Raw genomic sequence first — 57,671 nt, forward strand, 5'->3', positions numbered from 1 at the left:
CATCGATCGCACCGACCGGAAAAACCAACCCCGCCGCTTCCACCACCGCCGTCACGCATGTACGTCTACCGCAATCCAACCTCCGTGTCCAGAGGCCACAAGTCGGGCAGGGTCAGACCCAAGGTAGGAGGGCGGAGGTCGCTGCGCTCTGCCGCATCGGTACGCGCCGCCGCCACCGGTGTCGGCTTTGTGGTCTGCGGCACTTCTCGCGGTTGTTCTGCCGGAGGCGAGCTTGCGCGTTGCGCTGCCAGGGCCTCCAGTGCCGGCAACGGAGTGGTCTGGGCTAGGCGAGCCTCCGGCGAGTCCGGATGATCGGATCGCAGCTTTTGAACGATCAGCCGAGCGTCGATGGGGTCCCCCGACAGCTCGAAGGCGCGAGCTAGCTGATAGAGCGCCCGAGGGGCGTACTGGCTCTTGGGCGCCTTCAGCAACACATCGTTCAGCTCGATAATCGCCCTGTTGTAGTCACCCTTCGCCAACGCCTCCTCGCCCTTTTGAATATTCATCGCCGGGTCTTGTTTAGACGACGCTCCGGCCGGTTGGCCGGCCAGGCACCCGCTGATCATGAAGAACAACGCCAGCCCAACGCCGAGGCGATGGCACTTGCGGGTCAGCGCCCGCTGTTCGAAGCTAAAGACCCAACGCCCGTTCGTTCCCATTGCACTGGCTCCTCCTCAGTTGCGGAAGCGGAAACGGCCCCGCAGCTCCGAGGCATCGGGGATCAAGCTGGGCGTTTGGGTCACGTTCAGCAGCTTGGCGGCGTCCCCGACCTCGGGGGTGATCGTGCGGTAGATCTCGGCGAGATCTTTCTTGCCGTCACGGATGGCCTTCAGAAAATAGTAGGTGAGGATGCCGTGGCCGACTTCGGGTGAGGACGTGCTGATCTGCGCGCCGCGTGCAGCGGCGAGCGTCCGGGTTTCCTTGATCATGACCAAAGGCCGTGCACCTTTCGCCAATACGCTACGTCCGCCAGCGCCAGAGAAGCAGGCATCAAGCACCACGGCGACTTCTTTAGCCGGCAACGGAGTGGTCTGGGCTAGGCGAGCCTCCGGCGAGTCCGGATGATCGGATCGCAGCTTTTGAACGATCAGCCGAGCGTCGATGGGGTCCCCCGACAGCTCGAAGGCGCGAGCTACTAGCTGATAGAGCGCCCGAGGGGCAGGCTGCAAGTGCGTTGGGTGAGGCGCTGGACGAGTGGGACATGGCGCCGGTTCCGGCCGACCGATTCACGGTTCGCCGCCGAGGGTACGGAGCAAGTCTCGCGTCTGCTGCCGATCAGCTTCCGATGCTTCTACCGAAAACAGTCCGCCCTTGAAGCATGCCGGAAATTTGTCGGGGCCGTTGCAGCTTGCGGCTACAGCGGTCCCGAAGCTGCCCATGCCCAGCGGCACCGTCAGATCTCGCAGGTACAACTTAAACTGCTCAGTGGCTGGTCCAGCGTTGCCCTTGGCCATGAGCACTAGCCCGAGCTGGTAGTGCGCATTTGGAGCGGAGTACTGGCGCAACACGTCGCGCAACTCGCGCTCCGCGCCGTCGAAGTCGCCAGTGCCGGCTAGAGCGCGTCCCATGCAGAAGCGAGTCGGCCCCCACCCAGTGCTCGCCTCTGCGCTGCATTCGCGTAGCGCGCCTGCGAAGTCCTTCTTCTCGAGCAATGCCTCACCCAGGCACGTGCGCAGCGGCATTCCAGCCGGGTTGAGGCGCAACGCCTCGCGGTACTCCCGAATCGCGCCGTCTAAATCGCGCGTGTTGTAAAGGGCGTTCGCGAGCACCGCACGCGGTTGCCAATCGTCCGGCCGTAATCGCGCTGACGCAGCGAGCTCGCGCAAGGCGCCTGCGAAGTTGCCCTCGTCGTACAGCAACTGGGCCATCGCCTCGTGCCCCTCCGGCCGGTCCGGCTGGAGCATCATGGCGCGCTGGAGAAGATCGCGGGTCTCACGGATCGTCGCTTCGGGCGAACGACCCGCGTCACGCGCCTCGTCCCTTTGTACTATTTCCGCCCATGCGCGTGCGATCAGCGCGTCGGCTTCAGCCTCCTGCATCACGCGTTGGCGCTTGGTCGTCGCGCGCTCCACGTCGGTCTTCGTCTTGGCATGCGCCACCTGCCGCGATTGTTCTTGCAGTTGCGCGCGCAGCCGCTCATTCTCCTCGTGCAGACGTTGAAGGGCGTCGGCGGCCTTTTCACTCTCGCGTAAGCGGGCAATCTGACGGGCAACACCTCCCGGGTCGATCCGACAGAGGACATCGACGCGTATCACCGTCGTTTCACCGTCCATCGTGGCGTGCGTTTCCACCTCCTTGATTTCCACGACGCCCGCAGTCAGCGCACGGATCTCATCGCGCGTGACCGCCATGTCGCGCACCTCGGTGATGCTCTCGACGCACGTGCCCACCTGCTCCAAGGCCAGCCGCTTGGCATCTAGAAGTGCCAAGCGCTTGGCGTCGGCGCGCGTGTCGTTGTCGCCCATGCGGTACTCGCCGGTGGCACGAATGGTGCGCGTCTCGGTAGCAGCAATGGCTGGCTGCACACCGAGTAATAGCAGGGCGACCATGCAGCCGGTTACAAAGCCAGGCGGACAGGGGCGCTTCTCGGCGACCCTCGCGACGCCGCGAAGAGAGCGCACGCTAGCGTCGGGAGACAGCAAGGCTCCAGCGGGTGGATGGGCCTGAGACCAAGCTCGCGGCTCTCGCATCATGCATAACTCCCTGCGTCGCAGCCTTCTAGCGCGGGCGAACTCGATTGCGCAAGTGAAATCCGTTCGGCGAATCTGTTCGGGCGTGGAGCACCGCGGTGGGGCCTCATCTCATTCAGACGCCGCCCCTCTTCTGTTCGCGCTTAGGAGGCCGGGCCTCTTCATCGGTCTCGAAGCACGGCGTCCCACGTCGCAACCCGCAGGGCTGCACGATACAGGGCGCCCTTCGAGGCGCGGCCGGAAGAGATGACCGCTTATCAGAAGGGCGAACGGTTCAAGGCATGCTCATCTGGGATCAGCGAGGGATTCTTGAGCCGTTTTTCCCACAAGTCCGACGCGTACCCAAGCCGTTTCCCCAGGCGCCACTGCAATTGCCTCCACCGTCACTCGCTCGCAGCGTAAGGCCTTGCCACGAAATGGCTGATGCCCCACCTGGCAGCATTGTGGGTGTTACTGGCGCTGGCCCGGTTGGCTCGGCTGCCGTCCTGGCGCGTCACGGGCCGTTGAGAATCAGGCCGAGCGGCAGGTTGTAAATGCGTTGGGTGAGGCGCTCGACGCGCGGGTGCATCGAAATCAAGATGCCGTGGCGCGCCGTCTTCGGGTAGAGATCGAGAAACGCCTCCAGCGGGGTCAGGTCGCGGCTGGCGGGTGAGGCGGCGTGCTTGATCTCGATTGGTACCAGCCGCCCCGCCACTGGTAGCACCAGATCGCATTCCAACCCTTGCGGCGTGCGCCAGAACGACCCGTTCCACGGCATCCCCGCATGCCCGTACAGCTTGCGAATCTCCATGATCACGAACGACTCGAACAGGTGCCCGAAGTGCGGCGCGTTGAGCAGGCCGTGTGCGTCACGGATTGCTTGCACGTGCAAGCCCAGGCCGCTGTCTGCGAACACCCACTTGGGCCGCTTGACCAGCCGCTTGGTGGTGGTGGCGAAGTACGCCGGGAGCGACACGATCTGATAGCTGGTCTCCAACAGCGACAGCCAGTGATCGACGGTCTTGCTGTCGATGCCGACCACGCTGCCGACTTCGGCCTTGTTGATCACCGTACCCGAGCGGCCCGCGCACAGGACGACAAAGCGATCGAACCGCCCGAGGTCCGCCACCTGACTGAGTTCTCGAATGTCACGCTGCACGTACGTGCGGCGATAGGCCTCCAGCCAGTCGGCGCCCGCGCCCTCCAACACCACGGGCGGGTATCCGCCCGTAAGCATGGCGGGGACGACATCGTCATGGTCGGTGGCCGGATACTCGCGCCCGAGCAGATCGCCGAGCTTGGTGGGACTCTCCAGCAGTTCCGTAGTGGCCGCGATGCGCTGCCCGCGCGTCTCTTGCACGGCAAACGGCCAGAGATCCAGCACCGCGACCCGGCCGGCCAGCGACTCTGTCACTCCCTTCATCAACTCGAAGTGCTGGCTGCCGGAGAGGAAGAAGCGAAATTTTCCCCGAGCCCGGTCCAACTCACGCTTGAGATAGGGAAAGAGGTCCGGGACGTGTTGCACCTCGTCGAGAAAGAGGATGCCCGGGTGGTTGAGGAAAAAGAGGTCCGGGTCGCGGCGGAAGGCGGCCACCTCGCTCGGGGTGTCGAACGCGATCGACCGGGCCCGGTCGCCGAAGAGCTCGGCGGTCAGATGCGCGAGCAGCGAGGTCTTGCCGGCCTGGCGCGGGCCGGTGACGAGGACGGCGCGAAACTGCGCCGTCAGTTTCCGGACCTTTGCCTCGATGGCACGCGGGACGTACGCCACCAGTGCATTATTGGAGTGTCACTCCATTTTTGCAAGGCAGCGCGGTCGGCGCGGACCAGCGCGGGGCCGCCGTAGGGCAGGCTCTGCCTGCCGCCCCTCTTCAACCCTGTATCGGCAGGCACTGCCTGCCCTACGGACTCGCCGCGAATGCTCAGAGCGACCGTAAGTAGCGCTGTATGTCCTCGTGGGTGCCGACTCGAACCAATGTGCACAGATCGCGCTCAACCGTGAACACGAGACGCCGGCCAAGGCCGATACGGGCTTCCCAGACGCCCGAGCGATGGAGCTTCCTGATCCCGAGTCCCTGGTGGCGATGAACATCGCCGATTAACGCAGAAACTGGACCGCAGAACCCGCGGTGAGCAACGGGAGGGGCGGCGCGGGGTGTGGCAGCGGCGCTTCTGGGAGCACCTGATCCGAGACGAGCACGACTTCGCCCGCCACGTAGACTACATCCACTACAACCCGGTGAAACACGGGCTCGTTCGATGCCCGCACCACTGGCGATGGTCAAGTTTCCGGGCGTGGGTTGAACGCGGCGTGGTTGCGGAAGACTGGGCGTGCAGCTGCGGACACGGCACCGTAGCAGCGCTCCGCTTCGACGACATCCCAGGGGCGGGCGGCGAGTGACTCGCGGAGTTGCGGCCGCAGCCCGGCGGTGCAGCGTCGGCGCAACGGGTTCCGCGTTCAGGCCGTAGGGCAGGCTGTGCCTGCCGTCCCTTCTCGACCCGGAATTGGCAGGCACAGCCTGCCCTACGGACTACTGCCCAATTGGACTTTCCGACCACGCCGCCCCGCTCCGGCGCCGAGGGGCCGGCGCCCTCCAGGGTGGGTGATCCGTAAAATCGTCGTTTCACACGAGAGCACGCCCGGTGGTCGCGCTCCACCCTTGGTCAGCGCAGCAACAAGAGCTAGCCGTAGGGCAGGCTGTGCCTGCCGTTCCCCTTCAACCCGGAATGGCAGGCACAGCCTGCCCTAGTGCGCCTGCCCTGGACCCAGAACACAGAAGCGTAAGAGCTACCGGGCACACCGGAAGCCGTAGCTCTCGAGCCGTGAGCGCGGCCTGCTCCTGCTGCGGTACGACGCGCGCGTGTTCTGCGGGTCGTAGTCCCACGAACCGCCGCACAGGCCGCGACCGTCAGCAATCTCGTCTTCGATCCACTCCCACACATTCCCTACCATATCCAGCGCCCCGTACGGCGACGCCCCGGCCGGAAACTTCCCCACCGGCGCCGTCCCCACATATCCGTCGTCATAGCCCTGGGCAACCGTCCAGTCCGAGTACGTCCGCTTTGCGCTCTCGTCGGCAATGTTCGCCACCTTCTTCCCCACCGCTTCGTACCCGATATTGCCCCACGGATACTTCCGGCCATCGGTGCCGCGCGCCGCCTTCTCCCACTCAGCCTCGCGCGGCAATCGCTTCCCTGCCCACTTGCAGTACGCCTGCGCCTGGCTCCAGTCGACGCAGTTGATCGGATGTTGCTCTCGCCCGGCCTGGCCCCAGTTGCAGTAGTCCTTCCACTCAGGTTGCTCCTTCATCGGGCTGCCCCAGTATGGCATCCGCAACCCGTCCGCCGAGCAGTTTCCCGCCTCCACGCAGCGGCGGTACGCCGCCACCGTCACCTCCGTCTTGTCGATCCGAAACGGACCCACGTTCACCCGGCGCCCCGGCTTCTCGTCCTCGGAACATTCCTTATCGACCTTCTCGTTGCAGCCCATGAAGAACTCGCCGCCGGGCACCTCCACCATGTCCGACGGCGTCGTGCCTCCTTGCACCACCAGCGGTGTTGGCCCCAGCGCCACTTACGCCGCTGTCGGCCGCGGCGGCGCGGCCGCCGCTTTCAGCGCCTTCGCGCGCTTGCGCGCCAGCGTGGCGAATTCACCCTTCGGATACTTCTGCAGATACGCCTCGAACTCCGCCGCATCCTGGCTGTCCTTCACCGAGTTCCAGAACGTGAGCTCGACCGCCGACTCGTCAACCCGCGGCGCCGGCGCCGCGGGAACCGGCGGGGCAGCCGCCGCTGCCGCTGCCGGCCCGGGCGCCACGAAGTAGAAATCTCCCTCCAGCGACGACGACTCCCAGGGTACTTGCTTACCGCCCGTCGCCCCGCGCACGGCGCCGCGCACGCGCTTGAAGACCTCTTCCACCTTCTGGCCCGGCCGCCGCATCTCCTCCAGCAGCGCGCCGGTGTAGGTGCCGTTGCGCCCGCTCCCGTCCGCTGCCGTGCTCCCCGGCGCGGTCGCGTAGGCGATCAGCGTGCCGTGCGTCGCGTCAACCGCGGCCAGCCCCGCCGCTTGCGAACGAAAGCTGCGCGTCATCGGGTTGGTGCGGCAGGCATCGAGAATCACCAGATTGACCGGCGCCCCCGCCGTCTCCATGCGTGAGAGCACTTTCGCCAGTTCCACGCCGTCGCTTTCCACCTCGGCTTCCGAGGCGGCCTTCATGTCCACCGGGATGAGATAATTCCGCCCCTCGTACTGCATGCCGTGCCCGGAGTAGTAGAACAGCGCCACCGCCGCCCCGCGCAGGCGTTCGCCGAACTCGCGGATCGCGCGCACCATCTGCGCTTGGTCCAGGTCGCGGTGTTCCAGCACCTCGAAGCCCGTGGCTTTGAGTGCCGCCGCCATGTCCGGCGCGTCGTTGGCCGGGTTCTTCAGCCGCCCCACCGCGTACGCCGCGTTGCCGATCACCAGCGCCACACGCCGACCGCCAGCCGCCGCCGGCATCAGCACCAGCGGCCGATCCGTGGTCGCAGCCTCTTCGGCCCCGGCCCGCAACGCGCCCGCCAGCAGCGCCGCACAGGTTGCGAAGTAACAGAGAACGCGGCTGATCCCCGCCCCCATGCTCATGTGCGCATTCATCCGCCAAACCCCACTCGGATTGCAAGCGGCCGGTAAGCCTTCCACACCACCGTGGCAATCCGTAGCCGTAGGGCAGGCTGTGCCTGCCGTCCTTTCAACCTAGCGCAGGCTGACGCCCGCAACCCAACAACGGCCCGTGGATTCCCGCTTAAAGATTGCGGGAATGACGGACCCTGGCCCGGACCGTCATGCCGGCAGTCCTCTAGCCGGCATCCAGGAGGGGGGCGGGGACGTGCATCCCGAACCGCTCCTGCGGCTCCGAAATCTGTGCGCCGCGCGCAGACTTTCGGCCATAGTAGTTCAGAACGGCAGGCACAGCCTGCCCTACGGACTTCCGGGATCTCGCCGCCGGAGCCTGGACTTCTCTTACAACGATTAAACGGATGGAACGGATTTCACGGACCGGAGAAGGCGTCGAGGCGATCCGACTCTGCTCAATCCCTTGTAGCAGAGATCAGACTCGATAGGCGCAGGCTTCGATCAGCCGGGGCATCTCCCGGTCCCACTCGCCCTGCCAGCGCTCGATCACTAGATCGGCGGGCGAGAGGCCGCGCTCGATGAGTTCCTCCAGCGGCTCGAGGTGCACCGACTCGTCTTCGCCGCGGGCATCGAGCTGGCGCTGGCGCTCGCAGCCGGCGACCGCGATGGTCACTAGCTCACGGGCGAGTTCTTGAACGCGAATGCCTCGCACGCGCGCTTGTAAGCCCTGCTTAGGCGCGGCGTGCCATAACTCGAGGCGCTCCTCCCAACTCCAACGCTTGACCAGATCCCAGGCCGCCTGCAGGCAATCGGCGTCATAGAACACGCCCTTGGCCAGCGCCGGCGCCGCCAGCATGAGTCGGGGCGATTGGCTGTCGATCGAGCGCAGCTCGATGTACCCCTTCAGCCGGGTTTCCGGAAACAGCGTGGTCAGGTGCGCGTTCCAATCCGCCATGGTGGCGCGCTGGCCCTGGTAGCCTTCCCGCCAAAAGCGGCGGAAGGTGAGCTGCGTCATGTCGTGCCACACCCCGTCGCGGACGATGAAGTACATCGGCACATCGAGCGCGTACTCGACGTAGTCGGCGAAGCCCCAGCTGGGGCTAAAGACAAACGGCAGCAGCCCGCAGCGCGCCCGGTCGGTGTCGGTCCAGATGTGGCCGCGAAACGAGCGGTAGCCGTTGAGCCGGCCATCACAGATCGGCGAGTTGGCAAACATAGCGTTTAGCACCGAGCCGAGGCCCATGCCGACGCGCAGCTTCAGCACCGCGTCGGCTTCGCTGCCGTAGTCGAGATTGACCTGCACGGTGGCGGTCTGCTTCATCATGCGCAAGCCGAGCGTGCCGACCCGTTCCATGTGCGGCGCCATGATGCGGTAGCGGCGCTTGGGCACGATCTCGATCTCCTCGATCCGGCTGAGCGGCTGCATGCCGAGACCGAGAAACACGATGCCGTGCTGCTGTGCGACCGTCACAATCTGTTCGATGTGCTGCGACAGCTCGCGCTGGGCGCAGTGAATGCTCTCGCACTTCTCGCCGCTCAGCTCCAGCTGCCCCCCGGGCTCCAAGGTGATCGCCGCCTTGGCGCCGCTCAGCGCGATCACCCGGCCGTCCTCGCTCACCGGCTGCCAGCCGTAGCGCGCGGCCAGATCACGCAACACCGCCTCGATGCCGTGGGCGCCGGAGAACGGCACGGCGGCGCCGTCGCTCAGACGGACCGCGACCTTCTCGTACTCGGTGCCGACGCGCCAGTCACTGGGCGGCTTACGGGCCGACTCGAAGTACTCGATCAGCTGCTCGTAGCGTTCGAGTGCAACCGGAGCGGCCGCGTCTGGGATGTACTGAGACATCGCTCACGTCCTCACCTGCTTCGTCGTCGTCTCCCGCCGCGGTGGTAATGCCAGCATAACCCCCGCCGCGCCCGGGTCGCAAGGTTCGTGTCACGCGCGGCACGCTAGCAGAGGACAGGGGTGTGGCAAGAGGGGTGGGAAGTCGCACCCGCCCTACGGGCCTGGTGGCGATGCCAGGCAATAGACGCGAATGGTCGGGTTGTGAAAGCCGTAGCTGCGCACCGCCGGGGCGAACTCAGCCGCCGGTGTATGCGTGAAGAGCTCGCGATAGAACTGGCGCGCGGCCGGCTCGCCGGCGCCGTAACGCACGAAGCGGTCGTAGATGAAACTGCTGGCCACGACGCAATCGAATTCGCCTAGACGATCGGCCAAGCTGGCCAGCGAGAAAGTATAGGAGACCCGGGCGTTGCTGAGTCGCGGAGCATACGCGATCACCGCTTCGCCGAGATCGGTGAGCAGTTGCCCTTCGACGGCGACGCGCGCATCCGCCGGCAGTTGCTTCGCCAACCAGGCCCGCGCCCGCTCGCGCGTGTCGGGTTCGATCGCAGCCAGCAGCTGCACGCTGCGCCCCGCCGGTTCCGCCAGCGCGAGGGCGAGGGCAATGCCCGCGAGCACCGCCGAGCGCCGGCGCAATACCCGTACTCCCACGAGCGCCAGCACGGCGAGAAACGGCAGCAGCGGCAGCACGTAGCGATCGAAGTTGGGCGGCGGCTTGTACGGAGAGCTCTCGAACACCAAGTAGCCCAACCCGACAAACGCCGTCAGCAGCCGCGCCGCCGGCGAGGCCTGGCGCAGCAGGGCGACGAAGCCGAGCAGCGCCAGTGCGGTGGCCACGATGCCGAAGCCCGGCAGCAAGCTGAAGCGCAGGTGAAAGGTCCACAGCCACGGCAGCGGTAAGATCGCCGAGGTGGCCATGCCCGTGACCACGTTGCCGGCCTCGTGTGACACGCCGCGCCCGAAGTGCCAGAGGTCGGCGAGCGCAAACGGCGTGAGGGCGACAAACGCCAGCGCGGCGGCGGCCGCGAGCCGCCACCGCGCGCGCGCGGGCGGATGCGGCTGTTGGCGATGCGCGACTAAGGGTAGCACCAGCGCCAATAGGCCGGTGTATTTGCTGGCAATAGCGGCGCCGCAGAGCGCGCCGGCAATCAGATAGTCGCGGTTGCGGCCGCGCCGGGCCAGGCGCAGCGCCGCCAGCGCCGCCGCCACCACCCAGAACGTCAGCGGTGTATCCTCCTTCAGGTAGTGTGAGCAAAACACCGCCAGTGGCGCAACGGCCAGCAGGGCAGCCGCAGCGAACGCCATCGCCCAGCCGCCGGCCGCGCGTGCCAGCAAGCAGGTGAGCGGAACGGTAAGTGCTCCCAGCACCGCGTTGAGCACGCGGCCGGCGAGCACCGCCTGCGCCGGTGTCGCCGCCCAGCCGAAGCTCTGGCCGGCGCGCACGGCCGCGGCGGTGGCGTAGAGCATAAAGCTCGGGTGCCAGAAGTAGTGGGGATTGAGATCACCCGCGGCGATGGCCAACGCCTTCTGCGCTTTGATGGGCTCGTCCGGGTGATACCACTCGGGCAGGCCAAAGCCGATGTGCCACAGCCGCAGCGCCAAGGCCGCGGCGGTCAGGAAGATCAGGCCGCTGCCGATTGCGACCGGGCTCGACCCAGCTTGCCGGCCGGCACTTGTCAGAGCAGGTAACCCTTCGGCCCGCGGGCGACGAGCACGGGATCGCCGTAGCGCAGCGCCTGATCCGCGCCGATTTCGATTTGCTGGAGCGTGATTTCGCAGCGGCCGAGCGGGCATTGCAGCAGCACCGCCAGGCGCGCGCCGCTCTCGCCGCGCACCACCGCCGGTTCGTAGGCGGCGATCGGCTGGACCACGTCCCAGCCTTCACTCGCGGTGATTTGGCTGAGCTCTGCCGCCGACGCCACCAGGTGCGAGTGTGCCCAACGCGCGCTCGCCCACAGCTCCTGCATCGCCAGCCAGTACTCGAACACGCCGCTGGCGGTGGCACAGAAAGTGAAGTGACGATAGAGGAGAGCGACATCCTGTGTCGGCGCCGCCGCCGCTACCAGCGAGTCGGGCGGCGCGTGCCAATCGAGCAACTGGCGCACGCTGTCGACGTCAGTGCCGGTGCGGGCAACAAATGGGCGCACCAGTAAGTCGCGCCCGCGCTGGCCGTAGAAGCGGTAACGCACCGAGTATCCCGCAGCCAGCTGCACCTGGGGCAGGGCGCGCAAGACCTCGGCGGCATTGGCTTCGAACAGCGGCTCCCAGTAACTCGCCTGCGGCTCTGCCGCCGGCGCCCCATGGCCGTCGAGCGCGCGCTGGCGCGCTTCTTCGATCCTGCGCCTGAGCGCGTGTACATCCGCCGCCGGGATGAACTCCACCGACATGGACGCAGCATGGCTGGTGGTTGGCGCGGGCGCAAGCCGCATCACGTTGCACCGCCGCCGCCAGACATGCATAGTGGCCCGCGTGCCAGCGTCGGGGCATGGCGGGGGCCGATGGATGAAGCGCGTCGCGGTTGCGGCGGCGCTGGTGCTGGGTCTTGGCCTCGCTTACGTCGCGGCCCATTTGGCCCTGATCGAAGTCGGCCGAGAAGTCGTCGTGCTGCACAAGTGGGCTGCGGCCGGCGAGGTGCGCAGGGCGCGCCTATGGCTCGTCGACGAGGGGCGCTACTCCTGGCTTCACCACGGCGATGCAAACTCGGAATGGATCCGCCGGCTGGCGTCCGATGCCATAGTTACAGTCGAGCGCGGCGGCCGGGCGCGACCATACCGCGCCATACCCGACCCCCAGTCACACCAGCGCGTTCACCAGCTACTTCGTGAGAAGTATGGAATCGCCGACCGCTGGGTGCGGTTCCTTACGGGAGGTACGGAGCGATGCCTCGCCCTCCCGGTTCGCCTGGAACCTGTAGGAGACCGGTTCTGAGACGCGGCTGCCGCCGCATGCGCGCCGCTAGCAGATACCAGATGAACCTACTGTCATCGCAACCGTTTGGGCTGTCCAGTTCGACCTCGGTTGTGATCTCTGGGCTTTGACAAGCGCCAACGAATTGCGGAAGGTGGGGCCCGGGCGGATGGGTGCAACGATGAGAGGAAGGCGATGGGCCGCTTTGATGGCTGCGGTGCTCACCCTCGCCGCCAATGGAAGCGCGGCCGCGGCCGCGCCGCTGATCATCGACGACTTCAGCAGCGCGGTGAATACCATCCTGGTCGCCAACACCAACGTCGGGGTATTCGTCCCCGGCACCTCTGTCACCGTCACCGACAGCGGGCTTGCCGATGTTCTGGGCGGCACACGCGAGCTGACTGTGCGGGTGGAACACTCGCCGGGGTTCATCATCGGGCTCGACAATGTGGTTGTAGGCGTTGTCCCGCTCGCGAGTTTCTTGGACTACAACTCGACCGCGGGGGCCGATGGCCAGGCCGTGCTGCGCTACGATCGCGGCGGCCTGGGTTTAAACGTGGGTTTGACACCTGCCGCCGGCATTCGGCTGGTGACAATTGATGCCGACTTTGCGGCTGTACCCTGCCAAATAATCGTAACACTGGTTGATACCGCCGGCCACAGCGCCTCGCTGAGCCGGACCGTTGCCTTGGCCGGCATCACCCCGGAACTGAACTTCCCCTTTACCGGCTTTCCGGGCGTCGATGTTCGACGGATATCGAGCATCGCGGTCGAAATCGACCCCAACCGCAACGGCGCGGCAGATCTCAGGCTGGACCGCCTCGAGACTTACGGATCGAGGCCGGTTGCAGCACCGCTAGTGTCGCCGCCGATGCTGGCGGTGCTCGCGCTGGTCTTGTTGCTGTGCGGGCTGCGCCGCCTGGCTTGGGCTTGAACCGCTCAGCACTAGCCCGCCAACACCTTCAGGAACGCAATCAGACCTCTCAGCTCCTCGTCGCTGAGATCGAGTGCGCGCAACTCGCTGGTACCGATCGGGGCGGCCGGCGCGGTGCGGTAGTGGTTGAGCACGTCATCCAGCGTTGCCAGCTGCCCGGCGTGCATGAAGGGCGCGCGGCCGGCCACACCGCGCAGCGACGGCGTCTTGAACGCGCCCACGCGATCTTCGCCGCCGGCAGCCGTGGGCTCCGTGCAATCACCCGCGGCGGCATCACTCCAGCGCCCGCGGCACCCGAACTCATCGGCGAGCAGCAGCGGCCAGCCCTCTGCCCAGCCGCGATCGGGCGGCTTCCCGGCCGCGTCAGCAGGGGGCGGCACGCCGGTGTTGTGCAGCCGGTGATCGGTGAACAGCGCGCTGTTGTGGCAGCGGGCACAGCCGGCTTTGCCTATGAACAACTTCAAGCCGGCGATCTCGTCTCTAGAGAGCACTTCTGGTCCGGCGTGGGCTTCTCTGAGCATCGCCTCAACATAGGTGTCGAACCGGGTGGGCCGGGGCACTAGTGTGCGTTCATAGGCCGCAATCGCCTTGCCGATATTCACGAACACCCGCGTTACCTCATCTTGCTCGCCGGCGCTCAGCTGACCCCAGTCGGCCGTCCAGTCAACCGCCGGCAAGGACCCGAAGATCGGCTCGTAGTCCGCGGCGTAATGGTAGGCGATCGTGCGCGCATAGCCGAAGCGATGACCGCCATGTTCATTTGGGCTTTCGAGCGGTGCCAGCGCCTGCGCCCACAGGCTGTCTTTGCGGCCATCCCAGTAGAAGAGCCGGTTGTAGGCGGCGCCCACCACCGTCGGCGTCCGCCGCCGCGCCAGGCGTACGCCGCGGCCGAGTCGTAATCCGTCCTGAAATCCCAGGCTCGGCCGATGACAGGTGGCGCAAGAAACATAGCCGTTGGTGCTCAGCCGTGAATCGAAGAACAGCTCGCGGCCGAGCACGACCGCGCGCGCGTCGTCGGCCACACGGTTTGAGGGATCGGGCGGCGGCGCCGGCAGGTCGCCCAGCCACAGCGAACGCAGCTGTTCCAGCTCGGGCGCAGACCAAAGCGGTTGGCGGCAGGATGCCAGCACAATCGCCGCCAGCCCCAACCACAACCTCACGCTGCCGACAGCAAGCCCCTTCATGACCCAACTATTTCCCGTAAGCTGCCAGCGGCTTCCAGCCGTCAGTGCCGGGGTCGTAGCTGAGCCGATAGTCCGTCTGTTTGCGTTCGCTGGTCGCAATCAAGTTGAACTCGAACTCCATGCCGCGCACCACCATGACGTTGTTGCGGTCGAAGATGATGCGCCGGGCTTTGTCGTCTCCCGACGCTCCCCAGCCGACCAGCGACACCGCCAGGCGGGCCTTGCCGGTGAAGCGGCCATCGCTTGCCAGGGCGACCGAGCGGACCTCCGATGACCGAGCCGAGCCGAAATACAAGCGCTTGCCCGAAGCCCCGTTGAACACGGCGAGTCCAAAGGCGTCAGTGCGGTCGAATCGCGCTCCGACGGTGCCGGTGCGTAGACCAACTTGATAGATGCGCCCCAGCACTTGCGCTCGCGTCGAACCCGCCACCGACGCTGCGTACAGGCTATGCGTGTCACAATCGTAGGTCAGCCCGAGCACACCATAGGGATTTTCGGGCGACGGCGGAGCGGCCGCAGGCAGCGTGATGAACTCGGCCATGGCCCCGGTGTCGGCATCTACTTTGTAAAGGGTATTCTGCTTAGCGGGCGAGTTGTCGTAGAGGCTCACTCGCGGGGCGGGCGCGACGTAGACGTTGCCGGATCTGTCGGAGGTCAACGGGCCGAGATAGCCGGCCATATCCCAGGTAGGATGCCGGTACACGCGAGCCGGCTGGGCCCCGGCACTGGCCGGCGGGTCGTAAAGGACCAAGCCCTTGGTGTTGCCCAGGGTGTCGAGCACGCTCGATTCAGTGTAACCGAGCGCCTTGGCGAAGGCCGGCACCGTGCGACAATGCATCACTGCACCGAAGGCAAACTCGCCGGGGGCTGAAGGCTGGGGCGAGCGCGCAAAGTACACCGCCACGGCTATCGCGGCCGCCGCCAGCGACAACCCCACAATCCATCGGCGGTGCGCCGCTGCTGGTCTGGCGGCCGCTTCGGCGGTCACTTTGCGCTTTCTTGGCACGGCAATCGTGCTGCGCCCGGAGTCCTCACCAGCTGATCGAGACCGGGAGGCGCCGGGCGGCGGCCCCTTTCTTCTCTAGTGCTCCGCAATCGGCACAAACATCGGCCCGGTGTAACAAGGGTACTCATTGGCAACGTACACGCCGTCGACCAGTGTCGAGTCGGCCCAGCAGTATTCGCGGCCCGGAGTGCTGTCGATCTTTATCTGGGGCACGTACCACAGCACCATCTCGCTTGCGGCGATATCTTCGGGGGGCGTATCGATGAACTTCTCCGGTCCTTGCTGGTAGTCCTCGTTACAGCACGGGCCGATCGTAACCATATCCGAATCGCCTTCATCCTTGTCGCGGTGGTAGCGCGTAACGTAGAGGTAGGCGTTGTCCCCGCGCCCGCCGTCGCCGAACTGCCCCTGCCCCGGCTCGAGGTAGAACCCGCCCCCGTTCTCTGCCCGCAGGCGATACTGGTAGCCGGCGGCGGTGTAGGCACCGTCAGCCTGCAACTGCCACTGTTCGGTGGACCAGTCCTGCCACGCCGCACCATTCCACGCCGCGGCGGTGTACTTACCGGCGAGGGCGATGCGCGTGACCGGCCGATACGTGCCTTGGTCGCCGCAGCCGCGCCCGATGTTGCCGCCCACGATCCGAAAGCGACCGTCATCGTAGAACTCGAAGCGCTGGACGTAGTAGTAGTTGCACGGCGTCGGCCACAGGTGGCTCCAGAACTTCTGCACCAGGGCGAAACCGACGACGGTGCCGTTGCTGCGGAGGTCGGCGACGGTCGGCCCCTGGAACGCCACCACCGCCGCTTGGCTGAACATGGGGCAGCCGATGGCATCGCTGTAGCCGAAGCCGAGGGTGCTCGAATAGCTCACGTGCCAGTCCACCAACTTGGCGCTCTCCAGCACCTTCTTACCGTTATGGCGCACGTTGGAGATGCGCATGCCGTCCGAGCTGGTCAGGATGTAATCGAGAGCCCAGCCGCCATGCGCAAACGGCGTCGCTTTCTCGCAGTACTTGGCCGTTACCACGTCGTTCTGCAAGCTGCGTTCGGTCACGGCATGGCCGCTGGTTTCCCCCAGGTTCGTCCATTGCGTCCCCACCAGCACGCCATCGGTCAGGTCAACGATGGTCCACAGTGCACGGGTTCCGGCTATGAACGTGGGCGCTACGCACAAGTGGCGCGAGCGCTGGCAGCGCGTACCGTTGAGGGCGGTCTTGGTGTTGCCCATCATCGCCATGCTCGCCTCGGGCTTGGCGCCGAGCGCGGCCTCCAGCGCTTCCATCACGTCCGGTGCCTTGGTCGCGATCTCGATGGCCAAGCGTTCGAGGTGGGGCGGGACATCGGGCTGGGTCTCCGGCAAAGTGTGCACCGCCAGCACCAGCCGGCTACCGACGTCGACCATGGCGACGGTGGTGAGGTTGCGGGCGTAGTTGTACAGCTCGACGCGGAAACACGGCGAGGTGGCGCACGGCATCGTTGCCTCGGTCAGATCGCTCTTGCGCACCGGATAGACGCCGAAGATTTCGTTGCGCAGCGGTTGGCCTTGCTCGGACACGTTGGCCAAGAAGCGCGGATCACCGATCGCGAGTCGCTGCGCCAGCGCCGGCGCAGCCGCGAGATCGGCCAGCAGCAGAATCGGCGGGTTTTGCGACAAGGCGGCCTTAAATCGTGCGGCCCGCTCTGCCAGGCCCGGCAGATCAGGTTTGCTGGTGGAAAGCGGCTCGCGCGGGATCACGGCACCCACGGGCGTCGGTGTCGGCGCCGGGAACAAGCTCGGGATGTCGTCGCACGCCGCTGACAGCACCAGCGCGAGCAGAGGCAGAGCACGAAGCCGTTTCATCGTCTTGCGCCTGCCGACACCGGGGAGCTTGGCGATTGCCACCACGTCGAAGGTGTCGCAGGTGAAGGAGCGGGCTTTTCGACGAGCTGTAAGATCAGCCCCGCGGCAGGCCCAGGCCGCGCTCGCTGATGATGTTCTTTTGAATCTGCGAGGTGCCGCCGCCGATGATCAGGCCGAGGGTGAACATGAATTCCCACGGCCAAATGGCGCGATCGACCACGCGCGGCGAGGTGCGCGCGTGCAGCGCATCGCTACCAAGCAGCTCCAAGGCGAGCGCGGCGATGTCGTGATTGAGCTCGGTGCTGACCAGCTTGTTGACCGAAGCTGCGATGCCCGGAAGGCGCCCGCGCACCACTTCGGTGAGCTGGCGATACGAGTGCAGCTTCATGGCCTCGACCCGAATCGCGAGTTCGGCCAGCTTCTGGCGCACCACCGGATCCTCGACCGCCCGCTTCCCATAGCGCTGGCGGTTCTGCGCAATCCGTAGCAGGCCGTTGAACATCAGCTGCGTGCGGGTGGTGGCGCCGAGCATGTTGCGCTCGTGCGCCAGGGTGGAGTTGGCCACCTGCCAGCCCTGGTTCAACTCGCCGACGAGATTCTGGCGTGGGACCCGTACATCTTCGAAGAATACCTCGTTGAAGCCGGGGTCGCCGGTCATCTGAATCAGCGGGCGCACGGTTATGCCGGGCGTCTTCATGTCGATTAGGATGTAAGAAATTCCGCGATGCTTGGGCGCGGCTGGATCGGTGCGCACGAGGCAGAACATCCAGTCGGCGAACTGCGCATTCGAGGTCCATACCTTCTGGCCGTTGACGACGAACTCGTCGCCGGCCAGCTCGGCGCGCGTCTTGAGCGAGGCGAGGTCAGAGCCGGATCCCGGCTCGGAATAGCCCTGACACCAGATCTCCTCCGCACTCAGAATGCGGGGCAGGTAGCGGCGCCTTTGCTCCTCGCTGCCCCACTGAATCAGGGTCGGCCCGACCATCAAGATGCCCATCATGCCGATCAAAGCCGGGGCGCGCGCCAACACCAGCTCTTCATTGACCAAGGTCTGGCTGATGATATCGGCCCCCTGTCCGCCGTACTCCTTGGGCCAGCCCATGGCCACGTAGCCGGCGTCGTAGAGCTTGCGCTGCCAGGCCTTGGCGTCGGCGATCCGTTTGGGGTCGCCCAGCTCGAGTGACTCGCCGCGGCGATCCTTCGGCGGCAGGTTCTTCTTCAACCAGGCGCGTACCTGGCGACGGAAGGCCTCTTGTTCGCGGCTGTAGGAGAGGTCCATGCTTTGTCTCCGTGCTCTCGCTGTGCGGCCGGCCGTTCTAGTTCGCGAAGTCCTTGCGAATGATGGCGAAAGCCTCGTCGGAAGCTTCCAGTGTGCGGCGGATGTCGGCCTCGGAGTGCGCGGCCGACAAGAACCAATTGTGAACCGGGTGGAAGTAGACGCCGCGCTGGATGCACAGCGCCGAGAAGCGGCGGGCGCGCTCGAAGCCGCCCTCGTCGGCGGTGAAAGTCATGAACGGAATCGCCGGCGGTCCGGAGTACGTCAGCCCCAAGCCGTGGGCGCGGGCTTGCTCTTCCAGGCCGCGCTGCAACATGGTGCCGAGCTGGCGCATGCGCTCGATGCCGCCGCTGGCCTTGAGCTCTTTCAAACACGCCAGCGCCGCCGCCATCGGCACGCCCGAGGTGAAATACGAGCCGGTGAAGAACACCTGCTCCGCCGCCGGTTTCAGGAACTCGCGCCCGACACAGGCCGACAGCGGGTAGCCGTTGGCAAGCGCCTTGCAGTACGCGGCCAGATCGGGCCGCACCCCGAAGATCTCGCCCGAGCCGCCGAGATGGAGGCGGAAGCCCGCGCGCACGTCGTCGAGGATCAACACCATCTTCTTTTCGTCACACAGCCGGCGCACGCCCTGGAGAAAACCCTCCACCGGCAGCTCCTGATCGTGGAAGGCTTCGTGACGAAAGGGCGTAACGATGATGCCGGCCACCTGGCCGTCATGCTCGGCGACCACGCGCTGGAGGTCCGCGAGATCGTTGTATGCAAAGGGCACCACGTTGGCGGTGTCGGCGTCGGTGGTGCCGGCGGGAAGCGGCGTGCACCAAGCGTGGGTGCCGTGATAAGCGCCGGCGGCTTTGACGATCTTTGGCCGCCCGGTATGCTCGCGCGCGATCTCTGTCGCCCACGTGCATACGTCGGAGCCGTTCTTGCCAAACGCGGCCCAGTCGGCGAACGGGGTGATCCCCACCAGGTGTTCCGCCAGCTCGACCCACAGCTCGGTGGGGCCGTTGAAGCAGTTGCCCTTGCGCCGCTGCCCCGCCACGGCTTCTTCCACCTTGGGGTGATTGTGCCCGAGCACGATCGGGCCGTACGAGCACATGTAGTCGATGTACTCGTTGCCGTCGACGTCCCAGATGTGCGAGCCGGCGCCGTGGTCGAAGAAGTAGGGATACTCGCCGGGTACCAACATCAGCGGACTCTGGTGGCCATAAATGCCGCCGGGAACCACGCGCAGGGCGCGCTCGAACAAGGATTGGCTCTGGCTGAAATGACGTGGCTGGCTCATGACCTCCTCCGTGGCTGGGCCGGGATGGTAGGCATGCTCGCCGGCCGGAATCAAGGTTGCGCACGGCCGCTGTCAGGCTCCGGGTCGGCTGCACGTTACCCACAGATTTGTCGCACACCCGAAGAGCGCTAAGATCGCCGCGGCGCTTGTACAGCAAGGGTCATCCGGGTACACTGCGCCTGCTGTGATGACACTGCAACTAGCTACCGGCTTCCCGCGCCTGTAAAGGACCCGTGGATTTCCGTTCTCTGCATCTTCCCGAGCCAGTGCTCCGAGGCATCGACGCGATTGGTTTCACCACCTGCACGCCGATTCAGGAGAAGACTCTGCCGCTGGCATTAGCCGGCAAGGACGTCGCCGGCCAGGCCCAGACCGGCACCGGCAAGACCGCCGCCTTTCTCATCACCGCCTTCACGCGCCTGCTCAAGCACCACCGCCAGCGTGAGAAGTCCCATGCCGATGGGGAAAGGCAGCAACCGGCGGGAGCGCCGCGGGCGCTGGTGGTGGCGCCGACTCGCGAGCTGGTGGTCCAAATCCTCCAGGACGCGCAGCAGCTCGGCCAGTTCACCGGCTTGACGATGGCCGCGGTATACGGCGGTGTGGACTACGGCAAGCAGCGCGATGCCGTGCGCGCCGGCTGTGATGTCTTGGTCGGCACCCCGGGCCGGCTCATCGACTACTTCAAGCAGCAGGTCTACTCGCTGCGGCAGATCGAGGTGCTGGTGATCGACGAGGCCGATCGCATGTTCGACATGGGCTTCATCGCCGACTTGCGCTTCCTGCTGCGCCGCTTGCCGCCGTACAACAAACGCCAGTCGATGCTGTTTTCGGCCACCTTGAGTTGGGACGTGATGGAGTTGGCCTACGAGCACATGAACGACCCGGTGAAGCTGGTGGCGACGCCGGAGCAGATCACGGCGGAAAGGGTCGAGCATATCCTCTATCACGTGGCCAAGCGCGAGAAGTTTCCGCTGCTGCTCGGCCTGCTGCGCCACGAACGGCCCGCGCGGACGATGATCTTCGTCAACACCAAGCGTGAAGGCGAATGGTTGGGGCAGCGGCTGAGCGACAATGGCTTCGATGCCCGGGCGATCACCGGTGACATCGCGCAACGCCTGCGGCTGCGCATGATGGAGGAGTTCAAGACCGGCGAGCTGCCGATCCTGGTGGCCACCGACGTGGCCTCGCGCGGCCTGCACATCGAAGGCGTTAGCCACGTGATCAACTACGACCTGCCGCAGGACGCCGAGGATTACGTTCACCGCGTCGGCCGCACCGCGCGCGCCGGGGCCTCGGGCAAAGCCATCAGCTTGGCCTGCGAGGAGTACGTCATGGCGCTCGACGCCATCGAGCAGCTGACCGGATTCAAGCTCCCGTTCACGCATGTCACTGACGAGATGCTGGTAGACCCGGTGCCGCCGCTGCACCAGCATCGGCCGCCGGGAGCACACGTAACTCGTCCGCCACGGCCGGGTGGCCCGCGCGGCCGGCCGCGCGGGCGCGGCGGCAAGCCGGCGCATGGCGGCGGACGCCAACACCTCGGCGCGCGCGGCAATCACCCGTAAGCGGTAAGGAGGCACTATGTTCGGAACCATCAAGAAGATCGTCAGAGACAAAGGCTTCGGCTTCATCACCCCCGACGACAACAGCGACGACGTGTTCTTCCACCGCTCGCGCATGGCCCCAAAGGTGATCTTCGAGGACCTGCGCGAAGGCGAAGAGGTGGAATTCCAACTCAAGCCGGGCGAGAAGGGCCCGCAAGCTTTCAACCTCAAGCCGCGCTGACAACGGCGCGAGCCCTCGACCCGGCGCATCATCGAGTCAACGGCTCAGTACGCTGGTTCTGTGCGCCGGCGTATTCGCTCGGTTCCTCTCCTCCCGGGAGAGAGAGCCGGTTCTGTCGCAGGGGGCAGGGTGAGGGGATTGGATGCTCGACGAAGTCGCCCGATTCGTTGACATGCTAGTGCCGAAGGGCACTCAGTGCCCCTTGCCTCGATGACTCGACGGCGCAACCTCCCGGCGCAACGCGCCGGAGCGCTCACCGCGGCGGCGCCCCCCCAGGCGGCGGCGCGTGCCGTGGCCTGGTCACAGTTGATGGCCTCCGCTCTGTCGGGTGGGCTCATCGGCGCCGGTTTTCTCAACTTCGATCTCTTCCCGTTAGCTTGGGCCGCCTTCGCTCCATTATTGTGGGCGCTCGGCCGCGCCCGGGACCGCCGCGAGGCCCTCGGCAGCGCCGCCGCCGCCGGCGTCGTCACCAACATCCTCGGCTTCTACTGGCTGGTCTACACCATTCATATCTTCGGGGGCTTCCCCTATCCCGTAGCGCTGTTTGTTTTCGGCTGCTTGACCGCCTACTCGTCCCTGCAATTCGTCTTGTTCGCTCTGGCCCTGCGGATCACCGGCTGGGGACCGCTGGGGTTGGCGCCGGCGCTGCTCTGGACGGCACTGGAGTTCCTCTACCCGAATCTCTTTCCGTGGCGCATGGCCAACACGCAGTATCACTTGGTTCCGCTGCTCCAGATCGGCGACATCACCGGTCCGTTCGCTCTGAGCCTGGTGATCGTCTGGGCGAGCGCGGCGCTGGTGCGGCTGGTGACACAGTCAGGGTGGCAGCGAATGGCGCCGTTGGCCGCGGTCGCCGTCAGCGCCGCCGCGCTTTACGCTTACGGTCTGGCTCGCATTCCGGCCATCGAGGCCGCCATGCGGGCGGCGCCCGGCGTGCCGGTGGCCCTGATTCAAGGGAACATCGGCGTCAAGGAAAAGGGCAACCTCAGCTACTTCGACGTCAACCTCGAGCAATACCGCCAGCTGACGGCCAGCGTGCAAGACCGCGTCGCCCTCGCGGCCTGGCCGGAAACGGTCGTGCAGGAGTGGGTACCGGCCGACACCGCGGTGTTGGCGGAAGCCGATCAACCGGTGCCTGGCTTGCGCACCGCCCTGATCTACGGCGGGTTGTCGTTTCGACAGACCGGGCCGCACCAGGCCGAGGAGTTCAACAGCGCGTTTCTGCTCGGCCCTTGGGGGCAGGTGTTGGGGCGATACGACAAGCAGATCCTTATGCCGTTCGGAGAATACCTCCCGGGTGCGTCGTTGTTGCCGTGGATCAAGCAACTGAGCCCGCACAGCGGCGGCTTCACCGCCGGGCGTGAGAGCCGGCTATTCACCGTGCCCGGCCTGGGCCGCGTCGGCCCGCTGATCTGTTTCGAGGATCTGCCTGCCAGCATACCGCGGGCGATGACCCGGGCGGGTGCAGAGCTGCTGCTGGCGATGGCCAACGACGCTTGGTACGGCAACTCCGCCGCGCCTTACGAACATCAAGCCCTCGCCCTGTGGCGCGCCATCGAGACCCGCCGCTACCTGCTGCGGGTCAACAACAGCGGCGTCACCGGCGTGATTGATCCCCTCGGCCGCGTGGTCGAAACGCTGCCGATCTTCACCGCCGGCACCCTCGTCGCCACCGTCCACCCGCTCCAGCTCGTCTCGGTGTATACGCGCATCGGCAACGTATTCGGATGGCTGGTGGTGGGCGTCACCGCCGCTCTGTTGGGCTGGCGCCACCTGTACGGCCACAGCCTCCGAGCTGTCAGTTGAGGCCGGAGACTTTGTAGCGGATTGAACGGATTCGGACCCGGATCTTCAGTTGCTCCAGGGGGCTTCGCAGAATCCGTTGACCGGTGTTCGTCGGCGGTACCTACTTCGACCGCTCCGCTTCCCGGCGTAACCCCTCGCCGGCCGGTTCCAGCTGCAGCGGCACCAGCAAGCGGGCCAGCATGTTCCAATAGGCGATCACCATCGTCAGCTCGACGATCTCCCGCTCGTTGAAGTGCGCGCGTATGCGGGCGAACAGCTCGTCGGGCACCGCCACCGCCCGCGTGACCACCTCGGCATATTCGAGCACCAAACGCTCGCGGTCGTCGTAGTAGGCGTAGGTACGGTAAGCCCCGACGTTGGCGATCTGCTTGTCGCTGAGGCCGGCGACCTTGGCGACGGCCATGCGCTGTCGAAAACCGACGTCGCAATGGGTGAGACGAAATAGCTGCAACACCGCCAGCTCGCACAGCTGGGGATCGAGGCTGAGGCCGTCGCGCAGCGCCTGGCCGAGCGCGCTCACCCCTTGCGGCAGTGCGGGGGAGCGCGCCAGCGCCCGCAGCGCGGCCGTCACCAAGGAGTCGCACATCGTCTGGGCGCCGGTCGCGGCAGGGTCGATCTCGGGCACGCGGGCCATGGCCGCAATATCTAGCAACCGCCGGACGATGAAGCCAACGTGGCCGTAGGCGGCAGCCTCTGCCCGTTGCGGTCGGCGCCTGGCAGTGCCACAAACAGCGGCGATGAAATTGGTCGTGCTTGACGGTTATACGCTCAATCCCGGGGACAACCCGTGGGCTGCGCTGGCGCGGCTGGGTGAGCTCACCGTTTATGATCGGACCGCGCCCGAGCTGACTGTCGAGCGCGCGCGCCCGGCCGAGATCGTGCTCACCAACAAGACGCCGCTGAGCGCCGCCACGCTGGCGCAGTTGCCGGTGTTGCGGTTCATCGGGGTGCTGGCGACGGGCTTCAACGTCGTTGACACCGAGGCCGCACGCGCCCGCGGCATCGCGGTGTCGAATGTTCCCGAGTACGGCACCAACTCCGTGGCGCAGCACGTCTTCGCCTTGGTGCTTGAGCTGTGCCATGGCGTCGGCCGCCACAACGCGGCGGTGCACGCGGGGGAGTGGAGCCGGGCGCGCGACTTCTGCTTTTGGGAAGCGCCGCCGCTCGAATTGGCCGGACTGACCATGGGCATCGCCGGCTTCGGTCGCATCGGCCGGCGTGTCGGTGAACTGGCCCACGCCTTCGGCATGAACGTTATCGCGGCCGGCGGCTCGCGCCGCGACCCTCCAAACTATGAGCCGTTCGCTTGGGTGGAGATGCCGGAGTTATTCGCGCGCGCCGACGTGGTCAGCCTGCACTGCCCGCTGGCCGCCGATAACCACGAGTTCGTCAACCGCGAGTTGCTCGGGCGCATGAAGCCGAGCGCCTTCCTGATCAATACGGCGCGCGGCGGCTTGGTGCACGAGAGCGCGCTGGCCGAAGCGCTCAACGCGGGCAAGTTGGCGGGCGCCGCGGCCGATGTCGTCTCGGTCGAGCCGATCCGCCCCGACAATCCGTTGCTGCACGCCCGCAATTGCCTGATCACTCCTCACCTGGCATGGGGCAGCCTGGCCGCCCGCCGCCGGCTGATGGCAATCACGGTCCAGAACGTGGCCGCTTTCCTTGCCGGCCGGCCGATCAATCTGGTGAACTGAGAGCGGGCTGGCCCCGGCGATCACCATTTTCTTTCCATTCCCTGGTCGCTGGGATAAACCACCGGCGTACCGGCGCTGCTGAGGAAGCAAGCGGGCCTCAAGAAGTAGGAGAATTGCCCGTGCGGTACTTAGTCGTCGTTGAACAAGGTCCCAAGTCGTTCGGCGCGTACGTGCCAGATCTGAGCTGATCTACCAGTCCTCCTGTCGGGCCCACGCCCTGGCCCTCGCTCGGCCTTGCAGACACAGCGGCGCCTTTGATCTACAAGGAGTACATGACTGAACCCGCCGTGAGACGGCGGGCAAGGAGGCCGGGTTGAGCGAACAGGACAAGAGGACGGACGACCGTCCGACGATCGATACCGCCGTCGCCGGCGACGATGCCGTGTGGGTGCAAAAGCGGCGGCTGGCCTACGCCATGCGCGCGGTGATCGAACGTCTGGTTACCACCGAGGCCCCGGAGGCCGAGCTGCGGGTGGCGGCCGAGCGGCTGGAGCAATACGCGGAACGACTGAAGAAGCAGCCCCGCAAGTATGTGATTTGGGGTCACCCGGAGTCGGCGACGGCGGGCAGTACCGGCGGCTTCTTCGATCTCAGCCCGCTCATGGGCCACGCCAACCCGCTGGCGCCGCCGCTGGCGCTGTGGGTCGATGGCTCGGTGGTGCGCGGTAAGGTGACGCTCGGCTGGGCTTACCAGGGGCCGCCCGGGCACGTGCACGGCGGCTTTGTCGCCGCGCTGTTCGATGAGACCCTCGGGCTCACCCAATCGCTGTCGGGACAGCCCGGCATGACCGGCACGCTGACCATCCGCTATCGCCGCCCGACTCCGCTGTTCACCGAGCTGCGCCTCGAAAGCACGGTGCAGCGGGTCGAGGGCCGCAAGATCTTCACCGAAGCGCGCATGTACGCCGGCGAGGTGTTGACCGCGGAGGCCGATGGCCTGTTCATCTCGGTCGATTTGTCGACCATGCAAAAGCTGGTTGCGGCCACGCACGTGCCGCATGACGAGTGAGCGCGCGAGGCTGCTACAGTACCGGCATGTCCACTGAGTTTACGACCGCACCGGCAATCGTGCTGGCGAGCCCGCGGGGTTTTTGCGCCGGGGTGTCGTACGCGATTGAGATCGTCAACCTCGTACTCGACCGCTACGGCCCGCCGGTGTACGTGCGTCACGAGATCGTGCACAACCGCCACGTGGTCGAGCAGCTGCGCGCCAAGGGGGCTTGCTTTGTCGAGGATCTCGCCGGCGTGCCCGCGGGCAGCCTGCTGATTTTCAGCGCCCACGGCGTCTCTCCGGCGGTGCGCGAGCAAGCCTGCAGCGGCGGTCTGCGGGTAATTGATGCCACCTGCCCACTCGTGACAAAAGTTCACTTGCAGGCGCTGAAGTATGCCCGCGAGGGTTACGAGATTCTGTTGATCGGGCACCGCGGCCACGTCGAGGTCGAAGGCACCCTCGGCCACGCCCCCGAGCGCATGTATCTGGTCGAGACGGTGGCGGACGTTGCCAGCGTACCGGTGCGCCAGCACGAGCGGGTGGCGGTGGTGACGCAGACGACGCTGTCGGTGGACGACACCCGCGCTATCGTCGAGGCGATCAAGCAGCGCTTCCCGGCCGTTTGCACGCCGCCGAAGGACGATATCTGCTATGCCACCCAGAACCGGCAAACGGCGGTGAAAGCGCTGGCGCGGCTGACCGACCTGGTGCTGGTGTTGGGCTCGCCGACTTCGAGCAACGCCAACCGGCTGGTCGAGGTAGCCCGGCAGGCGGGAACCAGCGCACGCCTGATCGAGGATGCCGCCGGCATCGAGCCCTGGTGGCTGCAAGGGGTACGTGCGGTCGGCCTCAGCGCCGGCGCCTCGACGCCCGAGCCGCTGGTGGCGGCAACGATTGCGCGCCTGCAAGCCTTGGGGTGCGGCGCGGTACGCGACTTGACCACGGCGCAGGAGAACGTCACCTTCCCGTTACCGCGCGAGCTGCGCGATCACGGCGCCAACTCGCCGGCCGGATAGAAGCTCGGCGGCGGTGCGCCGCGTTCAGAACTCGACCAAGAACCCCTCGGTCTCTTCGCTCTCGGCTTCGGTTACCAGCACGCGGGCGCGGGTGTAGTGGTCCGCGGGGTAGAAAAGGTAGCCCTGCGCTGACGAGTCGCGGCCCATCTCGGTGGTGGTTAACAGCTTGGCCTCGATCTGCGGAGGCAAGGCCGCGAGGTCGCTGCCGGGCTGGCCGGGTACCATGGCCGCCGCCGCTTGTCGCAGCCGCTCCATTACCGCGGCTACGCTCAGCGGGTGCACGCGCTGGTTGTCGGCGCGCACCATCACGATTTCCTGGGGCTCGAGTTGGTAACGGCGCTCGCTGCGGTTGTTGATCACGACCCGTATCGGCAGAACTCCGGCAGCGCCGAAGTCGGCGGCGAATTCCATGCGCGACTCGTATCCCGGCATCGGCGTAATCAGGACCTCGAAGCCCTGCTGCTTGCGTTTTGCCAGGGGCAAAGCCGCCTGTTGCTGCGCCACGGCGGCGTGCGCCTGGCGCTGGCTCACCAGGCCGGTGAAGGCGAGGTAGAAGCCGCGCTTGAAGTCGAGTTGTCCAAGCAACTTGCCGTCCTCGCTGGCCGCGATCGTCGGCCCGGTGGCGGCACAGCTCAGCGCCACCGTCACGCTCTTCGCGCCGTCGTCGCGTGCGCCCTTGATGAACCCCTGCCCACCCGCGGCCGCGGGTGAAAACGCCGTGATGGTGTAGCCCATCGCCTTGAGCGTGTCGTGGGCGCAGCGATTGGCCTCCTCGCACGAGAGCGCTTGATCCCGCAACTCGAACTGGCGCACCGGCGGGGTGCATGCCGCCAGCAGTAGGACCGCGATCAGCAAGGTGTGAGGCGTGAGGTGGGGCAAGGTTCGCACGGCTAGGCTCCGTCGCGCTCAGAATTCGATAGCGAAGCCCTCAGGCTCATCGCCTTCGATGTCGATGAGGACGATCTTGGCCCGGCGATAGGCCGCGGCCTGGAAGTAGAGATAACCGCTCAGCGAGCCCCCGGCGGGGACATCGCCGTCAGCCACCGCGGCCTTCGTCATCGCCGCTTCCGCTTCGGCGCGTCCGGGCTGCGCCAGCGGCTTGGCGGCCGCCGCCGGCGACAGCGGCCGTACCCGCACACCCTGCTCCGTGATCAGCTCGACTTCAGCTTGCCGAAAACGGTAGTGGCGCGGGCTGCGGTTGATGATCTCGATCTTCACCGGGGTGATCCCTGCCGCCGGCAGATCAAAACCGAAAGTGAGTTGCGCTGCACCACTGCGGATGGGCTCGACACTAAGTGCCAGCGCCGGCGGGGGCTCGTCGCTCACGCGCGGCTGGATCAGCTTGCGCTCCACCTTCTCCTGCAAGGCCTCGGTGAACCTTTGGCCGAATGTCAACTGAGTACTGACACCTTCGTCGCTGACCGCGTCGAACTGCGAGCCGGTGTCGGAGCAGGTGATGGTGACGGCGACGCTGCCTTGTGAGCCCGCTTGCGGCGCCGCGGGCACCCACCCCGTCTCACGCACTCCGACGACTTTGCCGGGAGCGCCGGGCTTGGCCGGCTCCACGCTGGTGACCGAGTAACCCATCTTGGCGAGCGCGGCGCGGGCGGCGCGGGTGGCTTGGGCGCAAGCCAGTTGCGGTTGGCTCACCCGCACCGGGCGGCGCACGGCGCACCCGCTCGCTACCGCGCACAGCCCGATGACCAGTACGATCATCGCCGCGCGCCGGTGTGCCGCGGAGCTGGCGAGCATTCCTTCCATCAGCCGTATTCAACCACGACGGGGGCGGCGATTTCAAAGCATTCGGGGCCAACGGCTGCCTGCGCCCCCGACTGGCGCTGGTGCACGCCCCAAGCTATCGTCCGCGGCGCACGGAGGCCGCCATGGCACAGGCACTGATCGGACCGACATCGCACTACTTCTATTCGCAGCGGCTTAAGCTGCACTACGTCGACTGGGGCAATCACCGCCGGCCACCGTTGCTGCTCATCCACGGCGGCCGCGATCACGCGCGCAACTGGGATTGGGTGGCGCAGGAGCTGCGCCACGACTATCACCTGATCGCCCCCGACTTACGCGGCCACGGCGACTCCCAGTGGTCAGTCGGCGGCAGCTACGCCATGGTCGATTACACCCTCGATGTGGCGCAGCTGCTCGACGCCCTCGGCCTGTTTCCCATCACCATCATCGGCCATTCGCTCGGCGGCGCGATCGCCTTGCAGTATACCGGCACCTATCCGGAGCGGGTAGGCAAGGTGGTGGCGATCGAAGGGCTCGGGCCGCCACCGGGCCTCATCCGCCCGCGGCCCGCACCCGCGCGCATGCTCGAATGGATCGCCGAAATGCAAGCGCTCGCCCGCCGCCATCCGCATCGCTACAAGAGCCTCGACGAGGCGATCGAGCGCATGCGCGAAGCCAACCCGCACCTCTCGGCTGAGCAGGCCCGCCATCTCACCATCCACGGCAGCTACCGCGACGAAGACGGTACCTACCTGTGGAAGTTCGACAACTACGTGCGCGCCGCCTCGCCCTATCTGTTCAACATGGACGACGCCGTCGAGTTGTGGGGCCAGATCACCTGCCCGGTGCTGTTGGTGCGCGGCACCGAGTCGTGGGCCTCCGATCCCGACCAGGATGGCCGCGCGAAGTCGTTCAAGGACTATCGCGCCGTCAACATCGAGCGCGCCGGCCATTGGGTGCACCACGATCAGCTCGACGTGTTCCTGAAACACGTACGCGAATTCCTCGCGGCGCCGTGAGTCGGGCCAAGGGCGGCCGCGGGTTGGCACTGGCGGTGGCTTGGCGCACCACTGCCAGCAGCGCCACCGCCCGCGGCATGCCCGAGGCGGGGCCTCAGCAACTACGCCTTGTAACGGTCCCAGTTGGTCTTGATGTAGTTAGCGGCGACGTAGGACCAGGCCATGATGGTCAGCGACGGGTCGACGCTGAGCGGGCCGGGAAAGGCGCTGCCGTCGCATACGAACAGGCGCTTGAGATGATGGCACTCGTGGTTTGAATCGATCACCGAGAACAGCGGGTCGCGCCCCATGCGGGCGGCTCCGGCCGGGTGCGGCGCCGCGAACATCATCGAGCCGGCACGGATGTCGACGCGGTCAAGCGCGGCGATCTGCTTCTCGTCTTTGACGCGGGTGCCGAGGCGGTCGGGCACGATCACTTCCTTGGCGCCGCTGGCCAACAACAGCAGCGCCTGCTTCTTGAAGGCGTCGCGAATCTTCAACTCATCGAGACCGCGGATTTCGTAGTGGTAGCGTGGGCGGTGTTGGCGATCGAGGGTGATGCGGCCGGGGTTCTCGTCGTCGATCCAGGCGATGCAGCTGCCGATGCGCGGCGCCTGTTCCATCAGCGCGCGGTGTTCGAGGCCCAAGCCGGGCAGCACCGCGGCCAGCAGCGCCGGCTGCAGTTGGTTGGGGTGCAGCAGGTAGCCGCCTTCGAGGTAACGCCTGCCGTCCATGCGTTGGAGCCGGAAGCGCATCGTGCCGGTGGCGGCCGGGATGTTGCGCCACATGACGATGTCCTTGTCGTAGAGCGCGAACAGCATCGGGCACGGGTTGCCGAAGAGTTGCTTGCCGACGGCGGGACCGCCGAGCCGGTTCCGCAACAAGATGACGGCCGAATTGAAGCCACCGGCGGCCAGCACCACCACCTTTGAGCGCAAGTGCAGGCGGTACGGCCCGGGCCGATTGCGGCGGCGATCGAGAAAGACCGCGCTCAGGCCGGTGGCCTGGCCGCCGGCGGTGAGGATGTGCTCGACCCGGCAGTCGGCGAAGAGCTTGGCGCCGCCGGCAAGAGCCGCGGGGATGTGGGTCACCAGCTGTGACTGCTTGGCGTTGTAAGCGCAGCCCTGCATACAGTAGCCACTGCGCATGCAGCCGCGCCGCGCCTGGTGGACGGGCTCGACCTCCCACCCCAGCCGCCGCGCGCCTTGGTCGAAGGTCAGGTTCATCGTGTTGTAGAGGTCGGGGGTGGCGGGATGGATATTGAGGTCGTGTTCGATGCGGTCGAAGTACGGCGCCAACTCCTCGTGCGAATGACCCTCGACGCCCAAGCCGGCGAAGCGCTCGCAGCGGTCGCGCGGCGTGCGCCAGCTGTCGGCCCAGTAATGGACGCTGGCGCCGCCGACGCAGTTGCCGTACTGGAGCGTAATCTGACCGTTGCTGGTGGTGGTGAACCCGCGCCCGCCGTCGAGGCGGATCAGCATGTCGTCTTCGCGCTGATCGAAGTCGCCGTGTCTGGCGCTGTAGTAACCGCCTTGTTCGACCATCGCCACCGACAAGCCCGCGGCGGCCAGCTCCTTGGCCACCGTGGCGCCACCGCAGCCGGAGCCGACGACGGCGACGTCGACGGTTTCGCTGATGTCGTGTTTGACCTCGTTGCCCTGAACAATCATCACGCGCTCTCCACGAGGTTGTGGGCCTCGGGCAACTTGCGATCCATTGTTGGCCCGGCATAACCGATCTGCCGCCAAGTGCGCTCGTCGGTGTAGTGGAAGAACTGCGCCATGAAGCGCAGGCCGTTCACCGGATCACGCCTGATGCTGATATCGGAGCGCGACATCGCGACTAGAAAGGTTTCCCGGGCAGCCGGCGCCAGGCGGCTGAAGCGCCGCCAGTAGCCGCTGGCCAGCGGCAGGTACTCGATCAGCAAGAGCGCGTTCTTGACATCTGCGAGCACAGCCGAGTCGGGGTGGAAGGTCAACTCTTTGTCGACGCGTTTGGCGATGGCCGTGTCAGCCGCCGTCGGCGTGCCCGGCTTGGCGCTGACGGCGGTCGCACAGAACGCGCTGAGGATGGCGAACTCTCTCAGCGTCAGTGCCATCGGACGGTAATCAGCGAGCAACTCCAACTCCGCCGCCGAGCAGCCCGACATGGCGATGGCTCCGGCGGTCGAGAGCGCGAGCGTGGTTGCGGCGCTCAGTCTGAGAAAGCCGCGGCGATCGATCGGGCCGCCCGCTACGCAGGCGCCGTCGATTGCCGCGGCGTGTAACTCGTCGTCGGCTTCCCGGGGGGCGATCATAGTGGCCTCCAGCTACCCCGCGATCGCCACGGCGTCAATGCGTGGAGCAGCCCCAGGCCAACGGCCAGCAGCCCGACCTGTTCGCTGACTTCAACGGCGGCCCGCCTGCTCCGCCTGCAGCCGTACGCGACGCGGCCCTCGGCAATGCGTTCCCGGCATTCTTGCCCTACGCAGCGGTTTCAGTTAAGTAGCTCGGCGTCAACCTGCCCGTGGGGCTGTAGCTCAGTTGGGAGAGCGCCTGAATGGCATTCAGGAGGTCGACGGTTCGACTCCGTTCAGCTCCATTTCTCACCTCTCGTTGATCACGCCTTCACTGCGAAGCCTGCTGCGGCAGCAACTCCAGCAACTGCGCCAGCCGGCAAATTCGCGGGCAGTCGAGGCGGCCGGGGTAGCGGTCGAGCGGGTCCATCAACACGGCACGCAAGCCCGCGCGGCGGGCGCCGGCAATGTCGATGCCGTAGACGTCACCAACGTAGAGTGCCGCCTCAGCCCTCACGCCGATGCGCTCGAGCGCCAGCTTGAAGATCGCCGGGTCGGGTTTCTCCAGCCCAACCACGTGGGAGTCGATCACCGCGGCGAAGTGGGCGCGCAGGCCGTAGCGCTCGAGATCGGCTTCAATGCGGCCGTCGCTGTTGGAGATCACCGCCAGCGTGAAGCCGCGAGCCCGCAGCGCCGCCAGCACCTGCGCGGTGTCGGGTTCGACCACACGCCACAGGCAGCTGGCCTGGTTGTGCGCGCGCAACGCTGCGAGAATCGGCTTCGCCTGTGCGCTCGCAATGCCGAGGCAGTGAAGAACCGTGGCGAAGTACGACGGTCGCGCGGCTTCTTCATCCGGCCAGAGCAAACCCTCGATGCTGCCGGGCGGCGCCATCTCGGGAGCCAGTTGGCGATCGATGGCCGCCTTGGCCCCGTACTCAGCAAGGCGCAGGTCCTCGGGGCTCACCCGCTGCCCGTGCTCGGCCAAGACCTCGGCGATGAAGGCGTAATCGAGGTGCGCCAGCGTATTGCCGGCGTCGAACAAGACGGCGCCAATGCCTTCGATCTTCATCGCCACACTCGGCCGCAGGCGAGCAGGAGCGCGAGTGGGAGCAGCAGCAACCACGCCGGTGCTCGGCTATCCGCCGGCACCAGCGCGCAGCTGTTGCTGCCCGCGGGCACGGTGCCGTCACCGTCGCTCCCGTAGATCGCGCGCGCACCGGCAACGTCATCCGCCTGCGGGCTTGCCAGCCGGGGCTCCTCGAGCAGCGTGACCCGGCGCATCAGCGTGCCGTTGCCGGAGTCGCCGCAAGCGTCGGAATGATCCAAGCCCAGGACGTGCCCGAGCTCGTGCATGGCGATCTGCCGAAACAGCGCGGGCTCGGCCAAGTCGGCAGCGGAGCTACGGAAGGTGACGTCGGCATCGATGAATTCGCCGGCCGTGTTGTGGCGGTACATGGTGATGCTCACCGCATCGCCGTAGCCGGCGCCGCCGCAGGTCTGCTGGGAGAATCCCATCGCGGTCACGCCGTCGGTCGGATCACAGAAGTCGCCGGAGCCGTGCTCGAAGTGAAAGTTGCCGATCGCCGCATTCCAGCGATTGATCGCTTCGGTGGCATACGAGCCGAACTGCGGCGGATCGAGGGCGCCGACATCGACGGCCACGGCATGCTCGCGCCAGAACAGATTCTGCGCGTTGCCGCAGGGATTGCCGTCGACGCGCAGCAGCTCGAACGCCCCCGCCGGGCTTGCCGCTAGTGCCAGATAGATGATCGCCAGCGCACGCTTCATTGGTTGGCCTCCCGCTGCCGCAGGCGCTGGCGGAGGGCATCGAGAAAGCCGCGCAGCGGCGTGGCACCGACCCCTTGCACCTCGCTGCTCAGCAGCCGGCTGCCATCGGCAAGCGCACCAACGAATTCGTACGATGGCCGGAGGACGGCCGCGGCCTCACCCTCTCCCTGCACGCGGAAGTAGCCTTGGTGAAAACCGACCAACGGGCTGGCGAAGTGACCATCGCGGGCAAAGATCACCCCGTGTTCACCGCGGGCGAACCGCGGCACCCCCTGCACCCGCTCGACCAAGTCGCCGATCTGCCCGCCGGCGAACCGCAGGCTGATGAATGCTGAGTCGGCGCCATAGAGCGGCTCGATGGTCTCGAAAGTGACGACCGTTTCAATGTGGCGCCGGGCCGCATCGGTCCACTGCGGCTCGATGGCAACCACCTTGCCGGTGAATACGTGGTCCGCCTCGGCACAGAGGCTGTCGAGATTCTTCTCCATCACGGTGGTTGCCCGCACGGGCGGGGCGGCGAGAAACCACAGCGCCAGACCAAGGTAAAGACAATCGGCTCGATTCATCGCCCAGACTATTAGCAGGCGCAACGATCTTGAACCATGAGGGCCCAGCGGCGGGCTGAAAGAGCCGGTGGGCGCCGAGTTACGGTGCGCACCGAGTTCATAGCACTCCGCGCCGGGTGCTCGTCTCGAATTGACTCGCTGGCGGAATGGATGAATGAATCACCGCGCGCATGCCGGCCACCACGATCACCAACGTTTCGCCGACGCCAGCCGATCGGCTCTACCGTGTCGCAGCGCGGGCGGCGTTCGGGTTGGCGTGGGTGGTAGCCCGCGGGTTGGGGGCGACGCCGCAGGCGCTGCGCGCTCGTACCGGCAGGTTGCCGCCGGCAACGCCGCCCTTGCTGTGGCTGCACGGGGCTTCGGCCGGAGAGATGGCGGCGGCGATCGGGCTCAGCGCCGCCTTGCGGGCGCACGGGCATCGCTTCACGGCGGCGTACACGGCGGCCAACGCTGCGGGTGTTGAGTTCGTGCAGCGGCGCGGCGGCACGCAGGCGGTGGCGGCGCTGGCGCCGTGGGATCACCCGCGCTGGGTGGCGCGCGCCTTCGATCACTGGCAGCCGCGCCTGCTGCTGTTGGTCGAAACCGAGCTGTGGCCCACTCTGATTCTGGAAGCGGCCCGGCGCCGGCTGCCGGTGTTCTGCGTCAGCGCCAGGATCTACCCGCGCGACGCCGGCCGCTACCGGCTGATCCGCGCCCTGACGGCGCCCATGCTGCAACGGCTGACCGGCGTGCTCGCCCAAGACGACACCGAGCGGGAACGATTCGTGGCGCTCGGCATGCCCCCGGAGTGCTGCACCGTTGCTGGCAATCTGAAGTACTTGGCCGCCACGGGTGCCAGCCGCTCGCATGGGCCTTTGCCGGCGACTGCCGCTTGGCGCCGCGAGCTGCACCTGGTCGAGGGCGAGCGCGTCGTTGTCTGTGGCAGCATTCACACCGACGAGTTGCGGGCCGTGTTTGCCGCCCTCGATCAGCTGCCCCTGGACGCACTGCGTGTGATCATCGCGCCGCGACACCTGACGGCGACGGTGATGATTACCCGGCTGGCGCAGCGGCGGGGCTGGCGGCTACACCGGCGCTCGGCCGGCTCGGTGCCGCCGGGTTGGCAGCTGTTGGTGTTGGATCGCGTGGGCGAGTTGGCGGAAGCCTACGCGGTCGCCTCCCTGGCGGTAGTCGGCGGCGGGTTCGGCGCTCATGGCGGGCACAACCCGTTCGAGCCGCTGCTGGCAGGAGCGCCGGTGATCTTCGGGCCGCACTTCGACCACTTTGCCGGCGAGGCCCGGGCCTTGGCCGCGGTCGAGCCCACGGCGCAAGTCGATGGCCCGCTTCAGCTCGGCCAGCGGCTGTTGCAGTGGTGGAGTGACCCGCGGCGCTGCGCGCGCGTGCTCGCGCGGCAGCGCAGCGCGCTTCCGGACGGGGCAGCCATTGCGCGGCGGTATGTCAATGCGCTATCGCCGTGGCTCGAAAGAGGCGGGGTGTGAGCAGCGGCGGGCGACAGTGCACGATTTGTTTGGTTGCCGGCGACGTTTCCGGGGATGACAACGCGGGACATCTGGCGGCGGCCATCCGCCAACTGGCTCCGGCGGTGCGCCTGGTGGGGGCGGGCGGGAGCGCCATGCGCGCGGCCGGCGTCGAAATTGCCGTCGAGACCACCGACCTATCCGCCGTCGGCGTGTTGGATTCCGTACGCATGCTGCCCCAGCTGGTGGCCCGCTTTCGGCGCTGGCAGCGGTTGGTGCGCAGCGCGCGACCGGATTTGGTGGTGCTGGTGGACAGCGAAACGGTGAACGCGCCGGCGGCGCTGTGGCTGTACCGGCGGCGGGTGCCGGTGGCGTTCTTCTTCCCGCCCCAGGTCTGGCTCTGGGGACGGTGGCGGTTACCGGCGATTGTGCCGCTGGCGCGCCGCGTGATCTCGGCCTTTCAACCGGAAGCGGCGCTCTACGCGCAAGCCGGCGCCGACACGGTCTGGGTCGGGCATCCGCTGCGCGAGCTGGTGCAGGTGAGCGAAGACGCGCCCGCGGCGCTGGGTGCGCTCGGACTCGACCCGTCCCGGCCGCTGGTGGCGTTGATGCCGGGCAGTCGCACCAACGAGGTGCGGCGGCTGGCGCCGGCGATTTTGGGCGCTGCCCGGATCTTGCAGGCGCGCGATCCGGCGCTGCAGTTCGCTTTGCCGCTGGCCAGCGATGCACTGCGGGCCGAGGTCGAGCGGCAGGTGGCCGCCAGCGGCGTGCGCGGAGTGGTGCTCTACCGCCCGCAATCGTACGCGGTGCTCAGTCAGGCGCGGGTGGTGTTGCAGTGCTCGGGCACCGCCACCCTGGAGGCAGCGCTGCTCGGCATTCCGGCGGTGATTGTCTATCGCTGCATCGCGATCGAGTACCTGGTGGGCCGGTATCTGCTGATCGATGCACCGTTCATTGGCATGCCTAACATTCTGTTGGGCGAGATGGTGCAGCCAGAGTTTTTCCACCGGCACGCCGACGCCGAGCACATCGCGGCCGAGGCCTGGTCGCTGCTCACCGACGAGTGCCGCCGCCAGCGCGTGCGCGCGCAGCTCGCCGGCATTGCCGGCCTGCTCGGACCGCCGGGGGCATTTGCGCGCGCGGCGCAGGCGGTGGTGGGGTTGTTGCCGCCGGCGGCCGAGCTGATGCCAGTGCCCGCGCCCGGCAACGGCGATGACTGCGGGCGCCGTGCCCAGGCCCGCTGACGGCGTGGCCCGCGCCGTGCGGCCTGCGATGGGCTTCCCGCGGCGCTTGTGGCATATCGCCTGTAGCCCGCCGTCAAGCGACCCGTGCAGCGATGTTTCGACTCAAGCACCTGCAGATCGACACCCTCGGCGAGCACGTTGTGTTCATTCACGAGAGCGCCGGCGCCTGCATCGCGTGGGGCGGCGCGCTCGACTTGGCCCCGGCCGACGACATCTTGATCACGGTCGAGCGCCCGATGGAGATCGACACGGAGGTACAATTGGTGGCCTCGATCTTGTCGAAGAAGAAGACCGCGGGGGCCACGCACGCTTTGATCGACATTCCGGTCGGCCGCACGGCAAAGATGCGCTCGCACGGCGGCGCGGAGCGGCTGGCCAACCTGTTCCGCGCCGTCGCCAAGGAAGTCGAGCTGCTCATCGACGTGGTAGTGACCGAGGCCAGCGGCCCGATCGGCTGGGGCATCGGGCCGCAGCTGGAAGCGTTCGACGTGCTGGCGGTGTTACGGCGTGAGCCGGGCGCGCCGCAAGATCTGCGCGAGAAGTCCCTCTACCTGGCGGCCCGCATTCTCGAACTGGTGGGCGCTGTGGCCCCTGCCGCCGGCTATCGCGCCGCCCAGCAGACGCTCGACTCCGGCGCGGCCGAGCGTGCCTTCACCCGCATCATCGCCGCACAAGGGGAGCGCGCGCCGGTGCCCGCGGCGCCCTACAGGCACGTGGTCGAGGCCCCCGCCGACGGCCGCATTCACGAAATCGACTGCTGGGAGATCGCCCGTGTTGCCAAACGCGCCGGCGCGCCGGCTCACGCTGCCGCCGGCGTACGGCTACTGCACACGGTGGGGGACATCGTCGAGCGCGGCGAGCCGGTGTTCGAGATTCACGCGCAGAGCGCCGCGCAACTCGAATTCGGCCGGGCTTACGCCGCCGCTCACCCCGACATCGTGCGCTTCGGGTTCTGAGGCCGGCCGCCGCCGTTGGTGATCTACGCCATCGCCCCGCCAGTTATGACGCGCGCAGGGTATCGCTCGCTGCTGAGCACCACGGCCTTGCTGCTGGCGCCCGCGGCCTGGGCGGCGCTGCACGGGCCGGTGACGGGCACGGCCGACCCGAACGAGCCGGGCGTGGTGTCGGCCGCCGCCGCAGTGCCGGCGCAGCCGGTCGTGGTACCGCGTATGCCCGGGCCCCGGCGCAACCACGCGCTCGGCGCCGCTGCCGGGCGCTCCACGCTTGCGCCACCGCTGTCACCACTCCAGAGCGCCCCGATTCTCGCCGGCGACTTTGCCGGCATCCCCTTCACCTCCTTCTTCCCGCCCGACCCCAGCCTCGCCGTCGGACCCGATGATCTGGTGGCGGTAGTCAACGGGGCGATCGCGCTGTTCACCCGGAGCGGCGCCAATCCCTGGCAGCGCTCGCTCAACAACTTCTTCAACGGCTCACAGTCGAGCAGCTTCGTCTATGATCCCAAAGTCATCTTCGACCCCCATTCCGGCCGCTTCTTCGTGGCGGCAATCGACGGCCAGAACAGCCCGAACTCGTGGCTGCGCCTGGCGGTGTCGAAGTCGAGTGCCCCGAGCAATCTAAGCGTGTCGCCGAGCGCAACCAGCCAGTGGTGGGGATACAACATTGATGCCGATCGCGACGGCGGGGCGCAGATCAATAACAACTGGGCCGATTTTCCCGGGGTCGGTGTCGATCAGTACAACCTCTACATCACGGCCAACATGTTCGACAACGACGGCGGCTTTCACTACGTCAAGGTTTGGGTGATCGCCAAGGCCGCGCTGTTGAATGGCGGACCGCCTACGGTCTTCGAGTTTGGGGCGCCGCCGGCGCCGGCGCTGGGCAATCCGGAGACGGGCGAGCCGGACTTCACCATCACGCCCGCGCTCAACTTCGACTCCGGCAGCGAGCACATGCTCTCGACCAACGAACTAGCCGGTGGCGATGGTTTCCTCACGCTGTGGACGGTCAACGACCCCGGCGGCACACCGCTGCTGGCGAGCGCCAACCTAACGGTGGCGGCGTGGAACGGCTTTACCGTGCCGCCGTGCGCACAGGCGGGCGGCGGCACACCGCTCGATGCCGGCGACACGCGCGTGCTCAATGCGGTCGAACGTGACGGCAGCCTGTGGGCGACCCACACCCAGCCGAGCGCCGACGGTTTGCGCGCCGAGGTCCGCTGGTACGAGATCGACGTCGCCGGGCCGACGCTGCGGCAATCCGGCCTGGTGTCCGATGCCACTCGTTGTTACTTCTATCCGGCGATCATGCCCGACGCGCAGGGCAATGCCGGCTTGGTCATGAGCGGGGTCGATGAAGCTATCTTCGGCTCAGTCTTCTACACCGGCCGCTTGGCTGCCGATGCCGCCGGCACGATGCCGCCCGTGGCCACGCTGCGCGCCGGCCTCTCCAGCTACGTCAGAACCGACGCGGCGGGATTCAATCGCTGGGGCGACTACGGCGGTATTGCCGCCGACCCCGCCGGCGGCGAGCTCTGGATATTCCACGAATATGCCTCGCACGCGCCCGACCTATGGGACACCTGGCTTGGCCGATTGCAGTTCCCCACACCCGCGCCGTCCCCGACCAGTACGGTGGCGCCAACTGCCGGCGCCAGCGTAACCCCGGAGCCGACACCGGCAGCGACAGCCACCGCAAGTGATACGCCGCTGGCGACTTCGACATATACGGCCAGCCCTACCGCCACCGACACCGCAACGCCGATGGACACTGCGGCTCCCGTTTTCAGCCCGACGTTCACTCCGACAACCGCGCCGCTCGGCCCTCGTGGCGATGCCAACTGCGACCTGCGGGTTTCAGCCGCCGATGTCTCGGCCGTGGTCCTGCGGCTAACCGGCGTGGAGGTCGCCAGCTGCGCGCAAGCCGATGTTGACGGCAACGGTCAGGTAACAGCGGCCGACATTGCCGCCGTGATCGAGCGCATCTTCACGGCCGCCGTACTCTAGCCGGCCTTGGCGAACCGCTGCATTGCGGGGTATAAGCGCATCGCGGTTTTGGCCATGAAGCGCCCGAGGAACATCGCTGATGCCTGACATGCCGTTGCTGCTTCTGCGCGTTGCCGGCGTGGTGGTTGGTCTGGCCGGTCTGTGGCTGACCTATCGGCTACGGTTTCGCGCGCGCCGGCTGGCGAACTCGGAGTGGCTGCTGGGTACATTGCTGGCCTTCGCGCTGGTCGTCTGCGGCTTGGTGCCGAACGCCTTCGACTTCCTGCTCGGCCTATTCGCCTTTCGCAAGGGCGGCGGGCAGCGGCTGATCGGCTTGTTGATCTTCTCGAATCTGCTCTCGTACGTGCTGATCTACCTCGCGTTGACTCGCAGCAATCGGGCCGAGGAGGTGATTGACCGGGTTGTCCGGGAGCTGGCCAAGCGGCAGTACCGCGAGAGCCGCGACGCTGACGACGCCCAGCTGTACATCGTCATCCCGGCCTTCAACGAGGCCGCCAACATCGGCGCGGTGTTGGCCGGCGTCCCGCCGCTGGTTTGCGGGTTGCGCACCAAGCCCATTGTCGTCGTTGACGGCGCCACTGACGACACCGCAACCGTGGTGCGGCAGTGCAGCAGCGAGCCGGTGTGCTACCTCGTCAATCGCGGCGGGGGCTCGGCACTGAAGGCGGGCTACGATCTGGCCATCGAGAACGGGGGGGATATCGTCGTCACGCTAGATGCCGACGGCCAGCATCGGCCCGACGAGATTTCCCGATTGGTGCAGCCGATCGTCGATGGCCGCGCCGATCTAGTCAACGGCTCGCGGCTGCTCGGGCGCTACCAGGTCGAGCGCTGGAGCCGGGCTACCGGCTTGGTGTTGTTCAATTGGCTCATCAGCCTGCTCACGCTCACCCGCATCACCGATTGTTCCAGCGGTTTTCGCGCGATTCGCACCGCCGAGCTGGCCAAGTTAGAGTTACGCCAGCCGCAGTTCCACACCTCCGAGCTGTTGATCGAGGCGCTGCGCAAAGGGCTGCGAGTGACGGAAGTACCGATCAGCGGCGAGCGCCGGCGAAGCGGCGAAAGCAAGAAGCCCGCGTCGTGGCGTTACGGCTGGGGGTTTGCCCGCGCGATCGTGTCGACGTGGTTGCGCTAGCAGCGGCCGAGGTCCGGCCGGCGTGGCGGGCCGGGGCGATGGCTTTGGCGCTGGTGCTGCTGTGGGGAGCGGCCTGGGCCGCGAACTGGCAAGCGTGGCTGGCGGCTTGGCCCTGGCCGCGAGTACTGGCGGCCTGGCTGCTCTTCGTGCTGCCCGGGGTGTGGCTGGCGCGCTGGCTCGATGATGCCGCCGGCTTTGTCCTCAGTCGCCATCTGAGCGCCGGCTTCGCGATTGCGCTGGGTATCACGGGGCTGTTGGGCACACTCAGCCGCGTCACTCATCTCCCATACGGAGTCATTCGCCTGCTGTTCTTCGGCGCTGGCGCGGTGGCGCTCGCCGGCTTCGTCCTGAGTCGGCGCACGCCGCTGCCACGAAAGCCGGGCCGGCTGCTGTCGGGGGCGCTGCCGGCACTGGCCGCCGCCGCACTCGCCGTGACTGTGGGACTGGGCCGAGTTAGCAGCGCGGACGACTACTCCACCACCGTCTTCGTCACCGCCTTTGTGCAGTCTGCCGGTTCCAACTTCGAGGACCCGGTGTTCGGTACCGGCCATCCATTGGCGCCGCGCTTTTGGCTGAGCTTCTGGCCGTTGGCGCAAGCCCTGATCGCCAGCAAGGCACGGGTGAGCGGCATCGAAATAAACAACGTCTATCTCACCCCCTTCTTGTTAATCTGGTCGCTACTCGGCGTCTTCAGTCTGGCGCGCGCGCTCGGATGGTCGCGCCGGCTCGCCACGCTCGCCGTCGTGTCACAGGTGGTGAGCCTGGTGTTGCTGCTCGGGCGCGATCAAGTCGGGGATGCGTTCTTTGAGCGTATTGTGCAAGACAAGGTTCTGGCCGCTGCGGTCATCTCACCTCCGTTCTTCGCTTTGCTGGCGAGGTTCCTCTCGGCACCCGGCTGGCGCCGGCTGTTGCTGCTGCTGTTGGCGGGGCTGGGGTTGGCGTTCACTCACGGCACCATGCTGGGAATCGCGGTGCTGATGGCGGCGGCGCAGGGGTTGCTCGACGGGGCTGTGAGGCGCAACGCGACTGGGCTCCTCTTTCTGGCCGTTTTGCTGGTCGTGCTCACGCTGCCGCAGTTGGCACTGCGCTTGGTCGACCATGCGATGAATCGCCGGTTGCAGTATTCCGTCACCGCGGCGCGGGAAAGCGGCGCGCTCAGCCCGATGAGAGAGCGGCGCCTGCGGGTGCTCGCCGACCAGCGCTTCTACGGCGTTGCTCCCGAGTTGGTGTGGGGGCTTTCATTTGCCGGGGTGGCCGCCGCCGCAGTGCTGGCGTTGGCCGCAGCGCGAGAGAGCGTTGCGGCCCGCTACCTAATCGCATCCGCCAGCGTCATCGCCGCCGGAGTGTTTCCCTACACCGGTTGGTTGCTGGGGCTTCTGCTGACCCCGTTCCACTTGTGGCGGCTGACTTGGTTCACCCCTTTCGGAATAGCCTGGGCGTTCCTGATCGGGGCCGGGTTGAAGCTGCTCGAGCGACGCGGCGCCCGAGGCCGACGCCTTAGTCGCTGGAGAACTGTGGAAGCGGTCGCGGTGGTGTACTGCCTGCTTTTTGCGACTGCGGCAGTCGCGCTGGTCGCTGCCTACGAGAAGAACCCTTTGCCGCTTAGTCTGCACGATCCGCCCGATTGGCAGAGGCTAGCTTACGTTCGCGGAGTCAACTACTCTCGGCCCGGCTGCCGGCCGCGATACGCCGACTTGCGGGAAGTCGGCCGCCGGTTGGACGCGGTGATCGCGGGCGAGGCGGTGGTTGTCGGCGATCGGTACGTGAATGACTTCATTCCCTCGATGTCGGCGAAAGCCAAACTGCTGGCCTATCGTGTGACCAAGGAACGCTTGAACAAGCAGACTGTCTACCATGGTAGCTTCGAGGCCCAGGCCGCCGAGCGGCGCGTGGCCGACTGGCGCGGTGTCACCACCAGTGGCCCCGCGGAAGAGCGCCTCGCTATCCTTGAGCGCTATCGCGTCCGGTTCCTGCTCCAGTGCGGCGGCACCGGCTGGGCCGAGGCGCTGCGGCAACAGCGTCCCGATCGGATCGTCGCGTTGTACCGGGCGGGCAACCTTCACTTGTATGGCGTGCAGCTGAACCAGGCAGGCTGAGGCAGGGCGGGGTTCTAAGGAGGGCACACATGCGCGTGTTGATTGCCGGCATCGATGGATATCTGGGCTGGCCTTTGGCGCTGGCGCTGGCCGCGCGCGGTCACGAGCTGGCGGGGGTGGACTTGTTCCTGCGACGCCGATGGGTGGAGGAAATGGGCAGCCACAGCGCAATCCCGATTGCCTCCATGCACGAGCGTCTGGCCGCCTATCGCGAGCACTTCGGCGCCGCCCTATGGTTTCGCGAAGGTGATTTGCGCGCCCCGGGGTTCGTGCGCCGCGTGTTGGCCGAGTTCCAGCCGGAAGCGGTCGTGCATCTCGGCGAGATGCCCTCGGCCCCTTATTCGATGATTGACGTCGACCACGCCGTCTTCACCCAGACCAACAACATCGTCAGCACGCTCAACCTCCTCTTCGCCTTGCGCGACACATGCCCGGACACCCACCTGGTCAAGCTCGGGACCATGGGTGAGTACGGCACGCCCAACCTCGACATTCCCGAAGGCTTCTTCGAGATCGAGTACCGCGGCCGCCGCGACCGCCTGCCGTTCCCCCGCCAGGCGGGCAGCTGGTACCACCTCAGCAAGGTGCACGACAGCCACAACATCATGTTCGCCTGCCGCACTTGGCAGCTACGCTCGACCGACGTCATGCAGGGCATTGTCTACGGCACTCGCACCCGGCAGATCACCAGCGACGCGCGACTGGGCACGCGCCTCGACTTCGACGAGGCCTTCGGCACCGTGATCAACCGCTTTTGCTGCCAGGCCGTCATCGGCCATCCGATTACGCTCTACGGCGCGGCGCAGCGCCAGCGCGGCTTTCTGCCTCTGCGTGATTCCATTCAATGCCTGACGCTGGCGATCGAGCATCCGCCGGCCACCGGCGAGTATCGGGTTTTCAACCAACTCGAAGCCGTCTACAACCTCTGCCAGCTGGCCGAACGGGTGCAGCGCATCGGCGGTGAATTCGGGCTCGCCGCCGATATTCGGCGCCTCGACAATCCCCGCGTCGAGGCCGAGGCGCACTATTACAACCCCGATCACCAGCACCTGCTCGATCTGGGATACCGCCCGACCCACGACATGGATACCGAGCTGCGGGTGTTACTGGCTGACCTGCTGCCCCAGCGCCAGCGCATCGTGGCCAAGCAGGCCGCGTTAGTTCCCGGCATTCACTGGGACGGCCGGCGCAGGGCCGCCCGTGCGGTTGACGAGGCCGTGCCGGGGCCAGCGGCCAGGCGCCGGCAGGCGAGCTGAAGCGGCCGCCGCTCGCCTTGGCCGCGAGCGCGGCTTTCTGGTATCTCACGCGCGCTGGCTATGGCTGAGGCGGATTCGAGTCCCGAGAGTCGTCTTGTCACCAGGAGCGCGCCACCGCGCCGAGGGCAGCGTCTTGCCCGCTACCTCGAGCTGGTGTGGGTGTTGGCGCGGCGGGATTTCGAGGCGCGCTACCGCGGCAACGTGCTCGGACTGCTCACCGGGCTGGTAATTCCACTGGCGTTCTTGGTGGTCTACAGTTTTGTTTTTTCCAGCATCGCGCCGGTACGGGTGCGTCCCGGCGCTGATCGAGCGGACTATGCCCTGTTCGTGTTCGCCGGCTTGTTGCCGTGGGCGATCCTGGCCGACTGCGCGGCGCGGGCGCCGCGGCTGATTTGCGGCAACGCGCATCTGGTGCGCCGGGTAGCGGTGCCGCTCAGTGCGCTGCCGCTGTCCCTCGTGGTGGCGGCCTACCTCCAGTTCTTGCTTGGTTGCGTGGCCTTGTTTCTGGTCACCTGGCTGATCCGCGGGACGCCGCCGTGGCTGGTGCCGCTGGCGCCGCTGGCGTTGATCGGGCACCTCGCCTTTTGTGCCGGCGTGGTCTGGCTGCTCGCGGCCGTCGGCGCGTTTGTGCGCGACCTCGGCGATGTCGTCGCGCCGGTGCTGGCGATGTGGCTGTTCGTCACCCCCGTGCTGTATCCGGAGAGCAACCTGGCGCCACTGGGTTGGTTGCAGTTCGTCAACCCGGTGTCGCCCCATATCACCATTGCTCGCAACCTGATGTTCGACGGCCAACTGCCTTCGCCCGCTGCGGTCATGACCTCGCTGGGCATCGGCGTGGTCTGTGGGCTGGGCGGCTGGCTGACGTTTCGCACCGTCCGACCCGCTTTTGCCGATGTGGTCTGATGGACGGTCCGGCAATCGAGGTGGTCAACGCCGCCAAGGTGTACCGCATCTACCGCCACCCGCTCGATCGCATCTGGCAGCGGCTGACGGGCAAGCGCTTGTGCACCGACGTATGGGCGCTGCGCGAGGTGACGCTGTCGGTACCGCACGGGGTGACTTACGGCGTTGTCGGCCGCAATGGCTCAGGGAAATCGACGCTGCTGCAAGTGTTGGCCGGAACCGTCACCCTGACCTCGGGCCGAGCCCAGGCGCACGGGCGGGTCAGCGCCGTGCTGGAACTCGGCGCCGGCTTCAACCCCGAGTTCTCCGGCACTGAGAACGCCGCCATCGGCGGCTTGCTCGCCGGCCTATCGCGCCGCGAGATGGCCGGCCGCATGGCGGCAGTGCGCGCCTTCGCGGATATCGGCGAGGCGTTCGACCGGCCGCTCAAGACCTATTCCAGCGGCATGATCGCGCGTCTGGCCTTTGCCACGGCTATCAGCGTCGATCCGGAAATATTGCTGATCGACGAAGTGCTGGCGGTTGGCGACGCGTTTTTTCAGCAGCGCTGCATGCGCCGGCTGCGGGAGCTACAGCTGGCCGGTGTGACCATCATCTTCGTCACCCACGACTACAACGCGGTCACCAGCTTATGCGGCCGGGCCGCCTGGTTGCACCAAGGAGAGCTGATGGCCGAAGGCGAGCCCGAGCGTGTCGTGCGCGAGTACCTCGGCTCGCGTGTGGTTGAGGACACCGGCGCCCTCGACGTCACCGCGCCGCCGCCGCTGGTACTCACCGATGAGGTGGCACCGGCGTTGGAAATCCCGCATATCGATCATCGCTACGGCTCAGGCGAAGGTGAAGTCCTGGGCATCGCGCTCGACACCGACGGCGGCGTGCAGCCGGGCAGCTACTGCCGGGTGCGCATCACGGCGCGGGCAGTGCAGCCGATCGCCCAGCCGATCCTTGGGTTCACCATGCGCAACCGCTTCGGCGAAATAGTCACCGCCACCAACTCTCTTTACCAAGGCATCGCCGTGCCGGCGCTGCAGCCGGGAGACAGGTTGACGGTGAGCTTCGAGTTCAACTGGCCGGCGCTAGCTGCCAGCCACTATTCCCTTTCACCGGCGCTCTCGGCCGGCACGCTCGACCAGCACCGCATCTGCGATTGGATCGACAACGCCCTGATTGTCGAGAGCAGCGACCCGGGCGGGCGCTACGGCTGGCTGCGGCTAACCGACGTTAGCGTCAAGGTCGCACTTCGTCCGGCCGCCGGCCCCAGTGCACCCCCGCGCTCGAGCGCCGCAATCGGCGGGTGAGCACCTGCGGCAGCAGCCGCTCGAACAGCGCCACGTACTCGCGCTCGGCAAAGCACGACTGGAAACGAAAACGCACGGTGTCTCGCGCGTTGCGCCCGAGGCTGGCGGCGCGCTTGCGGTCACGCGCCAACGCCAGCAGCCCGGCGGCGATAGCCATGGCGCTGTTCGGCGTGTACAGCAGTGCCGTCCGCTTGTGATTGACCGCTTCGCGGACACCGGGCAGGTCGGGAGCCAGCAGCGGCAGCCCACAGCCCATGGCTTCGAGCAGTGCCCGCGGTAAGTGCTCGCGCTGGCCGGTGGGACAAACGAACACGTTGGCCGCGAGCAGCGATTGCAGATCGATGTCGGGAGCGACATGGAACCGCTCGGCACAGCCACTGGCTTCGATTTCTGCTTGTAGCGCAGTCCGGTCAACCGCCAGCCCGCCGCCTAGAAGGACGTGCAGCGGCTCGGCGGGGCGCGCGGCCAGACAACGCGCGGCGGCCCTGATGAGGTCGCGTTGCGCCGCCAGCGAGCAGGGGTGGCCGGTCATAGCTGCCAGCCAGGCGTCAGCCGGTATGCCTAAGCGGGCGCGCACGGCCGGCCGGTCGAGCGCGCGCTCGACACCGGCGATGGCCTCGAGTTCGACGCCGCTATGGATTACCCGAAACCGTGCAATCGGGTCGGGGTAGCCAAAGCTCAGACACGAGGCGGCACTGCCGAAGATGACCGAATCGGCGTGCTCGAGCGCCGCCAGCATGCGTGCATGCAGCCGCGGCTCGAACCGCCACAGTCCCACGTGCCAGAGCGGCTGCTCTTCCATGAACCACACCGCGGGCACACCGGCGAGCCGGGCGGCATCGACAGCCCAGAAGCTCGCCCAGCAACCGGCCGCAACCAGATCGAAGTCGCCCGCCTGCAAAGCCGTGAGCAAGTAATTGCGGCGGCGGCTGAAACTGAGCTGGTCAATGATGCCGTGGGAGGCCGGGACCGTGGCGCGGACTACGCAGCCCGCATGCTCGAAGGCCTGGCGCAGTCGTCCCTCGCGCTCGCTCAAGACCGTCACCCGATAACCGGCACCGCGCAGCGCGCCGGCGACGGCGAGCAGGCGCAGGCCGGCTTCGTCGCGCTCCAGGTTGCCGGTTACCACCGCCACGTGCGCTGCCAGCGGCAGGTGCACCGGCCGGGTGAGCCCGCGGATGATCTCGAAGCGCCCGTCGGTGCGCACCAGGTTGGGGTTGTAAGCCTCGCCGCGGTCGAGTCGCTCGCGCCAGCGCTGGCGCATCGCCGCGGCCTCGTGCGGATCAACCACCCGCTGGCGGGTGGCGTGCTCGTAATGCAACAGCTCGACCGAGCCGGCGTAAATGCTGCGGTAGCCCGCTTGCCCCAGGCGCAGGCAGTAGTCCACGTCCTGGTAGGCGACGCGCAGGTCGGTTTCATCGAAGCCGCCCTGAGCGAGAAAGAGATCACGGGAGGTGAGCAGGCAGGCGCCAGTCACTGCGGGATACTCGCGGATCACCACCGGATAGTATAGATAGCCGGTGCTCCATTCTGGCAAGCCCTGGAAGGCGTGCAGGGCGACTCCGGCCGGTACCAGCAGCACCCCGCCGTGTTGCACCCGACCGTCGGGGTACAGCAACCGCGCGCCGACCGCTCCAACCTCCGGCAACTGCGCCAGGCCCACCAGCGTCTCCAGCCAGTCAGGCGAGACGACTTCGGTGTCGTTGTTGAGAAACAACACGTAGGGCGAGGTCACGGCGGCGGCGGCCTGATTCATCAGCCGCGAGAAGTTGAAGCCGTCGCGGCCTTTGAACCGCAGCACCCGGACACCGCGGCCGGCACACTGGCGCAGGTATCTGAGTGTGGCGGGATCATCGCTGTCGTCGTCGACGATCACGATCTCGTAATTGGGGTAAGTGGTCAGAGCCTCGATGCTGCGCACGCAGCGCTCCACCATCGCGCGCTGGTTGCGGGTCGGGATAATGATGCTGACACGCTCACTGCCGTCCGGCTGAAAGCGCAGCCGGTAGACAGCCGCGGGGCCTTGGCCATTCAAGGCGGGCCACTCGGCGCGTGCTCGTACCCCGCGCCGGGCCAGTGCCTCGTTGAGCGCACGCGCGCCGCCAGCAATGTCCGGCAACGGCGCCTGCGCGCCCGCGTGATAGAGCACCAGGGGAACGTGGGCGATCCGCTGCGTGTGCTCGCTTACGCGCAGGACGAAATCGTAATCGGCGGCACCGCCGAAATCGGAGCGCCAGCCTCCGACTTGTGCAAACACGCTCCGGCGCACCGCCAGGCCGGTCCCGCAGTAGCAGTACGAGAGCAGTAGCGCCGGATTCCAGTCGGGCCGAAAGGCGGGGGCGAAGCGGCGGCCGCTGTCGTCGATTCGATCCGTATCGAAGTAAACCAAGTCGGTCTCCGGCCGCTCGGCCAGCAGCTGCGCCAAATGGAACAGGCTGTCGGGGGCGAGGACATCATCCTGGCCCAGGAACAGCAGCCACTCGCCGGTGGCCAGCGCTGCCGCGGCGTTGACCGTGCCTCCTGGTTCACTGTTTGTAGCAAAGCGTATCCTGGGCTCGTCCGCCGCCAGGCGGCCCGGCAACTCGCCGGCAACGCACAGTTCCCAGTGGGGGTAGACTTGCTCCCGTACGGATGCGAGCGCGCGCTCCCATCGTTGCGGTGCCGGGCGTTGAGCGGCGAGGATCACGCTGATGACCGGGCGCTGTGGCAGCGCGGCGGTCGCCTGCGCCAGCAGCGGCTGGTACTCGGGCCGGTAGTCGTTGATGGCGCGCCAGCGTGCATAGGCGCCGGCACCGCGGCGGGCGCGCACGCGGGCGGTGTGCAGGAAGTGCCGGCCGGAGCGCAGCAACAAGACCCACTTGATCACCTCGCGGCGCGTACGCGGGAAGCGCTGGTTGCGGGCGAAGTCCCACAGCAGACGCACCAGGTCGCGATAGTTAGCGAGCGGCTGGCGCAGCAGTCGCGCCACCAGCCGCGGCTGGCCGACTGAGCGGCGCAGATATCCGCCATGCCAGCGCAGGTGGCGCAGCGCCGAGCCGTACGCCGCGGCCGCCGCCGGATCGCGCGCGAACAGCGCCCGGGCGCCGTTGCTAACACCCTGGCGCAGCAGCTCGAGCGCGCGCGCCACGACGTAAGCCGCATACTTCTTGCCGCCGAGATGGGTGACGGCGTACAAGCGGCGCGCCTGCCAGCGCAACCGGTCGGCGGCCTCGCTGCTGCGGGCGAGTGTGCCGCCCTGGTGGTGCACCACCTGCTGGCTCGGGTCATAGAGAATGCGCCAACCAGCTGCGGACAGCCGCCGGCACAAATCGACATCTTCCTCGTACAAGAAGAAGCGCTCGTCGAATCCGCCCACGGCGCGGGCGGCGGCAGTGCGGAGCAAGACGGCGGCACCTTCGACCCAATCGACCCGCGCCAATGCCGCCGGCAGCGGCTCGAAGCGGGCCAGCGCCCGGCGCAACGAGTCGCGGGCCGAGGGAAAGCGCCGCCGCGCGCAGGGCTGCGGCCGGCCGGCGGCGTCGATGAGCCGGCAGCCGACGGCAGCGGCTTCGGCATGTGCTTCGAGCACGTTCGCCAAGCCGCCGACGGCGTCATCTACCAGCTCGGTGTCGCTGTTGAGCAGCATGACGAACTCAGTTGTGATCGTGGCTAAGGCGCAGTTGTTAGCCGCGCCGAAACCCAGGTTGCGGGCGTTACACAGGAGGTGCACGGCGGGAAAATCCTCCGCCACCATCTCGGCGCTGCCGTCGCCGGAGCCGTTGTCGACCACCACCACCGGATAGCCGCCGGCGTGGGTACGAATGGAGTCGAGGCAGGCGCGCAGCAACGCGCTGGTGTTGTAGCTCACGATCACGATGGTGGCGCGTGGGTCCATGCGGAGCGGGCTGCGGCGGGCCGGCGACGGTCGCGATCGCGGCGGCTTAGGGCTGCCCGAGCAGGCGCCGCAGCTCCTGCGCCGGCTGGCCGCGCCGAACGGTTAAGGCGTAGTCGTAAATCCGCCCGAGGGGAAAGGCCACCGCGGTGGCGAGCGACACCCACGCCAGCAGCGGCCAGCCGGTGAGCAGCTCGCTCAACAGGGCCAGACTGATGATCACCGTCAGGCCGGTACCCAGCGGCAAGCCGTAGCGATGGGTGGCGCGCTCGAAGCCGAAGTCGCCCGCCAGCCGGCCCTCACGTGACTGGATCAGCGGATGGACGTGCACCGGACCGGCGGCCGCACGGGCGAGCAGCTCTTCGAGCAGAATCGAGGCACGCACGCGATAGAGCGAAATCGTCGGCGTGCAGAAGATCGCCGCGATAGCGCCGAGCAGGAGCGGCACCAGCGCGCCCTGCGCCAGTGCCGCCCGCAGCCCGAGGGCGAGCACCACCAGCGGCGTAACGAAATAATGGCCGGCAACGTCGGCAAAAACGAAGGTGGCATCATCGGCGCGGCGCGCGCGCGCCACCTCGCCGTCGGCACAGTCGAGCACTTCGCCGAGATATGCCAGCGGCACGAACAGCAGTGATACGGCGATCTCGGGACAAGCGAGGCAGGCGGCGCTGAGCAAACCGACGGCGATGTTGGCGGCGCTGACGGCGGGGGCCGATATGCCCCAGCGCAGCAACAGCCGGGTGAGGTGCTTGGAGACGGGCCGGCAGGCGCGCTGCGTCAGGCCGGTACCGACCCGCGGCTGCAGTGCCTCGATCTCGCTGATCGTCAGCGCCGGTGTGCGCAACTGCTCCACGTCGTTGCCTCAGCGCTCCCGCGCCACCGCCAGTGAGTCGAGCCGCCCGCCGCGGAACGTCCGCGGTGCCGCCCGCCCGCGCAGGCGCTCGCCGAAGGCCCACAGCTTCAGCGCCCGCCCGACCAGGTCCAACAACAGGTATTGCGGCAGCGCGCGGCGGTAGTCGCCCAGCCCACGCCGCCTGAGGGCCTCGATCCGCCAGCCGCAGGCGGCGGCGTACGCCAGCAGCGGCGCGGCGCACGCCAGCGCCAGAGCGATCGACCACCGTGCGGCCACCAGCGCGGCGGGCAGGGCTGCGAGTAAGACAGCACTGGCGGCGGCTTGGCGCGCCGCCGCTGTGAGCGGCACGATCGCCATCGCCCCACGCCGATTGCGCAGCATCGTGGCGAGCAGCCCACCCAGGGTCCAAGGAACCATGGTGGTGGCGCGGGCACGCGGCGCGTAGGTGATCTCCCAGCCCTCCGCCTGCAGCGCGCGCCCGAGATAGAGATCGTCCTTGCTGCCAATGGTGGCCGGCAGCAGCACCGGCAGCGCCGCGGGTGGCAGCGCCGCTCGTGGCAGGGCGACGAACTCGCCGCTGAGGGTGCGGTCGAAATGGAGGTCCTTGTGCAGGCGGCGGTTGAGCTCCCAGTAGCGCGACACCCAAGTGTCGAGGCGCGGCCGGGCGGCGCCGTGGGCGACGATGCGAGGATTACGGGCGAGCATTTGCTCCAGCTCGCTCAGCGCCGGCGGTTCCAGTTCGGTATCGGCGTCGAGCAGCACGATCATATCCGCGTGCGCCCGGGCGCAGCCCAGTTGCAGCGCCGCATTCTTATTACCGGCAGCCAGGGTGGCGACCTCGAAGCGGCCGAAGTGCTCACCGTGGCGCGCCGCTGCTGCCGCCGTGTCGTCGCTGCCGGCAGCCACCACGATCACTTCGAGATGGGCCGCGCCGATGGTTTGCACCGCCAGCGCCTGTAAGCAGGCGCCGATGGTGCCGGCCTCGTTACGGGCCGGGATCACCACGGTGGCGCGCGGCGCCGTTGCCGCTGGCGCGGTGGCTGGGCCACAATCAAGCTGGTGCAGATCGGTCGCGGACGCCATTGCTTCGCGGGCTGATTAGCCCCGATGGCGCAAAAAGGAAAGCCGGCGGGCTTTCCTCTCGGCGCCGCTCGCGGCATGTTGTGCCACCGATGAGGACGGCATGACAATGCGGTCGGAGTTGCCGCGCGACTTTTGGTTCTTCTTGGCCAGCCGCTTTTGTGCGGGGACGGCGATGACCATGCTACGGGCGGCGATCGCCTGGCACGTGTTCGACCTCTCCCGCTCGGCCTTTCACCTCGGGCTGATCGGCCTGGTGCAGTTCGGTCCCGCCTTGGGCCTGATGCTGGTGGGCGGGGCGGTGGCCGACAGCTACGATCGGCGCAAGATCATCATGACCGCGCAGGCAGTGGCGTTGGCGACGGCGGTGGCGCTGGTGGCGGCAACCGAGCGCGGGCTGGCGAGCCTGCCGCTGCTCTACGGCACGGTGCTGCTGGTGGCCGTGACCGCGGCGTTCGACAATCCGGCGCGGGCGGCGTTGCTGCCGACGCTGGTGACGCGCGCGGTGTTTCCACGTGCGGTGACAATCGCCTCGACCAACCAGGCGCTGGCGTTCATCACCGGACCGGCGGTGGGCGGCCTGCTGATCGCGGCCGCCGGCGTGACCGCGGCGTATGCCGCCTATGCCGGGCTGATCGCGGCCTCGATCACCGGGTTCGCCCTGCTGCGCCTGCGGCCGCACGAAGGAGCGCGGGCGGCGGTCAGTTTGCACGCCATCCGCGAGGGGCTGCGCTTCGTGCGCCGGCAGCGGCTGGTTCTCGGCTGTATGACCCTCGATATGTTCGCGGTGATCTTCGGCGGTGCGACGGCGCTGCTGCCGATTTACGCCAACGAGATACTGCACGTCGGCGCGCGCGGCTACGGCTTGCTGACGTCATCGCTGGAGATCGGCGCCTTGTTGACCTCACTGGTGCTGATGGTGGTGCCGCCGATCCGGCAAGCGGGCCGCGCGTTGTTGATTGCGGTGGCGGGGTTCGGTGTGGCCACCATTGTCTTCGGACTGTCGCGTTCTTTTGCGCTTTCGGTGCTGGCCTACATGGCGGCGGGTGTGGCCGACCAGATCAGCGTGGTGATGCGCAGTACGGCAGTTCAGCTGTCGACCCCGGACGAGCTGCGCGGCCGTGTCAGCTCGGTGAACTTCTTGTTCATCGGCGCCTCGAACCAGCTCGGGGCGGTCGAATCGGGCTTTGTAGCCGCGCTCACCAGCGCGACCTTCTCCGTCGTCAGCGGCGGCGTGGGCTGCCTGGTGGTGCTGGCAATTGTCGCCCTGGCCATCCCCGAGCTCCGCCGCTATCGCATCGGCGGGCCGCGCGCGGCCGCCTAGGCTCACAGTTCGGCCGACTTGACCACGCGGGTTATCGGCTGCGGGTGGCTCTGGGCACGGATCCAGCGCCAGCACATCGTGCCGCGGCGGTGGCCGGCGGTGTCGAGCCAGTTGTCGGCCCCCGGGTTGTGCTCCGCTACCACGATGCGCACCGAGCCGTCGGGCCGGTACTTGGCGCCGTGATGGTTGACGGCGATCGGATGATAACGGTAGTCGAGCGACTCCATCCAGTGGTTGTTGAGCTGGAAGTTCCAGTAGTCGCACGGCGGCGGCGTGACTTCGATGACCAACGCCTGATCGGGGGCCAACTCCCAATAGCCGTGGTAGTAAAAGATGTTCGGATCACCGTGGGCCGCGCCCGCGATCTTGGGGTCCAGCGGGTGCAATTCATTCACGCCTTGTTTGGCGAAGCCCTCGGCCCAATCGGCGAACAGTTTCGCCGTTCCCGCCACGTAGGCGCAGGCCGCGGCCAAGCCCCGGTCGATGAATTCCGGGGTGATCGGCCGCGGCGGGCCTTCGACCCCGAGGCGTTCAATGTGCAGGTCGGCGATCGACTCCGCCCGGCGATCACGGAAGGTCTGCCGCACGATCAGCGAGGAAGTGTCGGGCTCCATGCGCAGCCAGTTGCCGGCTTGCGGCTGCGAGCTGGCGATGATGGTGAACGACCCGTCGCGGTTGAGCTGCAAATCCTTGCCCTCGAGATAGCCGGTCTGCCCCGAGCGGCCCGACGAGCCGTAGCTGCCGGCGTAGGTGCCGAAGCCGAGGTAGTAGACCGTACCGCGTGTGCCCCAGATGCGGTAGTCGTGCTGGCCGCTGATCGCGGCGCTCTGGTAGTAGTTATCCGGGTTGTCGGCGCCGATCTTGACCGTCTCGTGCGCCGGGCGGCGCAGAATCGGGAACAACGGGTCGGCGAACTCGATGTAGGACTCCAAGGCGACGCGGGTGAGGCGGCTGAGGTAGCGAAAGCCCTCGGCGCGATCGAAGGGATCCGGCGGTGAGCCCTCGCGCAGGATGATGTCGCCGGCGCGCTTGAGCGCGTCGCAGAAGTCGGCCCAGGTCGAGCCATTCATGATCCGGTTGATTGCGTCTTCGTTGGCCATCTCGGGCTCCTGTGTGTCGTAAGTCGTTCGCGGTGGGCTGCGGCGGGCGTCTCTTGGCGAACGCCCGCCGGCCCTCCGGGTTCTGTTCCTTCAGTGCGGTCCGCCGCGCGCTTCCGCCAAGGCGTCGCGTGCTCAACGAACGTTTCTCTGCCCACCTTGTGTTGACATTGAAGCGATCCGTCAGGCGGCAAACGCGGAGCAGACTGCCTTGAACGTCTTGGGGCGATACTGTTCCCATTGTTCCTGCCGGACAAACAGCGGCCGGAACCGTCGCGCCTGCTCCTTCGCCGTTGCGTCCACGCACCACTGACCCAGCCGTTCCCACTTGCGCGGGTCCTCGATATCCTCGCGCCCCTTCGTCTCGATCACCCAGACATCGGTCTCGGTCTCCTTCACGACAAAGTCCGGGTAGTAATTGCGGATGCCGCCGTCCGCTGCCCGGTACTCGATCCGGAAGCCGGTGCTCTGGCTGTTCTTCACGAACCCGATGATGTCGTCGCAGCCATCCAGGAAGGCGGCGAACTCCAGCTCAAACGCGTTGCCGACGACCTTGTTGAAAATCGAGCGCCTCGGCACGATGTACGGCTGATCGTTCACAATGAACGGCCGCGTCTTGCTGAGCTTGATGGAGTCTCGGATCTCGGTCGTGCCCTTGTCCTGCACGGTCAGCGCATTCACGGCCGCCTTGAACGTTTCCAAGATCGCGCGCGTCGCTTCGACTTCCGACAGGTTGCGCAGGACGTCCAAGTCATCGAGATCCACCGGCCGGTCAAAGAGATGCGCTTGCATGAACCGCTTGAGCTTCCCGAACAGAACGTCGAAGCCGCCCACCAAGCGAAGGTCGCGCATGATCGTTCGCGCGAAGAAGCCGACAGCACTCTGATGCGATGGGGTGAAGGCGGAATCCAACACCGTGGTGTGGCTGACCATGTCGGTGTTCAGGTCCTTGAATACGATCTCGCGTTGCTCCTCCTCGGAGAACGTCTTGATGGGTAGCTTCGGGCGCGGCAAAGCATCCGGATCCAATTCCTCAAGGTTGAGGTATTCGCGGTAGATGCGCGGGGCCAGAACCGGAAGTTCGATGTCGAGCCCGTCGATATCCTTCTTCCGGTTTTCGCGGTCGACCTCGACAACCAGCGGCGCCTTGGGCTTGCTGTGCTCTCCCATCTCGGCGTATTCGAGGTCGACGCCTTCGCTGCGGATCGACTCGACGAAGTCCATGAAGGCGTCCGTGCCGACGACACTCACCTTCTCGATCACCGGTAGCCCGCGGAACATTCGCCGCAGCCCACGCCCGAGGGTTTGCTCGGGCAAGATCTGACTCGCCGCCTTGTATGGTCGCAGTCCCACCATTGCGACGACGTTCTCCACGTCCCAGCCTTCGCGCAGCATCATGACCGAGACGATCGCTTTGTACCGGTTACCCGCGTCGTCGATCTCCCGGCTGAATCTGCGCAGCCGCTGCAGTTCCTCCTCGCTCTTGCCACTCGCCGCTTCGGAGATCTCGCCATTCTTCTTCGTGTGAATCACCAGCACGGCGCCGTGCAGCTCTGGATACCGCGCTTCGAGGAACTCGCCGACCTCGTCGCAGTTGCGCGTGTCGTCGGTCATCACAAACAGAACCGACTTCTTCCCTGTCGGTTTGAGCTGTTCGTAGACCTTCTGCCATTCGAGGTATCCGAGGTGCAGGTAGTCTTCGTAGTGCTCGGTGAATTTGTTGCTCTGTCGCTCGGTGAGCTTGGCGCGCGAGGCGGCGTCGGGCAGGACGGGGGTCTTCACCACGCCTTGCCGAATGGCTTCCACCAGCGGGTAGTCGCTGATCGTCTGCACGAAGATCGCACCGTTGCTGTGCTTCGGCGTTGCGGTCAGGTCGAACTGCGCCGACAGCTTGCTGCCCTTCAGCCGCAACTGATTCGAGATGTCCTCGATGTTCTTGAACCACGCCATCTCGGGGTCGTGGATGTGGTGCGCCTCGTCGTTGAGAACGACCAGGTCCGGCACGTCGCGCACGATCTGTCCGACATCGACGCGTGATTGATTCGTCTTGCCCGTCGGCCGCCGGCCGAGAAAATAGTCCGTGGTGTCGTCGTCCTCAAACGACGGCGTGGAGGTGTTCTCGTACACGCGGTGAATGTTGGTCAGAAAGATGTTGCCGGTGTCCGAGACCACCCCGATCTCGTCCTGCACGTGCAACGTGATCTGAAACTCGTTCGGCCAGTCGTGCCCCTCGTAGCCGTTCTCCGGCAGCACCGGGTCGTCGTGGAAGATGCCCAAGCCGTCGAAGGCCTCCCGCAACCGATCGAGCACGATGATGTTCGGTGCGATGACCAGAAAGTTCGTGCTCAGGTCCGAACCAGCCTCGTAGCGCTTGTGGAAGTACGCCCAGGCGATGAGAAGACTCCTCACCTTGGTCTTGCCGGCGCCGGTGGCCAGCTTCATCACGTAGCGCGTCCAGTCCTCGGCGAACATCCCCTTCGACACGCGACCCGACGAGTCGAACTTGATCAGCGCGTACGGATCACGCGCCTCTTCGACCTCGTACAACCAGATGGCCGACTCCACCGCCTCACGCTGCGCGAAGAAGTACCGGAAGGGCTGTAAGGTACCATCGTCCGACGGAAGAAGGTGCTCGCTCTTGAACCAATGGTAGAGGAGCGCCCGCGTGGTGTCGCTCGCCCCTGCATACCCGCTGTCACGCCACGCCTGCACGCCTTGCCGCACCTTGTACACGAGCGGCGGCAGCAGGGTCGCGTAGCCGTCCTCGGTGAACAACTCCTCGCCCGGATACCAGCGGATGTTCGGTTCGAGGACGGCGTGCGGATCGGTCGGGAAGTCGGGACGCAGGCCCATGCCTAATCTCCTTAAGAGAGTACGGGCTGG

Annotated in this window: 47 protein-coding genes and 1 tRNA gene; 21 read left to right on the top strand and 27 right to left on the bottom strand. The window is 66.9% G+C overall.

The annotated features are described in order from the left end of the window. Nucleotides 1–65: 65 nt before the first annotated feature. The 4 genes from bamD to HY699_18940 form a co-directional block, all read right to left on the bottom strand. A complete protein-coding gene (gene bamD, locus HY699_18925; protein ID MBI4517884.1) occupies nt 66–659 on the bottom strand; it encodes an outer membrane protein assembly factor BamD in 594 nt (197 codons plus the stop codon). Nucleotides 660–674: 15 nt separating this feature from the next. Continuing rightward, nucleotides 675–1,001, bottom strand: a complete 327-nt coding sequence (locus HY699_18930) for a hypothetical protein (GenBank protein ID MBI4517885.1) — start codon at nt 999–1,001, stop codon at nt 675–677. Nucleotides 1,002–1,226: 225 nt separating this feature from the next. Continuing rightward, a complete protein-coding gene (locus tag HY699_18935) occupies nt 1,227–2,549 on the bottom strand; it encodes a tetratricopeptide repeat protein (GenBank protein ID MBI4517886.1) in 1,323 nt (440 codons plus the stop codon). Between the two features lie 634 nt (nt 2,550–3,183). Next, a complete protein-coding gene (locus HY699_18940; GenBank protein ID MBI4517887.1) occupies nt 3,184–4,437 on the bottom strand; it encodes an ATP-binding protein in 1,254 nt (417 codons plus the stop codon). Nucleotides 4,438–4,621: 184 nt separating this feature from the next. Between HY699_18940 and HY699_18945 the strand changes: the two genes are divergently transcribed. After that, nucleotides 4,622–4,768 carry a hypothetical protein gene (locus HY699_18945; protein MBI4517888.1) on the top strand — a complete coding sequence of 49 codons (147 nt, stop codon included), beginning with the start codon at nt 4,622–4,624 and terminating at the stop codon, nt 4,766–4,768. Between the two features lie 686 nt (nt 4,769–5,454). Here HY699_18945 and HY699_18950 read toward each other — a convergent pair. From HY699_18950 to HY699_18970, 5 genes are all read right to left on the bottom strand, one after another. After that, nucleotides 5,455–6,240: an SUMF1/EgtB/PvdO family nonheme iron enzyme gene (locus tag HY699_18950; GenBank protein ID MBI4517889.1), complete on the bottom strand. Its 786-nt coding sequence runs from the start codon at nt 6,238–6,240 to the stop codon at nt 5,455–5,457. Further along, nucleotides 6,241–7,281: a caspase family protein gene (locus HY699_18955; GenBank protein MBI4517890.1), complete on the bottom strand. Its 1,041-nt coding sequence runs from the start codon at nt 7,279–7,281 to the stop codon at nt 6,241–6,243. It lies immediately after the preceding gene. A 472-nt stretch (nt 7,282–7,753) separates the two neighbouring features. Then, complete coding sequence (locus tag HY699_18960) at nt 7,754–9,124, bottom strand: glutamate--cysteine ligase (protein ID MBI4517891.1); 1,371 nt, start codon at nt 9,122–9,124, stop codon at nt 7,754–7,756. A 153-nt stretch (nt 9,125–9,277) separates the two neighbouring features. Next, entirely contained in the window at nt 9,278–10,723 is a 1,446-nt protein-coding gene (locus tag HY699_18965; GenBank protein ID MBI4517892.1) for a glycosyltransferase family 39 protein, read from the bottom strand. Nucleotides 10,724–10,797: 74 nt separating this feature from the next. Beyond that, nucleotides 10,798–11,508: a hypothetical protein gene (locus HY699_18970; GenBank protein MBI4517893.1), complete on the bottom strand. Its 711-nt coding sequence runs from the start codon at nt 11,506–11,508 to the stop codon at nt 10,798–10,800. 115 nt (nt 11,509–11,623) lie between these two features. Between HY699_18970 and HY699_18975 the strand changes: the two genes are divergently transcribed. Further along, nucleotides 11,624–12,049 carry a hypothetical protein gene (locus tag HY699_18975; protein ID MBI4517894.1) on the top strand — a complete coding sequence of 142 codons (426 nt, stop codon included), beginning with the start codon at nt 11,624–11,626 and terminating at the stop codon, nt 12,047–12,049. A gap of 187 nt (nt 12,050–12,236) precedes the next feature. Then, a complete protein-coding gene (locus tag HY699_18980; protein MBI4517895.1) occupies nt 12,237–12,962 on the top strand; it encodes a hypothetical protein in 726 nt (241 codons plus the stop codon). A gap of 11 nt (nt 12,963–12,973) precedes the next feature. Here HY699_18980 and HY699_18985 read toward each other — a convergent pair whose 3' ends face one another. The 5 genes from HY699_18985 to HY699_19005 all read right to left on the bottom strand — a co-directional run bounded on the left by HY699_18985 (nt 12,974) and on the right by HY699_19005 (nt 19,552). Next, a complete protein-coding gene (locus HY699_18985) occupies nt 12,974–14,146 on the bottom strand; it encodes a hypothetical protein (protein MBI4517896.1) in 1,173 nt (390 codons plus the stop codon). 7 nt (nt 14,147–14,153) lie between these two features. Further along, nucleotides 14,154–15,134, bottom strand: coding sequence for a hypothetical protein (locus HY699_18990; protein ID MBI4517897.1), 981 nt, complete (start codon nt 15,132–15,134; stop codon nt 14,154–14,156). Nucleotides 15,135–15,227: 93 nt separating this feature from the next. Next, entirely contained in the window at nt 15,228–16,991 is a 1,764-nt protein-coding gene (locus tag HY699_18995) for a hypothetical protein (protein MBI4517898.1), read from the bottom strand. A 94-nt stretch (nt 16,992–17,085) separates the two neighbouring features. After that, entirely contained in the window at nt 17,086–18,270 is a 1,185-nt protein-coding gene (locus HY699_19000) for an acyl-CoA dehydrogenase family protein (GenBank protein MBI4517899.1), read from the bottom strand. A 37-nt stretch (nt 18,271–18,307) separates the two neighbouring features. Continuing rightward, nucleotides 18,308–19,552 (bottom strand): aminotransferase class III-fold pyridoxal phosphate-dependent enzyme, encoded by a 1,245-nt coding sequence (locus HY699_19005; protein ID MBI4517900.1) that lies wholly within the window; start codon nt 19,550–19,552, stop codon nt 18,308–18,310. Between the two features lie 233 nt (nt 19,553–19,785). Between HY699_19005 and HY699_19010 the strand changes: the two genes are divergently transcribed. The 3 genes from HY699_19010 to lnt all read left to right on the top strand — a co-directional run bounded on the left by HY699_19010 (nt 19,786) and on the right by lnt (nt 23,143). Further along, the gene (locus HY699_19010; protein MBI4517901.1) at nt 19,786–21,117 is read left to right on the top strand and encodes a DEAD/DEAH box helicase; all 1,332 of its coding nucleotides are present in this window, start codon (nt 19,786–19,788) and stop codon (nt 21,115–21,117) included. A gap of 16 nt (nt 21,118–21,133) precedes the next feature. Further along, nucleotides 21,134–21,337, top strand: coding sequence for a cold shock domain-containing protein (locus HY699_19015; protein ID MBI4517902.1), 204 nt, complete (start codon nt 21,134–21,136; stop codon nt 21,335–21,337). A gap of 210 nt (nt 21,338–21,547) precedes the next feature. After that, nucleotides 21,548–23,143, top strand: a complete 1,596-nt coding sequence (lnt, locus tag HY699_19020) for an apolipoprotein N-acyltransferase (protein ID MBI4517903.1) — start codon at nt 21,548–21,550, stop codon at nt 23,141–23,143. A 100-nt stretch (nt 23,144–23,243) separates the two neighbouring features. On the opposite strand, the gene HY699_19025 is transcribed toward lnt, so the two are convergent. After that, the gene (locus HY699_19025) at nt 23,244–23,777 is read right to left on the bottom strand and encodes a carboxymuconolactone decarboxylase family protein (protein MBI4517904.1); all 534 of its coding nucleotides are present in this window, start codon (nt 23,775–23,777) and stop codon (nt 23,244–23,246) included. Nucleotides 23,778–23,880: 103 nt separating this feature from the next. Between HY699_19025 and HY699_19030 the strand changes: the two genes are divergently transcribed. The 3 genes from HY699_19030 (at nt 23,881) to ispH (ending at nt 26,844) form a co-directional block, all read left to right on the top strand. Beyond that, nucleotides 23,881–24,837: a D-2-hydroxyacid dehydrogenase gene (locus HY699_19030; protein ID MBI4517905.1), complete on the top strand. Its 957-nt coding sequence runs from the start codon at nt 23,881–23,883 to the stop codon at nt 24,835–24,837. Between the two features lie 313 nt (nt 24,838–25,150). Next, nucleotides 25,151–25,846, top strand: a complete 696-nt coding sequence (locus tag HY699_19035) for a PaaI family thioesterase (protein ID MBI4517906.1) — start codon at nt 25,151–25,153, stop codon at nt 25,844–25,846. Between the two features lie 26 nt (nt 25,847–25,872). Beyond that, a complete protein-coding gene (ispH, locus tag HY699_19040; GenBank protein ID MBI4517907.1) occupies nt 25,873–26,844 on the top strand; it encodes a 4-hydroxy-3-methylbut-2-enyl diphosphate reductase in 972 nt (323 codons plus the stop codon). A gap of 24 nt (nt 26,845–26,868) precedes the next feature. Here ispH and HY699_19045 read toward each other — a convergent pair whose 3' ends face one another. Together HY699_19045 and HY699_19050 are read right to left on the bottom strand one after the other, a co-directional pair. Then, nucleotides 26,869–27,732, bottom strand: coding sequence for a hypothetical protein (locus HY699_19045; GenBank protein MBI4517908.1), 864 nt, complete (start codon nt 27,730–27,732; stop codon nt 26,869–26,871). Nucleotides 27,733–27,750: 18 nt separating this feature from the next. Further along, nucleotides 27,751–28,605 carry a hypothetical protein gene (locus HY699_19050; GenBank protein ID MBI4517909.1) on the bottom strand — a complete coding sequence of 285 codons (855 nt, stop codon included), beginning with the start codon at nt 28,603–28,605 and terminating at the stop codon, nt 27,751–27,753. A 122-nt stretch (nt 28,606–28,727) separates the two neighbouring features. Between HY699_19050 and HY699_19055 the strand changes: the two genes are divergently transcribed. Continuing rightward, the gene (locus tag HY699_19055) at nt 28,728–29,603 is read left to right on the top strand and encodes an alpha/beta hydrolase (GenBank protein MBI4517910.1); all 876 of its coding nucleotides are present in this window, start codon (nt 28,728–28,730) and stop codon (nt 29,601–29,603) included. 101 nt (nt 29,604–29,704) lie between these two features. Here HY699_19055 and HY699_19060 read toward each other — a convergent pair whose 3' ends face one another. Together HY699_19060 and HY699_19065 are read right to left on the bottom strand one after the other, a co-directional pair. Beyond that, nucleotides 29,705–31,255, bottom strand: a complete 1,551-nt coding sequence (locus HY699_19060; GenBank protein ID MBI4517911.1) for a GMC family oxidoreductase — start codon at nt 31,253–31,255, stop codon at nt 29,705–29,707. Then, nucleotides 31,252–31,878, bottom strand: coding sequence for a hypothetical protein (locus HY699_19065; GenBank protein MBI4517912.1), 627 nt, complete (start codon nt 31,876–31,878; stop codon nt 31,252–31,254). The genes HY699_19060 and HY699_19065 overlap by 4 nt, the downstream gene beginning before the upstream one ends. Before the next feature lie 211 nt (nt 31,879–32,089). On the opposite strand from HY699_19065, the gene HY699_19070 reads away from it, so the two are divergent. Then, a tRNA-Ala gene (locus HY699_19070) sits at nt 32,090–32,162 on the top strand. Between the two features lie 26 nt (nt 32,163–32,188). Here the strand turns inward: HY699_19070 and HY699_19075 are convergent. From HY699_19075 to HY699_19085, 3 genes are read right to left on the bottom strand one after another with little or no spacing between them, the layout of a single operon-like run. After that, on the bottom strand, nt 32,189–32,926 hold the full coding sequence (locus HY699_19075) for an HAD-IA family hydrolase (GenBank protein MBI4517913.1): 738 nt from the start codon (nt 32,924–32,926) through the stop codon (nt 32,189–32,191). Continuing rightward, entirely contained in the window at nt 32,923–33,645 is a 723-nt protein-coding gene (locus HY699_19080; GenBank protein ID MBI4517914.1) for a matrixin family metalloprotease, read from the bottom strand. Before HY699_19080 ends, HY699_19075 begins: the two co-directional genes overlap by 4 nt. Continuing rightward, complete coding sequence (locus HY699_19085; protein ID MBI4517915.1) at nt 33,642–34,211, bottom strand: hypothetical protein; 570 nt, start codon at nt 34,209–34,211, stop codon at nt 33,642–33,644. Before HY699_19085 ends, HY699_19080 begins: the two co-directional genes overlap by 4 nt. A 170-nt stretch (nt 34,212–34,381) precedes the next feature. Here HY699_19085 and HY699_19090 point away from each other — a divergent pair, with 170 nt between their 5' ends. The 9 genes from HY699_19090 to HY699_19130 all read left to right on the top strand — a co-directional run bounded on the left by HY699_19090 (nt 34,382) and on the right by HY699_19130 (nt 46,563). Continuing rightward, a complete protein-coding gene (locus HY699_19090; GenBank protein MBI4517916.1) occupies nt 34,382–35,689 on the top strand; it encodes a hypothetical protein in 1,308 nt (435 codons plus the stop codon). Continuing rightward, complete coding sequence (lpxB, locus tag HY699_19095) at nt 35,686–36,912, top strand: lipid-A-disaccharide synthase (GenBank protein ID MBI4517917.1); 1,227 nt, start codon at nt 35,686–35,688, stop codon at nt 36,910–36,912. Before HY699_19090 ends, lpxB begins: the two co-directional genes overlap by 4 nt. 92 nt (nt 36,913–37,004) lie before the next feature. Next, nucleotides 37,005–37,868: a hypothetical protein gene (locus HY699_19100; protein MBI4517918.1), complete on the top strand. Its 864-nt coding sequence runs from the start codon at nt 37,005–37,007 to the stop codon at nt 37,866–37,868. Nucleotides 37,869–37,913: 45 nt separating this feature from the next. Beyond that, on the top strand, nt 37,914–39,875 hold the full coding sequence (locus tag HY699_19105) for a hypothetical protein (GenBank protein ID MBI4517919.1): 1,962 nt from the start codon (nt 37,914–37,916) through the stop codon (nt 39,873–39,875). Nucleotides 39,876–39,954: 79 nt separating this feature from the next. Next, on the top strand, nt 39,955–41,010 hold the full coding sequence (locus HY699_19110; GenBank protein MBI4517920.1) for a glycosyltransferase family 2 protein: 1,056 nt from the start codon (nt 39,955–39,957) through the stop codon (nt 41,008–41,010). Next, nucleotides 40,956–43,106 carry a hypothetical protein gene (locus HY699_19115; protein MBI4517921.1) on the top strand — a complete coding sequence of 717 codons (2,151 nt, stop codon included), beginning with the start codon at nt 40,956–40,958 and terminating at the stop codon, nt 43,104–43,106. The genes HY699_19110 and HY699_19115 overlap by 55 nt, the downstream gene beginning before the upstream one ends. Before the next feature lie 29 nt (nt 43,107–43,135). Continuing rightward, nucleotides 43,136–44,362: an NAD-dependent epimerase/dehydratase family protein gene (locus tag HY699_19120; protein ID MBI4517922.1), complete on the top strand. Its 1,227-nt coding sequence runs from the start codon at nt 43,136–43,138 to the stop codon at nt 44,360–44,362. Between the two features lie 60 nt (nt 44,363–44,422). Further along, nucleotides 44,423–45,265 carry an ABC transporter permease gene (locus tag HY699_19125; GenBank protein MBI4517923.1) on the top strand — a complete coding sequence of 281 codons (843 nt, stop codon included), beginning with the start codon at nt 44,423–44,425 and terminating at the stop codon, nt 45,263–45,265. After that, nucleotides 45,265–46,563: an ABC transporter ATP-binding protein gene (locus HY699_19130; GenBank protein ID MBI4517924.1), complete on the top strand. Its 1,299-nt coding sequence runs from the start codon at nt 45,265–45,267 to the stop codon at nt 46,561–46,563. Before HY699_19125 ends, HY699_19130 begins: the two co-directional genes overlap by 1 nt. Here HY699_19130 and HY699_19135 read toward each other — a convergent pair. The 3 genes from HY699_19135 to HY699_19145 are packed head-to-tail and all read right to left on the bottom strand — an operon-like array spanning nt 46,493 to nt 52,370. Continuing rightward, nucleotides 46,493–50,437 (bottom strand): glycosyltransferase, encoded by a 3,945-nt coding sequence (locus HY699_19135; protein MBI4517925.1) that lies wholly within the window; start codon nt 50,435–50,437, stop codon nt 46,493–46,495. The genes HY699_19130 and HY699_19135 overlap by 71 nt on opposite strands. 46 nt (nt 50,438–50,483) lie before the next feature. After that, a complete protein-coding gene (locus HY699_19140; protein ID MBI4517926.1) occupies nt 50,484–51,287 on the bottom strand; it encodes a hypothetical protein in 804 nt (267 codons plus the stop codon). A gap of 9 nt (nt 51,288–51,296) precedes the next feature. Further along, nucleotides 51,297–52,370, bottom strand: coding sequence for a glycosyltransferase family 2 protein (locus tag HY699_19145; GenBank protein ID MBI4517927.1), 1,074 nt, complete (start codon nt 52,368–52,370; stop codon nt 51,297–51,299). A gap of 100 nt (nt 52,371–52,470) precedes the next feature. On the opposite strand from HY699_19145, the gene HY699_19150 reads away from it, so the two are divergent. Continuing rightward, a complete protein-coding gene (locus HY699_19150; protein MBI4517928.1) occupies nt 52,471–53,691 on the top strand; it encodes an MFS transporter in 1,221 nt (406 codons plus the stop codon). Nucleotides 53,692–53,693: 2 nt separating this feature from the next. On the opposite strand, the gene HY699_19155 is transcribed toward HY699_19150, so the two are convergent. After that, complete coding sequence (locus HY699_19155; protein ID MBI4517929.1) at nt 53,694–54,791, bottom strand: DUF1214 domain-containing protein; 1,098 nt, start codon at nt 54,789–54,791, stop codon at nt 53,694–53,696. Between the two features lie 180 nt (nt 54,792–54,971). Then, entirely contained in the window at nt 54,972–57,641 is a 2,670-nt protein-coding gene (locus HY699_19160) for a DEAD/DEAH box helicase family protein (GenBank protein MBI4517930.1), read from the bottom strand. Nucleotides 57,642–57,671: the final 30 nt, after the last annotated feature.

The sequence above is a fragment of the Deltaproteobacteria bacterium genome (assembly GCA_016210005.1).
Lineage (GTDB): Bacteria > Desulfobacterota > Binatia > HRBIN30 > JACQVA1 > JACQVA1.

Excerpts from the sequence above, each read along its gene's own strand:
- HY699_19005 (MBI4517900.1), bottom strand. The coding sequence starts at position 19,552 with ATGAGCCAGCCACGTCATTTCAGCCAGAGCCAATCCTTGTTCGAGCGC.
- bamD (MBI4517884.1), bottom strand. The coding sequence starts at position 659 with ATGGGAACGAACGGGCGTTGGGTCTTTAGCTTCGAACAGCGGGCGCTG.
- HY699_19000 (MBI4517899.1), bottom strand. The coding sequence starts at position 18,270 with ATGGACCTCTCCTACAGCCGCGAACAAGAGGCCTTCCGTCGCCAGGTA.
- lnt (MBI4517903.1), top strand. The coding sequence starts at position 21,548 with ATGACTCGACGGCGCAACCTCCCGGCGCAACGCGCCGGAGCGCTCACC.
- HY699_19130 (MBI4517924.1), top strand. The coding sequence starts at position 45,265 with ATGGACGGTCCGGCAATCGAGGTGGTCAACGCCGCCAAGGTGTACCGC.
- HY699_19085 (MBI4517915.1), bottom strand. The coding sequence starts at position 34,211 with ATGAATCGAGCCGATTGTCTTTACCTTGGTCTGGCGCTGTGGTTTCTC.
- HY699_19120 (MBI4517922.1), top strand. The coding sequence starts at position 43,136 with ATGCGCGTGTTGATTGCCGGCATCGATGGATATCTGGGCTGGCCTTTG.
- HY699_19080 (MBI4517914.1), bottom strand. The coding sequence starts at position 33,645 with ATGAAGCGTGCGCTGGCGATCATCTATCTGGCACTAGCGGCAAGCCCG.
- HY699_18970 (MBI4517893.1), bottom strand. The coding sequence starts at position 11,508 with ATGTCGGTGGAGTTCATCCCGGCGGCGGATGTACACGCGCTCAGGCGC.
- HY699_19160 (MBI4517930.1), bottom strand. The coding sequence starts at position 57,641 with ATGGGCCTGCGTCCCGACTTCCCGACCGATCCGCACGCCGTCCTCGAA.
- HY699_19100 (MBI4517918.1), top strand. The coding sequence starts at position 37,005 with ATGTTTCGACTCAAGCACCTGCAGATCGACACCCTCGGCGAGCACGTT.
- HY699_18980 (MBI4517895.1), top strand. The coding sequence starts at position 12,237 with ATGGCTGCGGTGCTCACCCTCGCCGCCAATGGAAGCGCGGCCGCGGCC.
- HY699_19110 (MBI4517920.1), top strand. The coding sequence starts at position 39,955 with ATGCCTGACATGCCGTTGCTGCTTCTGCGCGTTGCCGGCGTGGTGGTT.
- HY699_19090 (MBI4517916.1), top strand. The coding sequence starts at position 34,382 with ATGCCGGCCACCACGATCACCAACGTTTCGCCGACGCCAGCCGATCGG.
- HY699_19145 (MBI4517927.1), bottom strand. The coding sequence starts at position 52,370 with ATGGCGTCCGCGACCGATCTGCACCAGCTTGATTGTGGCCCAGCCACC.
- HY699_18955 (MBI4517890.1), bottom strand. The coding sequence starts at position 7,281 with ATGGGGGCGGGGATCAGCCGCGTTCTCTGTTACTTCGCAACCTGTGCG.
- HY699_19050 (MBI4517909.1), bottom strand. The coding sequence starts at position 28,605 with ATGGAAGGAATGCTCGCCAGCTCCGCGGCACACCGGCGCGCGGCGATG.
- HY699_19030 (MBI4517905.1), top strand. The coding sequence starts at position 23,881 with ATGAAATTGGTCGTGCTTGACGGTTATACGCTCAATCCCGGGGACAAC.
- HY699_18960 (MBI4517891.1), bottom strand. The coding sequence starts at position 9,124 with ATGTCTCAGTACATCCCAGACGCGGCCGCTCCGGTTGCACTCGAACGC.
- HY699_19150 (MBI4517928.1), top strand. The coding sequence starts at position 52,471 with ATGACAATGCGGTCGGAGTTGCCGCGCGACTTTTGGTTCTTCTTGGCC.
- HY699_19105 (MBI4517919.1), top strand. The coding sequence starts at position 37,914 with ATGACGCGCGCAGGGTATCGCTCGCTGCTGAGCACCACGGCCTTGCTG.
- HY699_18935 (MBI4517886.1), bottom strand. The coding sequence starts at position 2,549 with ATGGTCGCCCTGCTATTACTCGGTGTGCAGCCAGCCATTGCTGCTACC.
- HY699_19025 (MBI4517904.1), bottom strand. The coding sequence starts at position 23,777 with ATGGCCCGCGTGCCCGAGATCGACCCTGCCGCGACCGGCGCCCAGACG.
- HY699_19155 (MBI4517929.1), bottom strand. The coding sequence starts at position 54,791 with ATGGCCAACGAAGACGCAATCAACCGGATCATGAATGGCTCGACCTGG.
- HY699_19055 (MBI4517910.1), top strand. The coding sequence starts at position 28,728 with ATGGCACAGGCACTGATCGGACCGACATCGCACTACTTCTATTCGCAG.
- HY699_19075 (MBI4517913.1), bottom strand. The coding sequence starts at position 32,926 with ATGAAGATCGAAGGCATTGGCGCCGTCTTGTTCGACGCCGGCAATACG.
- HY699_19125 (MBI4517923.1), top strand. The coding sequence starts at position 44,423 with ATGGCTGAGGCGGATTCGAGTCCCGAGAGTCGTCTTGTCACCAGGAGC.
- HY699_19065 (MBI4517912.1), bottom strand. The coding sequence starts at position 31,878 with ATGATCGCCCCCCGGGAAGCCGACGACGAGTTACACGCCGCGGCAATC.
- HY699_18995 (MBI4517898.1), bottom strand. The coding sequence starts at position 16,991 with ATGAAACGGCTTCGTGCTCTGCCTCTGCTCGCGCTGGTGCTGTCAGCG.
- HY699_19135 (MBI4517925.1), bottom strand. The coding sequence starts at position 50,437 with ATGGACCCACGCGCCACCATCGTGATCGTGAGCTACAACACCAGCGCG.
- HY699_19015 (MBI4517902.1), top strand. The coding sequence starts at position 21,134 with ATGTTCGGAACCATCAAGAAGATCGTCAGAGACAAAGGCTTCGGCTTC.
- ispH (MBI4517907.1), top strand. The coding sequence starts at position 25,873 with ATGTCCACTGAGTTTACGACCGCACCGGCAATCGTGCTGGCGAGCCCG.
- HY699_18975 (MBI4517894.1), top strand. The coding sequence starts at position 11,624 with ATGAAGCGCGTCGCGGTTGCGGCGGCGCTGGTGCTGGGTCTTGGCCTC.
- HY699_18985 (MBI4517896.1), bottom strand. The coding sequence starts at position 14,146 with ATGAAGGGGCTTGCTGTCGGCAGCGTGAGGTTGTGGTTGGGGCTGGCG.